The sequence below is a fragment of the Microbacterium sp. SORGH_AS_0888 genome (assembly GCF_030818905.1).
Lineage (GTDB): Bacteria > Actinomycetota > Actinomycetes > Actinomycetales > Microbacteriaceae > Microbacterium.
Genome location: NZ_JAUTAZ010000001.1, coordinates 2,157,627 through 2,212,220, shown reverse-complemented (window position 1 = coordinate 2,212,220; position 54,594 = coordinate 2,157,627). Strand labels below are relative to the sequence as shown.

Genomic DNA, 54,594 nt, shown 5'->3' with positions numbered 1-54,594 from the left:
CCGAGGAGCGCATGCACATCCTGCGCGCCTACCTCAAGGCGCTCGACGCGCTCGACGAGGTCATCGCGCTGATCCGCCGCTCCCCCACGGTCGACGAGGCCCGCACGGGCCTCAAGGCGCTGCTCGAGATCGACGACGTCCAGGCCGACGCGATCCTCGCGATGCAGCTGCGACGCCTTGCCGCCCTCGAGCGTCAGAAGATCGTCGACGAGGCGACAGAGCTCGAAGCCCAGATCGCCGACTACCACGACATCCTCGCGACGCCGCTGCGTCAGCGAACCATCGTGCGCGACGAGCTGACCGAGATCGTGGCGAAGTTCGGCGACGAGCGCCGCACCGAGATCCTGCTCGGCTACGACGGGGACATGTCGGTCGAGGACCTGATCCCCGAGGAGGAGATGGTCGTCACCATCACGCGTGACGGGTACATCAAGCGCACGCGCAGCGACAACTACCGGTCGCAGCACCGCGGCGGCAAGGGCGTCAAGGGCGCCCAGCTGCGGGCGGACGACGTCGTGGAGCACTTCTTCGTGACGACGACGCATCACTGGCTGCTGTTCTTCACGACCAAGGGTCGGGTGTACCGCTCGAAGGCCTACGAGGTTCCCGAGGCCGGGCGCGACGCCAAGGGACAGCACGTCGCGAACCTGCTGGCGCTGCAGCCCGACGAGCAGGTCGCGCAGATCCTCGACATCCGCGACTACACGGTCGCCACGTACCTCGTGCTCGCCACTCGCAGCGGCCTCGTGAAGAAGACGCGCCTGAGCGAGTACGACACCAACCGCCAGGGCGGTGTCATCGCGATCAAGCTCCGTGAGGACGACGAGGTCGTGAGCGCGCTGCTGGTGGACGAGTCCGACGACGTGCTGCTCATCAGCCGTCAGGGGATGTCGCTGCGCTTCACCGCGACCGACGACTCGCTCCGGCCGATGGGGCGTTCCACGGAGGGCGTGAAGGGGATGTCGTTCCGCCCGGGCGACAGCCTGCTCTCGGCGTCCGTCGTCCGCGATTCGGGATACGTCTTCGTCGTCACGGAGGGCGGCTACGCCAAGCGCACCGAGGTCGACCAGTACCGCATCCAGGGACGCGGCGGCCTCGGCATCAAGGTCGCCAAGCTGACCGACGACCGGGGTGAGCTCGCGGGTGGCTTGATCGTCACGGACGACGACGAGGTCTTGGTGGTTCTTGCCAGCGGCAAGGTGGTACGCTCAGCCGTCGCCGAGGTGCCTGCAAAGGGCCGCGACACGATGGGCGTCGTTTTCGCCCGCCCCGACGATGACGATCGGATCATCGCCCTCGCGCGCAACGGCGAGCGAGGACTCGCGGAGGAGGCGGAGGCCGCCGCCGCGGATGCGACCGAGAGCCAGGAAGGTACTGACGTATGAGCACGGTGGCCGACAAGCTTGCCCGGAAGTCGACCAGCAAGACCAACGCCAAGCAGGTGCGCCTGCGGCTGGTCTACATCGACTTCTGGTCCGCCGTGAAGCTGTCCTTCCTCGCGGCCGTCGCCCTCGCCGTCGTGACGGTGGTCTCGTACTTCCTCATCTACATGGTCATCTCGGCGACGGGTCTCGTGGGCAAGGCCGACGAGCTGTTCCGCTCGTTCACGGACGGCAGCGTGACGCTGTCGCAGTTCGTCGGGCTGCCGCAGGTCATGGCGTTCGCCGCTGTCGTCGCCATCCTGAACCTGGTCGTGATCACCGTGATGGGCGCCGTGATCGCCGGCATCTACAACCTCGCGGTCAAGGTCACGGGTGGTCTGCTCGTGGGTTTCACCTCCAACTGACCCTGATTTCGGTTACCGCGCCGAATCGGGTAAAGTCTTGGAGGTTGCCGGTGGAAACCGGCGCAGCGGGGCTATAGCTCAGGCGGTTAGAGCGCTTCACTGATAATGAAGAGGTCCCAGGTTCAAGTCCTGGTAGCCCCACTCTCCCCTCTGGGGGCCTTAGCTCAGTTGGTAGAGCGCCTGCTTTGCAAGCAGGATGTCAGGAGTTCGAATCTCCTAGGCTCCACATCTTCCTCGCGGCGGGACGGATCCGCTGGCTCGCTCGGTTGCCGTAATCGATAGGGTGACGGGCATGGACATGCGTGTCGCGGCGTACGCCATCATCACGGACGAGACCGGGCGGCTGCTCATGGCGCACTGGAACGAGGGGCGTCATCGCGCCTGGACCCTTCCGGGCGGTGGGCTCGAACCCGGTGAGGAGCCCGTGCATGCCGTGCGCCGTGAGATCCGGGAGGAGACCGGCTACCACGCCGTCGTCGGTGAGCTGCTCGGCATCCACTCCCGTGTGATCCCGGCCAATCGGCGCATCGCTCCCAGCGACGATCCCCTGCACACGCTGCGCATCGTCTACCGCGCGAAGGTGAGCGGTGGGGTGCTGCGTGACGAGGTGGACGGCTCGACCGACGAGGCGCGGTGGTTCTCCCTGTCGGAGGTGCGGACCCTGCGGCGCGTGAAACTGGTCGACATCGCGTTGTCCTGGGCCGGCCTGCTCGACCGGAAGAAGAACCCGAGCCTCAGTCGGCCGCGCGGCTGATATCGGCCACCGTGGCCTCGAGCGCCGAGAGGAGGGCGTCGGCCTCGACGAACACGCTGTAGCCGTGGGCTCCCGCGCCCATGGCCACCCGGCGGCCGCGGATCCGCTCGTCCGCGAACACGGGCCATGCCGTCGTCGCGCCCAGCGGCACGATCGTGCCCCGCTCGTACCCGGTGGCCGCGAGGGCATCCGCCGCATCCGGGAGACGAAGCTTGTTGACGCCGACGACGGCGCGCAGCTTCGGCCATTCGATCTCGCGGTCCCCGGGAACCAGCGCGAACAGATAGGTGCCGTCGCTGCGCTTGACGACGAGCGTCTTGACGATGTCGGCGGGGGTGACGCCCAGCAGCGCCGCCGCCTCCGCCAGGCTCGATGCCGCGCCCCGTTCACGGAACTCGACCGGAAGACCGAGAGCGGATGCGGCATGCCGCACCCGCTCCGTCGGATCCTCCGTGCTCACGCGTCGGGGGCGCGCAGCGGGTCGTCCGCGACCCAGAGCTCGTCGTCGGCGCGCAGGGTCTGCCAGGCCGCATAGGCGACGCCCGCGGCCGCCAGACCTCCGAGGATGAGAGCGATGACGCCGCCGGCGCCGATGCCCTTCTTCTTCGGCTCGAGCGCCGCCAGGCGAGCGGAGAGCTTCTTCGAGGTCTTCTTGCCGTACTTCGCCGCCTTCTTCTGGAGGGCTGCGGAGTCGGGCAGCGCGAAGCCGCGCCCGGATGCGATGCGCGACCGGGTGTCGTTGGCGGCGTCCCATACCGAGAGCGCGCCCCCGACCACGGCGCCCGTCGCGGGGATGACGCCATCCGTCAGCACGCGGCGACCCGCCGAGAGCCCGCGCGAGACGTAGGGCTCCGCGTAGCGGTGGTATCCGTCCTGCACAGCGGGCACGAACTGCTCGCGGTTGAAGTTCCCGAGCTGGCGTCCGGCCTCGCGAGCGACGTCAGCCGCCTCGCCGACCAGGACCTGCTGTGACTCCCAGAGCTTGTTCGCGTGGTTCTGGAGCTTGCGCAGCTCCTTCTTGCGCTTACGGCTGAGGCTCACGATGCTTCCCCCTATCGATGGGTGTGTCGTTCTGCCCATCTTGCCAGAGCGACGGGCGTCCCACAGCCGGGCTTGCTATGAACTCTGCGACAATGTAGCCATGGTCACACCCTCCGCCACCGCGACGATCCACACCAACCACGGCGACATCCTCGTCAACCTCTTCGGGGACCAGGCGCCCCGCACCGTGAAGAACTTCATCGGTCTCGCCGATGGCACAGGCGAGTGGACGGACCCCGCGACAGGAAAGCCCGGAGAGGGCCCGCTGTACACCGACGTGATCTTCCACCGCATCATCCCCGGGTTCATGATCCAGGGCGGCGACCCGCTCGGGCAGGGCACCGGCGGCCCGGGCTACAACTTCGACGACGAGATCCACCCGGAGCTCACCTTCCAGCAGCCGTACCTGCTCGCCATGGCCAACGCAGGCCTGCGTCGCAATGCCATCACGGGCGCTGTGCAGGGCACCAACGGCTCGCAGTTCTTCATCACGACCGACCCGACACCGTGGCTGCAGGGCAAGCACACGATCTTCGGCGAGGTCGCGGACGACGCGTCCCGCGCGGTCGTCGACGAGATCGCCGCGGTGCCGACGGGTGCCGGTGACCGGCCGGTCGAGCCCGTCGTCATCTCGTCGATCGACATCGCGGCCGCCTGACGCCGCCGCATCCGTGACCACTCCGGAGTTCACGCGGAACCGCGAGAACTACTGCTACCGCCATCCCGACCGGCAGAGCTTCGTGCTGTGCCAGCGATGCCTGCGCACGATCTGCCCCGAATGCCAGACGCCGGCGGCGGTCGGGGTCATCTGCCCCGAGTGCATGGCGGAGCAGCGGCGCGAGCAGACGCCCGCCCAGCGGCGTGCCGAGCGGCGCTGGTCACGCTCGGCGCCGGTGGCGGCCGTCTCCTCGGGTCAGCCGGTCGTCACCTACACGGTCATCGCGATCTGCTTCGGCGTCTACGTGCTGCAGCTCGTGCTCGGTCCGCAGGTCGGGCAGTGGCTCCTGTTCAGCGCCGGCTACCTGTACCCCCAGATCACCGGTGTCTTCGAGCCGTGGCGGCTGTTGACGTCCGCCTTCGCGCACTCGTCGTTCTGGCACGTGGGGCTGAACATGCTCTCACTGTGGATGATCGGGCGGATCCTCGAGCCCCTCCTGGGCCGGGGCCGTTTCCTGGCGCTGTACCTGCTGAGCGCGATCGGCGGCTCGGTGGGTGTCGCGCTGCTGGCTCCCTCGTCTGCCGTGGTCGGTGCCTCCGGCGCGATCTTCGGGCTGTTCGGGGCGCTCGTGATCATCGCGCGTCACCTCGGCGCCAACCTCGCCGGCATCCTCATCGTCGTCGGGATCAACCTCGCGATCGGCTTCGTTCCCGGCATGGGGATCTCCTGGCAGGCCCATGTCGGCGGCCTGGTGACCGGCGCGCTCGTCGGCCTCGTGCTGGCGAGGACGCGTCGTCGCGATCAGCGCGCGCTGCAGATCGGCCTGCTCGCGGGGCTCGGCATCGTCCTGCTCCTGCTTCTGCTCCTCCCGCCGGTCATCTACGGGTAGCGGAAGTTATCCACAGGTTCATCCACACATGGGGATGACTTACACGGGTGTAATTCTCAGCGCCAGCGCGTCGTCATCAGGAACCCCACGAAGGCGATGCCGAAGCCGATCACGAGGTTCCACGCGCCGATGTCGGGGATCGGGAGCGCGGTGTTGCTGAGGTAGAAGACCAGGACCCAGACGAGCCCGATCAGCATGAGACCGATCATGATCGGCTTGAACCACACGGGGTTGGGGGCGGGCTCGCCCGTGCCGGTCTGGTCCTCGTCCTTGTCCACGCGCGCCATGGCCCTCATCCTACCTGGGAGTGGCTCCTACCCACGCTGGGTACAATCCGGGTGTGACCGACACTCTTGCGCCCGAGACGCGGCGTTCGCGCGCGGGCAGACGCCGCCGCCGCGTGAGTGTCGTCGGGGTCGTCGGAGAGCTCCTCATCACGTTCGGGATCGTCGCGCTGCTCTACGTCGCCTGGCAGCTGTGGATCGGCGACGTGATCTACGGCGTCGAGCGCGCGGCCGAGGCGCGGAGCCTGTCGGAGCAGTGGCAGCAGCAGTACGAGGCGTCACAGGCGGCGTCCCCGAGCCCGGACCCGAGCGCGAGCCCCTCCGCGAGTGCGGCGCCGGTCGTTCCCGTGCTGGCCGAGGCGGCCGAGGGCCAGGTCTTCGGCAACCTCTACGTCCCGCGTTTCGGGGGGGACTACGTCCGCCAGATCGCCGGCGGCGTGACCCGGCCGACCACGCTCGACCCCATCGGCGTCGGGCACTACGACGGCACGCCGATGCCGGGGAGCGTCGGAAACGTGTCGTTCGCGGCGCACCGCACGACCTTCTCGGCACCGTTCAACCAGATCGCCAATCTCCACGTGGGTGACGCGATCGTCATCGAGACCGCCGACGGCTGGTACACCTACCGCTTCCGCACGCTGGAGTACGTGACCCCTGACGCGGTCGATGTGCTGCTCCCCGTGCCGCGGCAGCCGGGAGTCCAGGCCAACGGGAGCTACTTGACCATGACCAGTTGCAGCCCCATGTACTCCATGACGGAACGGATCGTCGCCTACAGCGTGTTCGACTCGTTCACGCCGCGTGCCGCGGGTGCGCCCGCCGCGCTGACCCAGGGCGTGTCCTGATGTACGCGGCGCTGTGGCGAGTCCTGCCCGGGCCCTGGTGGGTGCGCGTGCTGATCCTCCTCGTCCTCGTCCTCGCGGCACTGTACGGGCTGTTCTTCTACGTCTTCCCCTGGATCTCCACCTACGTCAACCCGCAAGAGGTCACCGTCCAGTGAGCGCTCCCGTCCGGGTGCTCATGGTCGACAACCACGACAGCTTCGTCCACACCCTGGTCGGCTATCTCACGGAGCTCGGCGCCCGCGTCGACATCGTGGAGGCGGACGAGATCGACCCGGATGCCGCATCCTCGGCGATCGCGGAGTACGACGGTGTCGTGGTCTCCCCCGGGCCCGGCTCGCCCGAGCACGCGGGTGCCTCGGTCGCCGTCGTGCGCGCGGCAGCGGCGCACCGCAGGCCGCTGCTGGGCGTCTGTCTCGGACATCAGGCCATCACGGTCGCGTTCGGCGGCACCGTCGCTCGCGCGCCGGAGCTCATGCACGGCATGACCTCCGAGACCTCGCACGACGACTCCGCGCTGTTCCGCGGCATCCCCTCGCCGTTCACGGTGGGGCGCTATCACTCGCTCGCCGCCGTGGACACCGACCTGCCCGCGCAGCTGAGGGTGACCGCGCGCAGCGAGGCCGGCACGATCATGGCGGTCTCGCACGTGTCGCTGCCCATCGCGGGCGTGCAGTTCCACCCGGAGAGCGTGCTGACCGATCACGGGTACCGGCTGCTCGGGAACTGGCTGAGCGAGCTCGGCGACACGGACGCCGCCGTCCGCGGTGCGGAGCTCTCGCCCCACCGCGGACGGGTCAGCCCGAGCACACCGTCAGCGTGATCTCGGAGTGGATCGGCACCTCGCCCGGCGCGAGGGACATGACCTTCACGGTCGGCGTCGGCGTCGCCTTGCACTGCGGATCCTCTGCCGTCGTCACGGTGAGGCCGATCGACTGGAGCTGACGGGTCGCGGCATCGACCGTGTATCCGGTGACGTCGGCCAGCACCACCTTGCCGCTCGCGACCCGCAGGTTGATCGCCGTGCCGAGGGGCAGGGCCTCGCCCGTCTCCACCGGGCTTCCGGCGACCTCGGCCGACATGACCGAACCGGCCGCCAGCTGCGGATCGTTCACCGGGGTGATCGTGCCGACCGTGAGACCCGCCTTGGTCAGCGCGTCCTGCGCGTTCTGCTGGCTGATCCCGACGAGCGTGGGCACCGCCACCGTGCGCTTGCCGCTCGACACGTACACGCTGACCTGCTGGCCGGCTGTCACACTCGTCCCTGCGCCGGGATCCGTGCGCACGACGTTCCCGACGGCGATCTGGTCGTCCGTGACGTCCTGACGCTCGGCCGACAGACCCTGCTGCTGCAGCAGCGCGACCGCGCGGTCGTAGGTCATGCTGGTCACATCGGGAACCGTGCGGGCGGCGGAGGCGACCTCGTTGCCGGTGCGGATCGACATGACCCAGAACAGCACCGAGACCAGCAGGACGGCGAGAACGGCCACCCCCGCCCAGATCCACGCCGCCGGCGGTCCCGGCTGCGTGCGCTTCATGGTGGAGTCGGTCGAGAGCTGACGGAGGGTGCGTGCCGTCTCAGCGGCCTGACGGGGGTTCGGGCCGTAGAGCTCGTTCGTGAGCGCGCCGAGCTGGCGCTTCGTGGGTGCTTTGCCGGTGAGCGCCGTCTCGAGCGCGGACCGGAACGATGCGGCGTCCTGGTACCGCTGGAACGGATCCTTCGCGAGCGCGCGCAGCACGACCGGGTCGAGGCCCTTCGGCAGCTCGGGAACCAGCTCCGAGGGGGGAACCGGCGCCTCGCTCACGTGCTGGTAGGCGACCGCCACCGGGGTGTCCCCGCGGAACGGCTGTCGGCCGGTGAGCAGCTCGTAGAGGACGACGCCCGTCGAGTAGAGATCGGCGCGGCCGTCGACCGGCTCGCCCTTGGCCTGCTCTGGCGAGAAGTACGCGGCCGTGCCGAGGATCGCGGTCGTCTCCGCGACCGTCGAGGAGGAGTCCGACACGGCGCGCGCGATGCCGAAGTCCATCACCTTGACCTGGCCCGCGGCGGTCACCATGACGTTGCCGGGCTTGATGTCGCGGTGCACGACGCCGGCGCGGTGCGAGTACTCCAGGGCTTCGAGGATGCCGTCCACGTAGCGGACCGCATCCGCCGCGGGAAGCGGCCCGTCGGCGACGAGGTCCTTCAGGAGGGTGCCCTCGACGAGCTCCATCACGATGTAGGGGACGGGGTGATCCGTGCCGTCGGGCGCGGTCTCGACATCCTCGCCCGCGTCGAAGACGCGGACAACGGCCGGGTGCGCCATGCGCGACGCGGCCTGCGCCTCGAGGCGGAAGCGCGTGCGGAACGTCGCATCGTCCGCGAGCTCGCGCTTGAGCAGCTTCAGGGCGACGTCGCGGCCGAGGGTCGTGTCGTAACCGCGGTAGACGCTCGCCATCCCGCCGCGGCCGATGAGCTCATCGACCCGGTACCGGCCGGCGAGCACGCGCGCCGCATCGATCACTGTGACTCCCTGGGTGAAACGTCCCCCAGCCTAACCGACGCCGCTCCCCCGACCCTGGGGCGACGCTGTCAGGTCGACGTCGGGGTCGGGGTCGGGGTGGACCCGGACGTGATCATGGCCGAGGCGGGGTCCGACGAGCCCGAGGTGCGGTCGCCGGAGTTGCCGGTGCAGGTGACGGTGTAGGTGATCACGACCGACTGACCGGGGTTCTCCGCGACGAGCAGCTGGGCGCTGCGGTCGTTGGCACCGAAGGTCGCCGTGGACTGACCGGTCGAGGCGAACGTCGCGTTGGTGGCCGTGAAGGTGTAGCCCTTGACCGTGCCGCTGCCCGAGGGGCATCCCTGGTAGCCGTTCCAGGTCACCTGGATCGTGCTGCCCGCGCGGGCCGACGAGGGGAGCGTTGCCACGGCCGGAGTCGGAAGGGCGGACTGCGCGCCGTAGTACGTCAGCGTGAGAACCGTTCCCCTGTCGACGTTGCCCTGCGGGCTCACGCTGTAGATCTTGCCGATCTGGTCTGCGCTCGTCGCCTCGTCGCCCGGGTTGCAGGTGGACGCCAGGCCCGCTGCGGTGACGGTCTTGGTCGCCTCGTCGCAGGTCTGACCCACGAGGTTGAGCGAACCGACGTTGACGCGCGCCGACGTCGGGCTCGTCGACGGGGTCGTGGGCTGCGTCGGCACGTTCGAGGTGTTCGTCGTCGCGGGCGGCTGCGCGTCCGAGTCGCGGCCGCCGAAGAGAGCCCAGATCGTTCCTCCGAGCACGACCAGAAGGATGACGATGAGCGCCACCAGCGGCCAGGTCCAGGGGCTGCGCTTTCGTCTCTCGGGCGCCGCCGCGGCGGCGGCCACGCCGGCGCCGGGCAGCAGCTGGGTCGCCGTGGAGGTGTCGCTCACGCCGAGCAGCTGGGTCGCGTCATCGGCGGACAGGCCGGCGGCGATGGCCGGCACGGCGGCGGCCGCGGCCGCCACGTCGCCACGTCGCAGCGCGATCGCTGCGCGCGAGACGGCGGCTGCGGATGCCGGCCGATCCTCCGGCTTCTTCGCGATCATCGCCATGACGAGGTTCTGAACCGGCTCCGCGACGGTCGGGGGCAGAGGCGGCGGCTGCTCGTTGATCTGCGCCATCGCGATCGCGACCTGCGACTCGCCCGTGAACGGACGCTTGCCCGCCAGGCACTCGTACGCGACGATGCCGAGCGAGTAGATGTCGGTCGACGGCGTCGCGGGATGGCCCGACGCCTGCTCCGGCGAGAGGTACTGGACGGTGCCCATGACCTGTCCCGTGGCCGTCAACGGCACCTGGTCGGCGATGCGCGCGATGCCGAAGTCCGTGATCTTCACACGTCCGTCGGGGGTGATGAGCAGGTTTCCCGGCTTGATGTCGCGGTGGACGAGGCCGGCGGCGTGGGCGGCCTGGAGCGCGGACGCGGTCTGCGCGACGACGTCGAGGGTCTTGTCGGTCGACAGCGATCCCTCGCGCTCGATGATCGTGGACAGCGCTTCGCCCGGGACCAGCTCCATCACGAGGAACGCCGAGCCGTTCTCCTCGCCGTAGTCGAAGACGCTGGCGATCCCCTCGTGGTTCACCAGGGCCGCGTGCCGCGCCTCGGCGCGGAAGCGCTCGAGGAACCCCGGGTCGCCCATGTATTCGTCTTTGAGGATCTTGATGGCGACGGTGCGGCCGATGACGTGGTCGGTCGCCTCCCACACCTCGCCCATCCCGCCGATCGCAATCCGCGATTCGAGCTCGTAGCGTCCGCCGAACGTCGCACCCTGGGTCGGTCTCATTTGCCCAGCACCGCCTCCATGACCTTTTTCGCTATGGGAGAGGCGATGGTGTTGCCGCTACCCGACTGTCCTTGTCCGCCGCCATCCTCGACGACGACCGCTACGGCGACCTGAGGATCGTTTGCGGGAGCGAACCCGGTGAACCACAGCGAGTACGGCTTGGTGTCGCCGTTCTCGGCCGTACCGGTCTTACCCGCGACCTGGACCCCGTCTATTCTTGCATTCGAGGCGGCGCCGTTATCGACGTTGGCCACCATCATCTGCACGAGCTGTGCATTCAGGCTCGCGTCGAGCGAGGTCCCGAAGGTCGACGCGGTGAAGGGCTGCTGCACCGACAGGTCGGGACCGATCACCTGGTCGACCATCTGCGGGTTCATGACCACGCCCCCGTTCGCGATGCCCGCCGACACCATCGCCATCTGCAGCGGGGTCGCGATCACCTGCCCCTGCCCGAAACCGCTGAGCGCCGTCTGCGCGTCGTCGACGATGGTGCGGGGGTAGCTCGACGGCGTCGATGCCAGCGGCGTGTTGAACGAGGTGTTGAAACCGTACTTCTCGGCTTCGGCCTTGATCGCCTCGTGACCCAGCTGCACCGCGAGCTCCGCCATGGGGATGTTGCACGAGAGGCGCAGCGCATCGGCGATCGTCACGACATCCCCGCCGCCGCAGGTCCCGCCGCCGGCGTTGCTGATGCTGGTCGTCGTTCCCGGCAGCGTGTAGGACGCCGGATTCGGGAACGTCGACTGCGGCGTGTACTTGCCCGAGGCGAGGGCGGCCGAGACGGTCACGAGCTTGAAGGTGGAGCCCGGCGGGTTGAGGTTGCCGGCGATCGCCCGGTTGGCCATGGGCTGGTTCGCAGCCGCCGTGAGCTGGTCGTAGGTGGTGTTGACGGCTGCCGTGTCGTGCGAGGCGAGCAGGTTGGTGTCGAAGCTCGGGCTCGTCACCATCGCGAGGATCCGACCCGTCGAGGGCTGGATCGCGATGACGGCGCCCTGCAGGCTGCCGAGGGCGTCGTAGGCCGCCTTCTGCACCTTCGCGTCGAGGGTCAGCACGACGTTCGAGCCCTGCGGGGACTGGCCTGTGAAGATCTGCTCGACCCGGGAGAGGAACTGCGATCCGCCCGTTCCCGACAGCGCCTGGTTCTCCGCCTGCTCGATCCCCGTCGCCGAGCCCAGCACCGAGTTGATGTACCCCGTCACCGGCGCCCACATCGGCGCGTCGGTGTACACCCGCTGCCAGCTGTAGACGTCGTCCGAGGGGACGGATGTCGCGATCGCCGTCCCGCTGGCGATGATCGATCCGCGCTGGACCTTGTAGGAGTCGTAGATCGCCCGCTTGTTCTCGGCGTTGGCGGCGAGGGAGTTCGCCTGCACGACCTGGATGATGCTCGTCGATCCGAACAGCACGAGGAACATCGCGAGCATGAGGACGCTGAGGCGTCGCAGCTGCTTGGTCATCCGATCACCGCCCGCGGCTGGTTGCGCACGGCGTCGGAGATGCGCAGGAGGATCGCCACGATGATCCAGTTCGCCACGAGCGAGGATCCGCCCGCCGCGAGGAAGGGCGTCGTGAGACCGGTGAGGGGGATGACGCGGGTGACGCCGCCGACCATGATGAACACCTGCAGGGCGATCGTGAACGCCATCCCCGTCGCCAGCAGCTTGCCGAAGTCGTCCTGTCCTGCGACCCCGATCCGGATGCCGCGGCTGGTGAACACCATGTACAGGCACAGGATCGCGAAGACGCCGATGAGTCCCAGCTCCTCGCCGAGGCTCGGGAAGATGTAGTCGCTCTGCGACAGCGGCGTCAGCCCGGGCCGGCCCTGGCCGAGCCCGGTTCCGATGATCCCGCCGTGGGCGAGGCCGAAGATGCCCTGGACGAGCTGGTAGCTGCTGTTGTCCATGAGGTCGGGGTTGAACGCGTCGAGCCAGTTCGTGAACCGCTCGCCGACGTAGGGCAGCGCCCGCGACGCGGCGAACGCTCCCGCGCCGGCGAGCACGACTCCGAGAAGGACCCAGCTCGTCTTGCCCGTCGCGACGTACAGCATCGCGATGAACATGCCGAAGATCAGCAGACCGGTGCCGAGATCGCGCTGCACGACGATGATGCCGAGCGAGATGAGCCAGATGACCAGCATCGGTCCGAGCTCACGGGCGCGCGGCCACGTCATCCCGAGGAAGCGGGTGCCGACGGAGGTGAGGCTCTCGCGGGTGCGCACCAGGTAGCCGGCGAAGAAGATCGCCAGCGCGATCTTCGCGAGCTCGCCCGGCTGGAAGGAGAAGAACCCGAGCGAGACCCAGACGTCCGCGTTCGCGTCCGTCCCGAGACCGGGCACGAGGGGCAGGAGCAGCAGCGCGACGCCGATGAAGCCGGAGACGTACGTGTAGCGGAACAGCACGCGGTAGTTGCGCAACCCGAGCACGACCGCGATGGCCAGCGCATAGGCGATGCCGGCCCACGCGAGCTGACGGGTGGATGCCGCATCCCATCCCTGGAGTCCGTCGCCGATGTCGATGCGGTAGATCATGGCGAGGCCGAGGCCGGTGAGGACCGTGCCGATCGGGAGGACGAACGGGTCGGCGTCGCGCGCGACGAAGCGCAGCACGACGTGCAGCGCCAGGGCGAGCGCCGCCAGCACCCCGCAGTAGTACAGGAAGCTCGGGTCGATCGTCCCCAGCACACCGACCTGGACGAGCGCCACGGCCGCGCCGCTCACGACGAGGGCGAACAGGAGCATCGTCAGCTCGCGGTTGCGGAGCTTCTGCGGCACGCGGATGCGCTTGAGCGCGCGCATGACCGCCGTGTCGGTGCTGACGGCGGGCGGGGTCTGGGTCATCCGCTGCTCCTCTCGCGAGTGAGGCGGTCCACGATCGCCTCGGCATCGGCCAGCGAGCGCGCCGAGATCGTCCCCTCGACGGCGGTCCGATCGAACGGCGCGAGGTCGGCGAGGAGGATGCCCGTGTCCTGGTACGGCGTCGACAGCGAGATCGGGCCGATGCTCTGCTGGACCCCGCGGTAGATCACGACGGAGTCGTCGTCGGCACCGACGTAGTAGCGGGTCTGGGTCCAGTTGTAGCCGACCGCCAGTGCCCCGGCGATCGCGGCGAGCACGAGGGCGAACCCGACGAACCAGGCGACACGGCGCCGTCTGGCGCGCCGCCTGTCCTCCTCGATGAGCTCCTCGAGGAACTCGGGCGCGGGCTCGAAGTGGGTCGGCTCGTTCGCCGCCTGACGCCCCGGATGCAGCCACGACGACCGGCCGGACCGTGCGGCGGGGACCTCGATGCCCGAGGGGTTCGAGGCCGACCCCACGATGGCGGGGGTGCCGGAGAAGACGGGATGGTGGCCGCCCACGTCCACGATGACGATCGTCACGTTGTCGGGCGCTCCGGCATCCAGCGCCTGCTTCAACAGGTGATCGGCCGTGCGGGCGGGGGCGTTGCCGGCAGCGAGCGCCTTCGCGGTGTGGGTGTCGTCGATCACGCCGGAGAGGCCGTCGGAGCAGAGCAGCCACCTGTCGCCCGGCTGGGTCGGCATGATGAACGTGTCGACCTCGGGATCGGGGTCCATGTCGCCGAGCACGCGCATGAGCACCGATCGCCGCGGGTGGTAGCGAGCCTCCTCCGGTGTGATCCGGCCCGAGTCGACCAGCCGCTGCACGAAGGTGTGGTCGGTCGTGATCTGGGTCAGCGCGCCGTCGCGGAACAGGTAGATGCGGGAGTCGCCGATGTGGGCGATGACGGCGTAGTCGTCGACCATGAGCAGGGCGCTGACGGTCGTTCCCATTCCGGCGAGCTCGGGTCGGGTGCGGACCGTGTCGATGATGTCGCCGGCCGTCTCGGTGATCGCCTGCTGCAGCGCGTGCTCGGCCTCGGTCGTCGAGACGAACGGGCGGTCCAGGTCCGCGAGCCGCGCGATTGCGAGGCCGGAGGCGACATCCCCGCCCGCGTGGCCTCCCATGCCGTCGGCGACGACGAACAGGTTGGACCCGGCGTAGCCGGAGTCCTGATTGTTCGAGCGCACCTTGCCGGTGTGCGAGAGCGCAGCGCTCGAGCCCTGGAAGACCATCGGATGCGCCGTCAGTCCTGCAGCTCGAAGGTCGTCGCGCCCACCTTGATGGGCGCGCCGAGCAGGATCGGCACCGGGGCGCTCACGCGCACGCCGTTGTGCCACGTGCCGTTGGTCGAGTCCAGGTCCTGCAGCATCCACTGCTCGCCCCACAGCATCAGCCGCGCATGATGGCTCGAGGTGTAGTCGTCGCGGATCACGAGACCCGACTCGCTCGATCGGCCGATCGTGAGCGGCTCGGTGCCCAGCGGCAGCTCGAGCCCTGCCTTGGGCCCGCTGGTGATGACGATGCGGTGCGCGTTCTCCGTCGTCGCCTTGCCGCCCTTCGCGGCCTTCTTGGCCCGCGGGGCTGCGCTCACGGGCGCCGTCGGCGCACCGGGCGACGCGGTCGGCGGCGTCGTGATGGCCGGAGCCGAGGCCGCGGCCTCGGGGAGCTTGCGGGCGCGGACCCCGAAGACGTCGGCGCGCAGTGCGTAGACGACGGCGAACACGAAGAACCAGAGCAGCACCAGGAAGCCGATCTGGAGCAGGAGGAGGGTCAGCTGGCTCATGCGAACGGATCCTGCCACTGGGATGCCTCGCGGACGGAGAAGGCGCGGGTCACGTCTTCGCTCCGGGGCCCGGGAGCGGCCTGCGCGACGACGCGGAACACGATGTCGGTGCGGCCGATCGTGACGGTCGAGTCGGGCGGCAGCGGTGCTTCCGAGACCTTGCGGCCGTTGAGCTTGGTGCCGTTCGTGGAGCCGAGGTCGCGGACCATGGCGCGCTCGCCGTCCCAGAGGATCTCGACGTGCCGACGGCTGGTTCCGGCGTCCGGGATCGTGATGTCCGCGTCGCTCCCCCGGCCGATCACGGTGCGCGAGCCCGTGACCGGGTGTCGGCGCCCGCCGATGTCGAGGACGGCCTGCCACGAGACCCGCCCGGCTCCCGCCGACTGCGAGCTCACCCGGAGCTGGCCCGTCGAGAGCTTCGGGTCGTCCACGAGTCGGATCGAGAGGGGGCCGGCGAAGGAGTACCGCTGCGTGCGCGCGTGCTTCTGCACGAGCGCGTCGAGCTCCGCGTTCAGCTGCGATCCGAGCCCACGCATGCGCTCGAGGTCGCCCGGTGACAGGTGCACCGTGAGGGTGTTCGGCACCAGGATGCGGTCTCGCGTGACCACCGCGGCATTCGTGTCGAGCTCGCTGCGGAGTGCCGACGCGATCTCGACCGGTTGGATCCCGCTGCGGAAGGTCTTGGCGAACGCGCCGTTGACGGCGCGCTCCAGACCTCTCTCGAAGCTGTCAAGTAGTCCCACACGACTCCTCCGGCAGGCAGAACGGGTGGGACCATCGTAGTTGCACACCCTGAATGTGCGACCCATGCCCGCGGTGCGGCGTGCGGGCGGGCGGATCAGGCGTGATATCCTCGGGAAGTTGAGTTTCGCCGAGTCCTTGGATCAGGCGGCTCGCGCGAGTGGCGGAATAGGCAGACGCGCTGGCTTCAGGTGCCAGTGCCCGAAAGGGCGTGGGGGTTCAACTCCCCCCTCGCGCACAGCGCAGAATCGACCCCCGACCCGGGATTCACCGGGCGGGGGTCGATTCGTTTCCGGTGGTGCCGCCGCCCGACGTCAGACCCTCCGTCGCTCTCGACGCGAACCCGCTCGTGCCCGGATGGTGAGCACGGCGCCGACGAGCGCGACCGTCGTGCCGCCCAGGAGCAGCGGCCACGTCGGCGGGCTCCCCGTCTCGGCCAGGTTCCAGGTGCGGATGTCGATGAGGGGACCGGCCGCGCCGTCGCCGTCGGCAGTGAGCATCTCCGGTGACGCCGAGGCGATGAACCGTGCCGTCAACGCCATCCCCCCGTCCCGTGCGGTGCTGGATCGTGCGCGGTCCAGCACCCCCTCGACATCGACGGCCGCTCCCTTCGGGACGGTGCCGAGGTAGATCACGTGCCCCGTGATCGCGCCGAGGGTGGTCGTGGGCACGGTGGGAACGCCGTCCACGCGGATCGACGCGGCCAGGTCGTGTGCGAGCGCAGGATCTGCGCTGACGTCGCCCAGGACGAGCGCGATCCCGACCGTCGCGCCGGAGGTGTTGCGAACGCGGGAGCTCCAGCCCGCCCGCTCGCCCGGGGCGGGCATCTGCAGGTGCACGCGGGCAGGCTCGGCCTCGATCATGTGCGCGTCGTCGCGCGGTGCGTCCGGCTCGATCGCGTCGAGAACGGTTCCCGAGTCGCCCGGCGGCGCGGTGTCGATCAGTGCCGAGCTGAGGAGCGCGGTCAGGGCGAGCACCCCGGACGCCGAGACGAGCGTTCTGCGGGCGGCGGAGGTCTTCGCGGTGCGTTCCTCCGCCGCGGCGGCCGGATGCGGCGGAGACCACACCGGGTACCCCAGGGCGATGCCCCCGATGACGAGGATTCCGAGCAGCGATCCGCTGCGCATCTCCTCCCGCGCGCGCCCCACGAGCACGACGCAGTCGCGGCACTCGAGCGCGTGGAGCCGGAACCTCTTCTCCTCACGTCGGCCGATGGTCCCCGTGACGTGCTTCGCGATCAGCTCCACCGGGATCCCGCAGGAGACCGAGCTCTGTGCGAGGAACGCGGTGAGGTAGTTCGTCCGCAGGCGTTCGCGCGCACGCTGCGCCCTCGTGGTGACGTTCGTCGGACTCATCCCGAGCAAAGCGCCCACCTCGCTCGCGCTGCGATCCTCCACCGTCATGAGCCAGATCACGCGCCGGTCGAGCTCGGTGAGCGCGTCGAAGGCCCGGCGGGCGAGCGCCACGGTCTCCTCCGCGCTCACCGCATCCGAGATCGCGACCGGGAGATCGAGGTGCTCGTTCGGCGCCACCGTCTCCTGCTGACGGGATCGGAGCACCCGCATCGCGAGGTTGCGCGTCACGGCGAACAGATAGGGCCGGAGATCGACCACGTCGGCCGCCCGCTCCGGAGGCATCGACAGGACGCGATGGAAGGCGTCGGCGACGAGGTCGTCGACATCGCTCGGCGCGACGCCGAGACGGCGGGCGTACCGGGCGAGCTCCGGAGCGACACGGGGATACAGCTCGGCGACGCGTCGGACGAGCTCGTGGGGTTCCTCTGCCACGGAGGAGGGTCCTTCCGGTAGCGGCCCCGTCGCTCGGCGGATCGGGCGCGGAAGGAGCCGTCGTCTCGCGACGGCTGGGCAGCGGTCCCCGATAAAACCTTGTCGTCGCTCAGTTGTATTACTGAGACGCTACTAGGTTTTCTCCGAAGGGGCCTTGCGCGGAAACTTCGCCGAACGATGTGACGGAGCGCCGCGGGATGACTCTCACACCATGACGAGGTCCGCGCTCGGTCGCGGATCGGGGCGGTGACCGACGCCGCCGCGGTCGTCCTCACAGGGAGGGGAGTCCACCATGCACCGCAGTCGGCAGGGGATCAGCCGGCTGGCGCTCGCGTCGGGCGGGCTCCTCGCCGTCGGCGCTCTCGCGACGGTCGCAGCCGTCGTCGACTACGCCGACGTGTACGTCGAGCTGGACGCGGACCGCAACGGATTCGACATCCGGGTCGCCGGGAGCACGGAGCCCGGCTGGGAGCCGACCGACGAGAGCTGGGATCAGGGAAGCCCTGACGCGTACGAGGTCGCGCTCGACGCCGGCACGGCGCTCGCTCCGGGAGGATCGCTCGCGCTGCGCATCGCCGTCCACAACAGCAGCCAGCGGCTTCCTGCGCTCCTCTCCCTGACGATCCGTGACCCGAGTCCGCGCGGCTTGGCGACCGACCCTGCGACGGGCCGCTACCGCGAGCTGTTCGATCAGGCGGTCTTCACGGTGAGCGAGGGCGGCGAGCGGCTCCTCGATCGGGTGCCGGCGCACGCGCTGGAGACCTACACCTGGCCCATGCCTTTGGCCGCGGACGCGCAGGTCGTGCTGGATGTCGAGATCGGACTCCCCGAGAGCGTCGACAACCGGTGGCAGGAGGCGACCACGACGGTGCAGTTCCACTTCACCGCGGAGAACTCATGACCGGGCCCGTCGTCGGACGCCGTGCCCTCGTGGAGACGGGAGCCCGTGGTGCCCGCCGCGGGCGTGCGTCCATGCGGGCTTGGCGCTCAGCGGGCCCGAGCCCGCTCGTACAGCCCGTCATAGGCCGCGGCGAGCACGCGCGGGTAGTCGACGCGGTCGGGGAGGGCGGCCCACTGGTTCCGGATGCCGTCGTTCAGGGCGATGACCTCGAGCGTCAGCTGTTCCGGGTCGACCCACGACGCGAGCTCGCCGGCGTCGATCGCGCGCGCGATGGTCGGGCGCAACCAGTCCAGCGCCGCGCTCAGGAGAAACGTGTCTCGGCCCGACACGGGGCTGCCCTCCGCACGGTAGGCGGCGCTGAGCATGACACGGAAGCGCACCAGATCGGGGTCCTCTACCGAGCGCCTCACCATCTCGAGCGTCGCATCGAGGAACTCGCGGAAGGTCGCGGGCGGAATTGCCACCGCGCCGTACTGGACCGCCTCACGATGCTCTGCGACGGCGAGGAAGAGCTCGCGCTTCGACGAGAAGTGGTGCAGGACGCCGGCATCCGTGACGCCGGCCGCTGCCGCGATGTCGGCGATGCGTGTCGCGTCATAGCCCTTGCGGCCGAACTCCCTCAGAGCCGCCCGGATGATCTGCCCACGACGGGCATCACCACGGGCGAACCGTCCGTCCGCATCGCGCGCCTCCACCGTCAAACCCTACGAGACGTCTCTCGCCGGGCACCACATCTGGTCATCCCGGGAGTGGCTGTGCGGGGCAGGTCTCCAGGACGCGCGCCATGGCGTCGTGCTCCGCCGGCGTCACCCACAGGAGGTAGGTCGTCTTGACGGCGATCTGCCGCGCGACGTACGCGCAGCGGAAGCCCTTGTCGGCAGGCAGCCAGGTCGCCGCATCGCCGTCGCGCTTCTGTCCGTTGGCCGCACCGCTGACGGCGAGCAGGTTGAGCGGATCGTTCGCGAACTCGGCTCGTCGCGCGGGGGTGAGGCGCTGCGCGCCGGTCTGCCACGCGTCCGACAGCGCCACCACGTGGTCGATCTGCACGCGGTCCGAGGTGCCCTGGCCTCGGACGAAGGCGATATCGGCGCCCGTGTAGGGATCGTGCAGCGTGCCGGAGGCGACGGTGCAGGAGCCGGAGCGGACGACGTCGCTCAGATCGCGAGCGAGGATGTCGTTGCGTGTGTCGCACCCGTTCCGGTCGAGGTCCCGCCAGCGCTCGCCGAACTCGGCGCGCTCGTAGCCCGTCTGCGGAGCCCGCCCTTTGATCTCGAGCGCCCCGAGCGCGCTGAGCGCGGTCGGGGCTCCGTGCGCCTCCCCTCCCCTCGGGATCGCGAGGAGGCCGGCGCAGAACACGGCCGTGGCCAGAAGCATCGCGGCCAGCAGTGACATGGCGGACCGGCGTCGACCCCGGGTCGCGTGCGCGATGCTCGACGCACCGTGCAACCCCTCGCCTGCCTCTTCCATCTTCCCGAGTCAGCCTAGGGAGGCGCTCGGCGTGCGCCGAGCGCGCCACGCCCGCGGCCGAAGCTGAGTGTTGGGTATGCGTCGGACGGGACCCGCGTGACCCCGGTCCACAGAGGCGTATCGTTGTCCGTGACGCATCCACCCGTTCCCCCGCGTGGCGGATCGTTTTCCGGCCCCCTCCCGCTCCCCCCAGCGCTGGAGGGGGCCTTCTCTTCGAGGCGATCCGCCCGCCCCCGCCTATTGAGTGCGGGTCAAGAGACGTCGCGTTTCGCTCCGACAGCCAGTAGAGTGTTCGCTGTCACGCCCGGCGTGACATATCCGGGGGGATCCGTCGACGCCCGGGCCTATGAGCGTCTGCTCGGCCCGGGCGTCGAATGGTTAACGCGCCTCCCCGGTTAACGTCCGCCGTCGGGCGTGCAACGTTTATGTCACCATACGTGTGCTATCGGCTCCGGACGGCTACGGTGGGAGATCAAACACCGGTGCAGTGGGTGCCGGCTGGTACAGAACGGCATTGCATGAGCACGACAGGTACGGTCAAGTGGTTCAACTCGGAGAAGGGCTTCGGCTTCATCGCTCCGGATGAGGGCGGCGCCGACGTCTTCGCGCACTTCAGCGCGATCAGCGGCAACGGCTACCGCTCTCTCGAGGAGAACCAGCGCGTCGAGTTCGACGTCGAGCAGGGCCCCAAGGGCCTGCAGGCGGCGAACATCCGCGCGCTGTAAAAGGCGTCTGAGAAGAAAAGGGCCGGGGGCATCGCTCCCGGCCCTTTTCCCATCCGTCGTCAGGAGCCGCCGCGAACGATCTCGAGGCCCGCGCCGGCGAGCTGCCCCACGGTCGCGGTGGGCAGGAAGGCCCGCGTGAGAGCGAGGCCGATGCGGGTGAGGTCGCTCTCGTCGCGATAGAGCAGGTACATCGTCTCGAACCGCGGATGGAACTTCTGCTTGAACCGGTGCAGCGACTGGAACCCGTAGAGGGGCTCGAGCGAGTCGGCGAGTCGTGAGCTCAGGTCGGCGATGATCCCGGCGCCTTCCGGGTAGTCGTGGGCGAGGGGCGCGCCCGACAGCGACATGATGTGGGCACCCTCGTCGGAGAACGTCTTGGCCGACGAGCCGATGAGGTACTCCATGACGGGCCCGAAGCCGCCCTCGCGACGCCGCATGAGGTCGAGCGTCCAGCCGTGGATCGTTCCCTCTGCGCCGTAGATCGGCAGCCACGAGAGGAATCCGTCGACATCGCCGTTGGGGGCGACGGCCAGCGCGAGCCGCACCTCCGGATCCTTCGCCTCCGTCAGGGTCCCCAGCGTGAAACCCATCTCCGGCAGCCCTTTGTCCCCGACCCAGCTGTCGGAGATCGCGTGGAGCTGGGCACGCACGCCCCAGCTCTCGTCGCGCAGGTGGGTCAGACGGAACGACATCCCCTCGCGCTCCGCGCGATTGAGGGAGGTCCGGATGCTGCCCCATGCCTTCCCGGTGAACTCCAGGCCCGGCAGATCGACGATCGTGTCGTCCGCGACGATGAGGCTCCGCCAGTCGTCGGGGACGGCCGCGCGCGTCGCCTCGCTCGCGCTGAAGAAGCAGGGGACGAGACCCGAGCGCTCGGCGTCCGCCACGAACTCCGCGACCGCGTGGGCCCGCTCCGCCTCCGGGCCGAGCGGGTCGGCGAGGGCGAGCGCGACGCCGACGCGCCGCTGGTATGCGACGATGCCCGATCCCACGCGGGCGTAGTGCATGCCGTCCCACGTGGTCATCCACGACAGCGTGCCGCCGCCGTGCGCGTGCAGCATCGCGCGTGCCTCGGCCGCATCCGGTGCGGGCGGGTGCCCGATGTCCGCCTTGCGGTGTGCTCGGAAGGCCTTGCGCACCCAGACGAGGTAGAAGAGCAGCAGCACCCAGAGCACGCCCGTCGCCAGCGCCAGGGTCACGCCGCCCTCGAAGGTGGCGTCGGTGTCCGCGAAGCCGAAGACCGCGACCGCGAGCGCGAGGACCGCGGCGAGAGCGATGTTCAGGGCAGCGAGGATGATCGCCAGCACCCATGCCCACCGGCGTCCGCGGCGCAGGCCGTTGGCGAGCGCGACGATCACGGCGACGTCGAGCGCGACGTCCCACGACCACCCCTCGGCCGGGCCGGAGGATCCGAACGGGCCCTGCGTGGAGACCAGCAGCACGATGATCTCCATCACCGCGAACACGGACAGCGAGACGAAGGCGATGAGTCGCTGCTCCCGCAGCGTCGTGCGCTGGATGCGCAGGGAACGGTCGACGAACAGGACGAGCAGCACCGCGAGGATGTGCTCGACGTCGTCGATGCTGCCCCAGAACACCATCGTGACGAAGACGAACGCGAGCAGCACGATCCACGCACGGACCCGCCAGGGCTGGACGAAGAGGGCGATGGCCGCCGCGATGCAGGCCATGACGCCTCCGGAGGGGCCGACGTCGAGCATCGACGCCTGGGTCACCGCCCACGGCCAGCCCGTGGCCGCGAGCAGCCAGATCAGGAGGGCCGCCCCGAGCACGGAGAACAGCTGACCGCCTGCGAAGTACGCGAGGGCGACCTTCCAGCCGCGTCGGAGCTCGAGGTAGGCCATGCCCCAGAATCCCGCGATCACGACCGGATAGATCCACGGCTGCGAGGCGAAGAAGGTACCCGTCACGGGCGTCCACCAGCGCCCCTCCTCAAGCGCAGGCAGTCCGTAGGCGAGGGCGTGCCACAGATCTCCCCCGGCGAAGGGACGCCAGAGCGCGGCCGTGAGCGCACCGACCAGGAGGAAGGCCGCGACGATGGTGAGGGTCGCGGGGATGCGTCGCGTCAGCGCGAGCGGGCTCCGGCGGGGGCGGGCGGCATCCGTCATGAACGACACCCTAGCGACGGCTCAGGACGGGTCGTCGGTCAGGAGCAGGAGAGCCCGCAGCTGTGCGACGTCGTCGACGGCCGCCTGCGCGCCGTCGGCCTCGTGCGGCCAGCTGAAGCCCCACCGCACGAAGATGACTGGCACTCCGTTGGCGGTCCCGCCGTCGACGTCGTGGTGACGGTCGCCGATCAGGACCGGCCGGGAGACGTCCGCGCCGGCCGCCTGCATCCGTCGCAGCGCCTCGGCGACGATGTCGGCCTTGTTCGCGAGAGTCTTCTCGTCGGGGGTTGCGCCCGTGATGGCCGCGAGGTGCTCGGCCAGTCCGAAGTGCGCCATGAGCGCCGCGACCTGGACCTCGGGCTTCGAGCTGGCGGTCCCCTGCGGGACGCCTGCCGCGTCGAGGTCGGCGATCAGCTCGGCCACGCCGGGGTAGAGCTTCACGTCGGTCGTGTACCCATCGGCCTTGCCGAGCGCCCGGTAGAAGGTGACGGCGTCCGCGGCGCCCTCGGGCGTCATGCCGGCGTGATGCTGGAACGACTCGTACAGGGGCGGTCCGATCCAGTGCACCAGCTCCGCACGGGTGGGTGCCGGGAGCCCGAAGTGCGTGAGGGTCACGCTGAGCCGGCGGAGGATCCCGTCGGAGGCGTCGACGAGTGTGCCGTCGACATCCCACAGGATGCACGAGAACGGAGAGCGCTGAGTCACCCCTCCACGCTAGTGGGCGGACCAGCCGGTGGCTCGGCGGCCCGTGCCGAGCCACGCGACGACGGCTCTCGCACGGTGTCCGTGCGCCGCCCGTCCGACGAACGTGCTCTCCGTTCCTTGTGCACTCGGCCGATGACGGCGGCGTGCGCCGCCGGGCAGCCTGGCCGTGCGGTTGTGAAACAGATCACCCATGGCACAGGGAAGGGGCTCGCACGACGTGGCAGACCTCGAGGAAGACAGCGAACCGATCCCGGTGCCCCGTCTCGCCGTCATCAGTCATGGACCGCTCGACATCGACGCTCACCTCCGCCATGTCGAGGAGCCTTCGATCGGTGCGGTGGTGACGTTCGTCGGGCGGGTTCGGGACCACGATCCGGATGCTGCGGGCGCCGTCACGATGCTCGAGTACTCCGCGCACCCCGACGCAGAGGAGGTGCTTGCCCGACTGGCCGTGCACGCAGCGGGAGACACCGGGGTACTGGTCGCGGTGAGCCATCGGGTGGGGCGGCTCGCGGTGGGGGATCTCGCCGTCGTCATCGCGGTGGGTGCCGCCCACCGCGCCGCTGCGTTCGATGTCTGCCGAACGCTCATCGAGTCGATCAAGACCGATCTGCCGATCTGGAAACGGCAGATCCAGTCCGATGGCACCGCGACCTGGCAGGGCCTCGGCGGATGAGGGCTGCCGGGCTGCGTCGCCGTGCGGCTCAGTCGGTGGGCGCGTCGGGGAATGCCGCGGCGACCCCGGGGTTGGTGACAACGCCCGAACGGACGTTGAGCCCCTTGGCCAACGCGGCGTCGCGCGAGGCGGCGGTGTCCCATCCGGCGTCCGCCACTGCCAGGACATAGGGCAGCGTCGCGTTGGTGAGCGCTTGCGTCGAGGTCGCCGGGACGGCGCCCGGCATGTTCGCGACGCAGTAGTAGAGCGAGTCGTGGACGGCGAAGGTGGGGGCGTCGTGGGTCGTGGGGTGCGAGCCCTCGAAGCATCCGCCCTGGTCGATCGCGATGTCCACGAGCACCGAGCCGGGCTTCATCCCCGCGACCATCTCGTCCGTGACCAGCTTGGGTGCGGCTGCGCCGGGGATGAGGACCGACCCGATCACCAGGTCGGCCTGCGCGACCGCCTCGGCGACCGCATAACGGGTCGAGTGGCGCGTCTGGAGCGCGCCGCCGTAGCGGTGCTCCAGCTCGCGCAGCCGGGGGAGGCTCACATCCAGCACGGTGACCCGAGCGCCGAGCCCGAGGGCGTTCGCGGCCGCGTGCTCGCCCGCGACGCCGCCGCCGATCACGACGACGTCGGCGCGCGGAGTGCCAGGCACCCCGCCGAGAAGCGTTCCCCGGCCCCCGTGGGCGCTCATGAGGGTGTGCGAGCCGACCGTGATCGACAGACGTCCTGCGACCTCGCTCATCGGCGTGAGCAGCGGGAGCGACCGGTCGCCCAGCTGCACGGTCTCGTAGGCGACGGCCGTCGTCCCGGCGGCCAGGAGTGCGTCGGTGAGGGGGCGATCGGCCGCGAGGTGCAGATAGGTGAACAGCGTGAGGTTCTCGCGCAGGTAGCCGTACTCCGGGGCGATCGGCTCTTTGACCTTGACCACGAGATCCGCCTCCCCCCAGACGTCCGCGGCATCCGACGCGATCGTCGCCCCCGCGGCGGCGTAGTCGGAGTCGTCGATGCGGGAGCCCTCGCCTGCCCCCGCCTGGATGAGCACGCGGTGTCCGCGCGACGCGAGCGCGTCGACGCCCGCCGGCGTGATGGCGACGCGCTTCTCGTTGTTCTTGATCTCGGTCGGAATGCCGATCCTCATGTGACTGTCCTCCTCCGGGCGATGGTGTTCCGTGCGCGCTCTCGGCAACTCTCGCGCTGGAGCGGGCTAACAGTGACAGATTCTTCGTTACAGCGATGTAAAACCGTAGAATCTACGAAATCCGCCGTGAGAGAGGAGCAGAGACGGAATGGACACCTCCGGAATGGCCGATCCGGCGAAGGGTCTGCGGAGTCCCGGTGCAGGAGCGTCGGCGGGCGTGCTGGACGACATCGACCGCAGCATCGTCGACATCCTGGCCGACGATGCACGGATCACGAATGCGGACCTGGCCGCACGGATCGGCGCGGCCCCGTCGACGACGCACGCGCGGGTGCGCGCCCTCGTGCAGCGGGGCGTGCTCACGGGCTTCCATGCGGGCATCGACCATCGACGTCTCGGACGTGGACTTCAGGCCATGGTCGGTGTGACTCTGCGGCCGGGTGCGCGCCACGACAGCATCCTGGCCTTCACGGAAGAGGTGCGACGTCTCCCGCAGGTCCTCCAGGTCTTCTTCCTCGGCGGCGCCGACGACTTCCTCGTGCACATCGCCGTCGAGGACGCCTCGCAGCTGCGGGAGTTCGTCGTCACCCATCTGTCGGCCCAGGCGTCGGTCGCCACGACCCGCACGAGCATCATCTTCGAATACCACCGCAACGCCGTCGCCGCATCCTTCGCCTGAACGGTCGGTCCTGACGGCGTCCCGCGCACGCTCCCTGTCTTCGGCGGCTCGGCTGGAAGCTCGCCCGCTGGTCGATGAACGCCGCGAGGGCCCGGCTCGTAGCGTCGGCAGAGGCCGTCGAGGTGCCGGAGCTCCCGGACGTCGAGATCATGCGATTGACCATCTCCGGCGGCATGGCGCGGCTCGCGTGCCCCTTCCGGGTGACCAGTCGGGGCGTGCGCCCCTGATCTCCCACGTGCCGGCCGCCGGGGCATGCCGACGTGCTTCCGACCGCCGGCTCCGCGTGCTCCGTCTTCGGCGATTCGGCCAGCCTGCCGTCCAGAAGTTCGCCTCCTGGTCAATGGACGCCCTGACGGCGCGACCATAGCGTCGTCACATGCCGTCCTTCGGTTGCGGCGGTGTGCAGGAAGGACTGCGTGTGGATGCTGCGGCACAGTCGCCTCGCCCCGAGGGCGGGCGCAGCGGGACCGGTGACATCGTCGACGTCATCCCCGAGCGAGCGGAGGCGCGTATCGACATCCGGACCGTCCCGGGAGACGAACGGGAGGTCGTGGACGCGGTGCGCGCCGTCGTCGGTGAGGGGGTGTCGGTGGAGATCCTGCACGAGGACGCGGGGCTCGAGAGCCCCGCGTCCGGCGAGCTCTACGACGCGATCCTCGCCGCCCTGGCCGCGCACGATCCGGACGCCGACGTGGTGCCCTGCCTGGTGCCGATCGGCAGCGACAACAAGGCGCTGGCGACCGAAATGCTCGGCGCGTCGGCGTCGGGGGTGCAGGCTGGGTACCGGGGCCGGCACGCCGACGAGCGCGCCGGCCGGCTCACCCCCGACGCGGTCGCCGACACATCGGGTCCGACGGGGGAGAAGGAGAGAAGAGAGACATGACCTACGGAGAGATCCGCGCACTCGCCACCGCGGCCGATGTCGCCGCCGAGGCGGCGCGAGACGCGATCGACACCCTCGCCGCCGCGATCGAGCGGCACGGCAGCGCCGTCTGGGTGCTGGCCGGCGGCAGCTCGCCCATGGCGGCGTACCGCATCATCAGCAGCGAGCACTCCGACGCCGTCGACTGGTCGCGGGTGCACGTGCTCATCGGGGACGAGCGCGCAGTGCCGCTGGACGACCCCGATTCGAACTGGGGCACGATCGCGCCGGTGCTCCTCACGGCGGGGCTCGACGCCGTGATCCGGCTCCGGCCGGAGGTGGAACGTCCCGCGGAGGAGGCCGCTCGCCGGTACGCCGACGTGCTCTCCGCGCTGCCGGCGACCGCGTCCGGCGCGCCGCGCCTGGATCTGGTCTGGCTCGGCGTGGGCGAGGACGGGCACACGCTCTCCCTGTTCCCGGGGCACCCCGATTTCCGCCCCACGGACGAGCTCGTCGCCGTCGTGCACGACTCGCCGAAGCCGCCGCCGACCCGTATCACGCTGACGCTCGCCGCGATGGCGGGCGCGCAGCGCGCCGTGGTCTTCGCCACCGGAGCGGCCAAGCGGGAGGCGCTCGCCGAAGCCCTCGCCGAAGGACAGCTGCCGATCGCGGTCGTCGCCGGTCGCGTCGTCGATGCGGGCGGAGAAGTCGTCTGGCTGTTCGACGAAGCCGCGAGAGGGTGAGCGGCCGGGCGCCTCAGAACAGCGTGGGAACGCCGGAGGCGACGCCCTTCATCCCGTCGTAGTCGAGCGTGACGCAGCGGATGCCGCGGTCGGTGGCGAGCACCTTCGCCTGCGGTTTGATCTCCTGCGCCGCGAAGACTCCGCGCACGGGTGCCAGGTGCGGGTCGCGCCCGAGGAGCTCGAGGTAGCGCGTGAGCTGCTCGACGCCGTCGATGTCGCCGCGTCGCTTGACCTCGACCGCGATCGTGCCGCCCGCAGGATCCCGCAGCAGCAGGTCCACGGGCCCGATCGCGGTGGGGAACTCGCGGCGGACGAGGCTGAGTCCCTCGCCGATCAGCTCGACCTGCTCCGCGAGCAGGCGCTGCAGGTCGGCCTCGACGCCGTCCTTCACGAGGCCGGGGTCGACGCCGAGCTCGTGCGAGGAGTCGTGCAGGACCTCGTAGATCTGCACGCGCAGCGCGTCGCCGGTCTTCTTGTGCGTCACGCGCCAGACCTCGACCACGCCGGCGCCGGCCTCTTCCTCGCCCGGTTCCTCGGTCGCGAGCGAGCAGGGAGGCGACATCCAGTTCAGCGGCTTGTACGACCCGCCGTCCGAGTGCACGAGCAGCGACCCGTCCCCCTTGTGCACGAGCAGTCGGGTGGCGAGGGGGAGATGCGCGTTGAGTCGACCAGTGTAGTCGACGGAGCAGCGGGCGATGACGAGACGCACCGCTCTACGGTACCCGCGTGACGCGCCCGCGGCGTCCTCAGCGGCGCCCGGCGCCCACCTGCGCGCCGGGGAGCGGCTTCGCGGCCCCCGAGAAGAGCCCGGATGCGGCGACCAGCACCACGAGGATGTACATCGTGTTGAGCAGTCCGATGTGCTCGCTGATCACCCCGAGCACCGGCGGACCCGCAAGGAACGCGATGTAGCCGATCGTGGCGGCGGCGCTCACCCGCGCGGCAGCGCGCGCGGGGTCGTCGCCGGCCGCCGACATCCCGAGCGGGAAGCCGAGCGATGCGCCGACGCCCCACAGCGCCGCGCCCACGAACACGAGCGGGGTCGAGGGGGCGAGGATGAACAGCAGCAGTCCCGCGGCCGCGGCGACCGCGAGCAGGCGCAGCACCGCGACCCGGCCGAAGCGGTCCACGAGCGGACCTCCGAACACCCGCACGACGGCCATGCTCACCGAGAAGACCGCGAGGCCGAGCGCGCCGAGCTCCTCCGGTGCGCCGTGTCCTTCGACGACGCCCAGCGCGAGCCAGTCGTTCGCGCCGCCCTCGGCGAACGACATCCCCAGCATGACGACCCCGAGCGCATAGGTGCGCGGCTCGCGCCACGCCGACAGCGACTCGGAGAGGCGCGTGCGCCACCCGGGTCCCTCGCTCGGCGACGGGTCGTCGGCCGCCTGCCGCGGCGGCACGTTGGACACGCTCACGACCGCGACCACCACGATCAGCGCCGCGACGAGAGCGAGGTGCGCGAGGACCGTGAGCCCGGCCGCGATGAACGCGACGCCGAGGCCGGCTCCGAGGACGGTGCCGAAGCTGAAGAACGCGTGGAACAGCGGGAGGATCGTCTTGCCCGACTGCTCCTCGATCGCCGCTCCCTCCACGTTCATCATGACGTCGAGGCACCCGTTGCCGAAGCCCCACATCACGAGCCCGACCACGACGACGGGCACGGAGTGGAAGAGGTCGGTGCCCACGCCGATCACGGCGATGCCGATGCTGAACAGCAGCATCATCGCGAGCATGCCGCGACGCGCGCCGAACCTCGCCAGCACCAGCGAGCTGACCGAGAGGCCGATGATCGAGGCCAGGCCTCCGACCAGGAGGAGCGCCCCCACCTCGGTCTTGCTGATCTCGAGCGAGAGCTTGATCGCGGGCACCCTCGATGCCCAGGTAGCGATGCTCAATCCGCTCGCGAGGAAGATCGCGAAGGTCGCCGTACGCCATCGGACGAACTGGCTCCGGGTCGGCGTCACATCCATCCGGCGATCCTACCGAATCGATTCGACGGCCGAGAACACGTACGATCGGACCATGAGCGTGCGAAGGGCCACGATCGCCGACGTCGCCCGCGAGGCGGGGGTGTCGCCGTCGACGGCCTCGGTCGTGTTCAGCGGCAAGACGCCCGTGTCCGACGCGACGCGCGAGCGGGTGCTGGCGGCCGCGGCCGAGCTGGGCTACGCCGGACCGGACCCGCGGGCGGCGTCGCTGCGCCGCGGACGATCGGGCATCGTCGGGGTCGTGTTCACCGACCGCCTCGGCACGGCGTTCCTCGACCCCGTCACGACCGTGATGATGGACGGCCTCTCCGACGGCCTGGCAGATCTCGGCGCGAGCCTGCTCCTCCTGCGCGACGACCCGGACGGCGGCGGCGCGGCCCTCAGCTCCGCGCCCGTCGACGCGGTCGTGCTGGTCGGCTGCAGCGCGCGGATGCGGGAGGCCCTCGACACCGTGCGCAGTCGCGGGCTGCCGGTCGTGGTGATCGAGGGGGACGCGGGCGACGGCGTGCCGCAGGTGCGGCTCGACAACCGCGAGGGGATCGCCTTCATCGCCCGTCACCTGTTCGAGCTGGGCCATCGCGACGTCGTCACCGTGACCCTCGGGCTCGACGTGCGGCGCGAGGCGGGCTGGGTGCCCGACCCGGATGCGGTCGCGATCACGATCGACGTGACCCGCGACCGTCTCGCCGGGGTCCGCGACGTCTTCCCCGACGCCCGGGTGTACTCCACGCGCTCCAGCCTCATCGATGAGGGCTACGCCGCCGGCCGGGCGATCCTCGCGCGCGAGCCGCATCCCACCGCCGTGATCGCGCAGAGCGACCTGCTGGCTGCGGGCGTCGTGCGGGCCGCGACGGATGCGGGCCTCCGGGTTCCCGAAGACCTCTCCGTCACGGGCTTCGACGGGGTCGCCGTGGACGGCATCGCGCCCCTCACCCTCACGACGATGGTGCAGCCCGCCGCCGAGAAGGGTCGCGCCGCAGGGGCCGCGATCACGGCGATGCTGGCCGACGCCCCGCCCGCCAGCATCCACCTCACTTCCGTATTCCGTCGCGGGGATACATCCGCCGTCCCGCGCGCGGCACCCCCAGCCGCCCCATAGAATAGAGACACAACCCCGATCGCCTGAGTCCGGAACACGCTCACCCCCGTTCTGGCCGACGACCCCGAGGAGGCCGCATGCTGGTCCTCCTCGCCGCGTTCGCCCTCGTGCCGCTCGTCGTGCCGTGGCTGGTCTCGCGGCTCGGGGCGCGCGCCTTCTTCTTCGCCGCGGCCCTTCCCGCGATCGCCTTCGTGCACACGGCGGCGCAGGCGCCCGTCGTGCTGGCCGGCGGCGTGCCGTACGAGACCTTCGAGTGGATCCCGGGCCTGGACATCCAGCTGTCGATGCGCATGGACACCCTCGGCTGGGTGCTCGCGCTCGTCGTGACGGGTGTCGGCATGCTCGTGATGCTCTACTGCCGGTGGTACTTCGACGGCAAGAAGGCCGGGATCGGCCAGTTCGCGGCCGTGCTCCTCGCGTTCGCGGGAGCCATGTACGGGCTCGTGCTGACCGACGACATCGTCGTGCTCGTCATGTTCTGGGAGATCACGAGCGTGCTCTCCTACCTCCTGATCGGCTTCTACCACGCGCGTGGCGCGAGTCGCCGCGCGGCCCTCCAGGCGCTCCTGGTGACGACCCTCGGCGGGCTCGTGATGCTCATCGGGGTCGTGCTGCTGGTGGTCGCGGCCGGCACGACGAGCCTCTCGCAGATCCTCTCCGACATGCCGACGGGCCCGGTCGTCGACGCCGCGCTCGTCCTCGTCCTCGTCGGCGCGCTCAGCAAGTCGGCGATCTTCCCGTTCCACTTCTGGCTCCCCGGTGCGATGGCCGCGCCGACGCCGGTCAGCGCCTACCTGCACGCGGCCGCGATGGTCAAGGCGGGCATCTACCTCATCGCCCGCTTCGCGCCCGTCTACGCCGTCGCGGCGCCCTGGCGACCGCTCGTCATCACGCTCGGGGTGTTCACGATGCTCCTGGGCGGCGTGCAGGCGCTCCGCGAGTACGACCTCAAGCGCATCCTCGCGTTCGGCACGGTCAGCCAGCTCGGATTCCTGACGGTGGTGCTCGGGTTCGGAACGCGGGATGCGGCCCTCGCCGGCCTCGCGCTGCTGGTCAGCCATGCGCTGTTCAAGTCCTCGCTCTTCCTCGTCGTCGGCATCATCGACCACCAGGTGGGCACCCGCGACATCATGGAGCTCTCCGGGCTCGGCCGCCGGGCGCCGGTGCTGGCGACGTTCGCGATCGTCGCGGTGTGCTCGATGGCGGGCGTGATCCCCACGATCGGCTTCATCGCGAAGGAGGCGGCTCTCACCGCCCTGCTCGAGGACGGCTCGGGCTGGGCGGTCGTGGCACTGATCGGCGTGCTGGCGGGCTCGGTGCTGACGGCGGCCTACGGCATCCGCTTCGTCTGGGGCGCGTTCTGGCGCAAGACGGATGTCGCGGACACCGAGTGGCCGCGCCCGCCCATCGGTTTCACGGCCGTGCCGGTCGCGCTCGCCGCCCTCACGCTCGTGAGCGGTCTGTTCGCCCCTTCGCTGGATGCCGCGTTCTCCGGTTACGCCGACACGGCGCCCGCGCACGGCGAGCACGTGTACCACCTCGCGCTCTGGCACGGCCTGGAGCCCGCGCTGTTCCTCTCGCTCGGCTCGCTCGTCCTGGGCGCGCTCGTGTTCTGGCTCGCGCTGCGGGTCGGCTGGGCCGAGCGACCCCGTGCGCTGCCGTTCACCGCGGTCGGCGCGTACAACCTGGCCGTGCGCGGCGTCGCCCGGCTGTCCGTCGCGACGACGACCCTCACGCAGCGCGGCTCGCTCCCGATCTACGTGGGCACGATCTTCCTCGTGTTCGTCGCGGCGCAGGGCACCGCGCTCCTCGCCGGCGACGAGTGGCGGATCGCGCTCGACGCCTGGCAGTCGCCGGTCCAGCTGGCCGTGGCGCCGGTCATGATCATCGCCGGCATCATCGCGGTGCAGGCGCGCAAGCGCTACTCGGGCGTCGTCCTGGTCTCGGTCACCGGTCTCGGGATGGTGCTGCTGTTCGCCACCAGCGGTGCCCCGGACCTCGCGCTCACCCAGATCCTGGTCGAGACGGTGACGCTCGTCGCCTTCGCCCTCGTCCTGCGGCGCATCCCCTCTCGGATGGGCGACCACAACGCGTCCGTGGCCCCCATCGGGCGTGCGGTCCTCGCGGGAGCCGTGGGACTCATGATGGCGCTCGTGGCGATCGTGGCCACCGGCGCGCGGGTCGCGGAGCCCGTGTCGAACGCCTTTCCGGAGCTGGCCTACGACCTGGGGCACGGGCGCAACGTCGTCAACGTCGCCCTCGTGGACCTGCGCGGCTGGGACACCATGGGGGAGCTGTCGGTGCTGATCCTGGCGGCCACCGGTGTCGCCTCGCTCGTGTTCGTCACGCACCGCGCCGACACGCTCTCGGACTTCACCCGGCCGCTGCAGCGGGTGCCGAGACGCCGCCCCCTGCTCGAGACCGAGGAGGGCCTGCGCCCGCAGACCGCGGGGGTCACGGGGCGTCGCGCCTGGCTCGTGGGCGGTGCCAGGGTCAGACCGGAGAATCGGTCGATCCTGCTCGAGATCGTCGTGCGGGTGCTCTTCCACTCGATCGTCATCGTGTCGCTGTACGTGCTCTTCGCCGGTCACAACCTCCCCGGCGGCGGCTTCGCCGGCGGCCTCATCGCGGGGATGGCCCTGGTCATGCGCTACGTCGCCGGCGGCCGCTACGAGCTGGGGGCGGCAGCGCCGGCGGATGCGGGCCGGCTGCTCGGCATCGGCATGTCGCTCGCGGTCGGCTGCGCGATCGTGCCCCTCTTCTTCGGTGCCGCGCCGCTCACGAGCGCGTTCTTCGAGGCGGAGGTTCCCGTGCTCGGCCACATCGAGTTCGTCACGTCCACGATCTTCGACATCGGTGTCTACCTCGTGGTGATCGGACTCGTCCTCGACGTGCTGCGCAGCCTCGGCGCCGAAGTCGATCGGCAGTCGGCCCTCGAGCGGGCGGTGAGCCCGTCATGAACGTCTCCTTCGTCCTGATCGTCGTGATGGCGGTGCTCTTCGCCTGCGGCGTCTACGCGATGCTCGAGCGCAGCCTCACCCGGGTGCTCATCGGCTTCCTCCTGCTCGGCAACGGGGCCAATCTGCTGCTGCTGATCGTGATGGGCGCCCCGGGCACCGCGCCCTTCTTCGGCGCCGCCGACAAGAGCACGTTCTCCGACCCGCTGCCCCAGGCGTTGACCCTCACCGCGATCGTCATCACCTTCGCGGTCTCCGCGTTCCTGCTCGCCCTCATCTACCGCTCGTGGCAGCTCGGCCAGGCGGACACGGTCGAGGACGATGCCGAGGACGTCGCGCTCCGCGCCCGCGGGACCGAGACCGACGAGTCCATGGACGAGGAGATCACGGACGAGGACGACGACGCGACGACCGACTTCGTCGACATCGACACCTCGCCGATCACCCTCCTCGGCAGCAAGGACGTCGCGGGCATCCGTGACGACGCCCCCACCGACCGCGGCCCCGAGGGGGAGACGCTGTGACCGCGCTCGTCCCCCTGCTCGTGACCCTGCCGCTGATCGGCGCGGCGGCGACACTCGTCTTCGGGCGATACCGCCGCGTCCAGGTCGGCGTCTCGCTCGTCACCCTGACCGCCGTCATGGTGATCGCCGCGGTGCTGCTGGTCGCCGTCGACGACGGCGCTCCCATCGCCGTCGCGGTCGGCGGCTGGCCGATCCCGTTCGGCATCGTGCTCTACGTGGATCGGCTCGCGGCGCTGCTCGTGCTCATCTCGAGCGTCGTGCTGCTGGCGGTCCTCCTGTTCTCGGTCGGACAGGGCGCCGCGGACGGCGACGACGACACGCCGGTGTCGATCTTCCACCCCTCCTACCTGATCCTCTCCGCCGGCATCTTCAACGCGTTCATCGCGGGAGACCTCTTCAACCTCTACGTCGGGTTCGAGATCCTGCTCGTCGCCTCCTACGTGCTGATCACGCTCGGGGGAACCGAGGCGCGCATCCGGTCGGGCGTTGTCTACATCGTCGTCTCGCTCGTCTCGTCGATCCTGTTCCTCGCGGCGATCGCGATGATCTACGCCTCCCTCGGCACCGTGAACATGGCGCAGATCGCCGAGCGCATGGGGGAGCTGCCGCAGGACGTCCAGCTCGTGCTGCATCTCATGCTGCTGCTCGCGTTCAGCATCAAGGCGGCCGTGTTCCCCCTGTCCTTCTGGCTGCCGGACTCCTATCCGACGGCACCGGCGCCCGTCACCGCGGTCTTCGCGGGGCTGCTGACGAAGGTCGGCGTGTACGCGATGATCCGCACCGAGACGCAGCTGTTCAACGACAACGACGTCAACGTGCTGCTCATGATCGTGGCCCTCGCGACCATGATCGTCGGCGTTCTGGGCGCCGTCGCGCAGGCGGAGCTCAAACGCATCCTGTCGTTCACGCTCGTGAGCCACATCGGCTACATGGTGTTCGGTCTCGCGATCGCGACGCCCGCCGCGATCGGCGCCACGATCTACTACATGGTGCATCACATCGTGGTGCAGACGACGCTGTTCCTCGCGGTCGGGCTCGTCGAGCGGCGCGCGGGCACGACGTCGATCCTCAAGCTCAAGGGGCTGATGACGGGCGCGCCTCTGATCGCGGTGCTCTACTTCATCCCGGCGGTCAACCTCGGCGGCCTCCCGCCGTTCTCCGGGTTCATCGGCAAGTACGCCCTGTTCGAGGCGGCGGCCTCGGTCGGCACTCCGCTCATGATCGTGCTGATCGTCGCGGGCGTGGTCACGTCGCTGCTCACCCTCTACGCGCTCATGCGGGCGTGGAACCTCGGCTTCTGGCGCGAGGACGAGGACGACGCGGCCGAGCGCGAGACCGAGGCCCGCGTGGGCTACCTCGGTGATGCTCCCGCCGCAGCCGTGCAGACCGAGCGTCGGGCGATCCCCCGGGTCATGACCGCCGCGACCGCCAGCATGGTCGCCATCACGGTCGCGCTCACGATCTTCGCGGGACCCCTGTTCGACGTGTGCGAGCGCATCGGCGCGGCGCTGCTCGAGCCGGTCCACCTCGTGCAGCTCCAGGACGACGCGGGGGGAGGGCACTGATGTCCCCCGACAAGAAGAGCATGGTCGCCCAGGTCTGGCGGCAGCTGCCGTTCTTCGTCTGGCTCATCGCGCTGTGGATGCTGCTGTGGGGCCAGTTCACGGTCGTCGCCTTCCTCACGGGGCTCATCGCGGCCGTCGTGGTCACCCGCGTCTTCCAGCTTCCTCCGGTGGAGCTGTCGGGCCGGGTGAACCTCTGGTACGGCCTGGTCTTCGTCGTCGCCTTCGTGGGCGCGCTCATCCGCGGCTCGCTGACGGTGGCGGTGCAGGTGCTGGACCCCCGTCGCTACCCGGGGACGGCGGTCATCGCGGTGCCGCTCGTGATCGACGACGACGTGATCCTCGCGCACACGGCGGTCACGGCGTCCCTCATCCCCGGATCCCTCATCATCGACGTCGACCGCGATCGGCGCGTGCTGTACCTGCACGTGGTCGGCGTGCGATCTGAGGCCGACGTCGAGGCGCAGCGGCAGAGCGTGCTCCGGTGGGAGCGGCGGATCGTGAACGCGGTCGGCTCGCGCGCACAGGTCGCCCGGATCAGGGAGGCGGTGTCATGAGCATCCTGCTGGCGGTGATCTACGTCGTGTTCGCGGTCGCCGCGCTCATCACGCTGTGGCGGATCGTGGTGGGGCCCTCGATCCTGGACCGCGCCGTCGCCTCCGACGTCCTGCTGACCGAGATCATGTGCGTGCTCGGGGCCGACATGGCGATCAACCATCACACGCGCACGCTCCCCGTGCTGCTCGTGATCGCCGCGGTCGGCGTGTTCGGCTCGATCTCGATCGCCCGGTTCGTGGCGCGGAAGGACGGTGACCAGCGATGATGATGCCGACCCGGACGTCGGAGGGGATGTCGCTGGCCGGGTGGCTGGATGCCGCCTCCCTGGTCCTGATCCTCATCGGCGCCCTGCTGTGCCTGACGGCGGCGATCGGGCTGGTCCGGTTCCGCGACGTGCCGACGCGTCTGCACGCGGCGACCAAGCCGCAGGTGCTGGGGCTCGTGCTCATCTGTCTCGCGATCGCGCTGTCGCTGCGATCGTGGCCCGTCGTGGCCTTCCTGATCCCGATCGTGCTGATCCAGCTCGCGACGGCCCCGCTGTCGGCGCACATGGTGGGGCGCCAGGCCTACCGCAACGGCACGATCGACCAGAGCTCGCTCCTCGTCGACGAGCTCGCCGAGTCGCGACGCACTCCGCCGGCCGCGGGCGGCTGACCGGCACGCACCCGCCGGCCGCGCGACCTCGTGCGCGGCAAGCCGTGCGTCATCCCGGGCCCGTGCGCACCGGGCGGCGGCGGTGCCGGCGCGACCCGGCGGCGGCCAGTGCGACTCCCGCGACCAGCAGCATCCCCCCGAGCGCCGGCGGCGGCCCCCGGATCGGCGCCCGTCTCCGGCAGCTCGTCGCCGGCATCCCGCCATCCGCCCGGCGGCGCGGCGTCGAGATCGCTCGTCGCCCAGAACCGCACTGTCACCCGCCCGGACAGGGACTGGTCCGTGTCGGCGCGATCGCGGATGACGACGCCCTCGACCGCGGCCGACTCGCCGGGCTCGAGGCGCCCGACCGACATGCTCCCCCGCGTCTCGGCGAGGGGGACGGGGGCGCCGAGAGCAGCCCCGTCGCGGGACAGGAGAAGGCGCGGTCGCTCGCCGGTGGGCGAGCCGGGGGCGACGACCTCGGCGTACAGAGCGACGGTGCTCGTGCTCGAGCTCGTCACGCGCGCCGTCCAGGAGGCGCGCTCACCCGGCGCGGGCATGGTCAGCGCGACCAGCTCGGGGTCCGCCTCGATGCGCACGCTCGCCGCGTCGACGCCGAGCGACCAGGAAGAAGGCCGCGCGAGCGTGCCCGAGAGGGGGAGCAGCGCCACCGTCACCAGTCCGGCCAGCGCGAGGACGCCGCCCGCGGCGAGGAGCGGTGCCCGCCGTCGCGGGCCCGTGTCCGGCAGCGCGAGCGCGAGCGCGGTGTCGCCTCGGGCGAGCGTTCCGCCCGCGGCGAGCACGAGCAGCAGGATCGTCAGCAGTGAGCCGGATCGCAGCTCCTCGCGGGCGCCGCGTTCGAGTCGGGGGCAGATCGCGCATCCCGCGACGTGCCGGCGGTAGGCCGCGGCGTCCCGTCTGCTGGCGCGATCGGTGGCGATCCGCGCCAGCAGGCGGACGTCGATGCCGCAGGCGGGCGGGGTGAGCTCGAGATAGGAGCGCACGTACTCCACGCGCAGGGCGGCGCGAGCACGATGCAGGATCGTCGATGCGTGCGAGGCCGTCACGCCGATCAGGCGGCCGGCCTCGGCAGGGGTGCGGTCCTCGACCAGCATCGCCAGCAGGACGGTGCGCTGCGTCTCGTCCAGCGCGCCCAGCGCCTGCCGGGCGAGTGCGAGCGAGCTGCGCGCGGCGAGCCGCTGCGTGTCGTCGGGAACCGGGCGATCCAGCGTCTCGTCGTCGGCTGCCACGGTGCGCGTGGCAGCCGACTGCGCCCGGCGCACGAGGTGCCGCGTCGTCGTATAGAGGTAGGCGCGCAGGTTGTGGATCGCGATGAGTCGTTCCTCGGTGAAGGCGAGCACGGTGGCGAAGGCCTCGGCGACGGCGTCCTCCGCGGTCGCCGGGTCGGCTCCGAGCTGCCGCGCATAGCTCCGCAGGGCCTCGGATGACGCGGCGAACTCGTCGGCGACGCGGCGGAGAGTCGTGACCGTCAACGGATGTCGATGCTCCTTCCGGGGTGTGCTGCGGACGATGCGCACATTAGCATGTATACATACGCAGGGCCTTTTTCCGGCTTTGCTGTGACGGATCGAGTCCTGACCGCTCATACACATGAGACCGCTTTCGCGGTCCCGAGGCACGGACGGGCGAGCGCCCGCCACCGAATGAGAAAAGGACTCCTCCATGGCACACTCCTCCTCCCGCGGAACCAAGCGGCTGATCATCGCCGGCGGATCGCTCCTGGCCGTCGCCGGGCTCGTGACCGCCGCCGCGTTCACCGATTTCGCGAACCTCAACCTCGGCGACGGCACCGACGACTCGGGCGTCGGCGGCAACAACCGGTTCAACATCCAGGTCGTCGGCACCGATGCGAACGGCGTCCCGGTCCCCGGAGAGTGGCAGGAGGCCGACACGGCGGCGGGCGTCAACATCGCCGTTCCGGGCGCCGACCTCATCACGCCCGGTGACACGGTCTCCGTCGACATCCCGTTCCGCAACGAGAGCCCGGTGCTCAGCGCGGACATCTCGTTCTCGCTGCAGGACCGCCCGGGCTACGTCTCCGACGCCGCGATCGCCGCGGCGCTGCGCTACACGATCCAGCTCGACGGCACCGACATCGTCACGAACGTCGCCCAGTCGGCCGTTGACGACCTCGACCTCGGCACGTACCTCACCGGCACCCAGGGCACCCTGACCGTGGAGATCTCCCTGCCCGATCAGGGCTCCGCCGCCGCCAACAACGCGCTTCAGGGCGAGGTGTCCTACGTGCAGGCGCACTTCGACGCGACCTCGGTCCAGCCGTGACCCGCCGGCCTTCCGCCGGCGCCCCGTCGTCGGCGGAAGGCCGCATCCCCCGGACGGACGGCCACGAGAACAGACGAGAAGTGACGAGATGACAAGACCACGAAGCGGGACACGGCGGGCGATCCTGACCGCCGGCGCGCTGCTCGCCGCGAGCATGATGCTCACGGCCGCGGCGTTCACGGACCAGGCGGACGTCGCCGTGCAGCTGGACGGGTCGCGCAACACGCTCGACATCGTCGTGACGGGAGGCGTCGGGGAGGACCCCGATGCCTGGAACGCCGAGACGGCGGACTGGCAGCAGGGGCGACCCGGCGCGGTGCGACTGGGCGTGGGCAGCCAGCTGATCTCGCCCGGAGGCGAGGTCCGGGCCCTCGTCGCGGTCAAGAACGCGAGCCCGGTGCTCGCGGCCGACCTGACCCTGACGATCTCGGACCCCCTGCCGCGAGGCGCGGAGACCGACCCGGCCACGGGCGCGTTCGTCGAGCTCTTCGACCAGCTCGTCTTCACCGTCGCCGAGGTCGGCGGCGGCACGCTCATCGACCGCGTCCCCGCCGCGGAGCTCTCGTCCTACACCTGGCCCGCGGCCTTCGCGGCCGGCGAGTCCCGTGCCCTGGAGGTCACGATGGAGCTCCCCGAGAGCGTCGACAACAGGTGGCAGCTCGCCTCGACCGACGTGCTCTTCTCGTTCACGGCGGTGCAGTCGTGAGCGCCGGTCGGCCGCGCAGCGGTCGGCACCGGCTCCTGCTCGCCGCGGGCGTCGCCCTCGTCGGGGTCGTCGCCGTGACCGCCGCCGCCTACACCGACGTCGCGACCCTCCAGCTGGGAACGGGCGCGACCGGCTCGGGGCTGGGCAACCCCCACCGCTTCGACATCGCGGTCGCCGACTCCGCCTCGCAGTGGCAGGACGCGGTGACGGCCGCGTCCGCCGTCACCCTGACGCCGACATCCGGCACGCAGTTCTCGGAGAGCTCGCCGGTCGTGATGGACGCGACGTTCCTCAACCGCGACCCCGGCGTCGCCGGCGACCTCACCCTCCGCCTCTGGGACCCGGACGACACGGGGCCGACGGACCTGTTCGCGTCACTGCTGTTCACGGTCGCGATCGACGGCGCATCCACGCCCGCGATCTCGGGGGCGACCGCCGCCGCGGTCAACGCGGCGGACATCGTCATCCCGGATGTCGCGCCCGGCCAGCAGCCCCGCGTGACCGTCTCGGCGGTCATCGCCGCCGGCAGCGGGATCGCCGCGGCCGGCAAGAGCACGAGCATCGGCGTGAGCGCCGAAGGAGAGAGCAGATGAGAGACAGAGCGAGATCGCGCCGCGCGTGGCGGAGCCGCATCGTGCTCACGATCGCCGTGGCCGTCGCATCCCTCGGGGCGCCGGCGCCGGTGCTCGCCGACACGCCGGCCGATCTGATCACCGCCACCCCGGCGAGCATCGCGGTCGACGCACCCGCGCCGGGGCAGAGCCGCAGCTGGGACATCGACGTCGACAACCTGACCTCGGACGTCGTCACGCTGGACCTCGCCCTGGCGGGACGAGCCGACGTGCTGTTCGGCGGCCCGACGCCGTTGCACCTGACGATCGCGGAGAAGGAGTCCGGCACCGTGCTGGTGACCGGCTCGACCGCCGATCTTCTCGACCGGACCTTCGACCTGCCGGACCTGTCGGGCGCCGAGCGCTATCGTCTGGTCGGAACCGTGACCCTGCCGGCCGAGGCCGGTGACGCCTATCAGGCGCAGGCCGGGAGGCTCGACCTCCGATTCGTCGCCACGCGCCCCGAGCCGGCAGCGCCCGGCATGCTCGCGATCACCGGCGGACTGCTCGCCCCGGCCCTGGTCGCCGCCGCGCTCGCGGCCGTCGGCCTCCTGGGCGGTGCGACCCTCGTCGTCCGGAGCCGGAGGAAGAACGCATGAGAGCCCCTGTCCGTCGTTCCGCGCTCGCCGTGGCGCTCGCCGCCGCCCTCGCGCTCGTCGGCACCGCCACGGTGACCGGCGCCGCCTACCGCGACGACGCCTATGCGCGCACCGCCGCCCTCCCCGCGCACGTCGAGCCGCCGTTCAGCCCGGGGCTGTCCACGACCGCCCGAATGGTGGATACCGGCCTGGGGCTGGCCGCCTCCGGTGAGGTCTACGTCTGGGGACTCACGCTGTACGACATCAACGGCGCCGCCGCGGGCGGGGTCCAGCGTCCGCCGGAGCAGGTGCCCTTCCCCGCGGGCACCGACATCCGCCAGCTCGGCGGTCAGATCTACGACGTCAACGCGGTCGACGCCGGCGGCCACGTCTGGGGCTGGGGCGCGAACAACGACCGCAACGGCACGGACGCGTCGCGCGGAGCTGCAGGGAGTCCGCAGCGGATCCGCATCGGCACGGCCTGGAACGGCACGGGTCCGTTGCTCGACGACATCCTCAGCCTCGCGACCACCGAGCAGGCCGGCGCCGGGATCCGCGCCGACGGCACCGTGTGGAACTGGGGCGGCGGCACCGGCTACGGCGGAAACGGAACGACGCTCGGCGCCAGCCAGGTGACGGGCCTGCCCGATCCGGCCGTCGCCGGCAACCGCGCGGTCTTCATCAAGGGCGGGTACAGCAACTTCTTCGTGATCCTCGAGAGCGGCGACGTGTACTACATCGGTGGCGCGGGCGGCAGCAGCCTGCCGCCCGGAACCGCGAACGCCGGCAACAACGCCGTCAAGCTCACGGCGCTGAACGGCTGGATGAAGAGCAACGTCGCGGCGGGCGCGCCCTACGTCGTCGCCGTGGACGGCGGCATCTCCCTGGGCGCCGCGCTCCTGTCCGACGGCACCGTCCTCAGCTGGGGAGGAGATGCGACCCGCACCGGCCGGGGCGCCCCCACCTCGCCCGCACTCATCCCGACGCTCTCGCACATCGTCTCGATGCAGTTCTCCTTCACCGGCGCGGCGCTGCTGGACAGCGACGACCGGCTGTGGAGCTACGGGGCCAGCGACGACTACGGGCAGAGCCCGCAGCTGCCGGCGCTCCTCGACACGAACGTCGTGCAGTACTCCAGCGGCCAGGGTTTCACGCTCTGGCAGAAGGATGACGGCACCTTCTGGGGGCGCGGATACAACCCCCAGGGTGCGATCGGGCTTCCCACGGGCACGCAGTCCGCGAATCGGCAGGTCCTCTTCGGCGGGATCGACTCTCTGGCGGTGGTGGCGAAATGACGACACGGGCACAGCGGCGCGAACGGCGCCGGACGAGACGGCGCACGGCCACCGCGGCGCTTCGCGTCGGTCTCGCCTTCGGCGCGGTCGCGATCACCGGACTGGCGCTGTCGAGCGCGGCCTACACGGACCGGGCGAACCTCAACCTCGGCGGGGCCGGCATCGGCTTCGACGGTCGTTTCGACATCGGCGTCGTGCTCCCGGACGGCACGGTGGAACAGGCCGATGGGCCCACCGGCTACGACTGGATCGTGGCGGGGGCGGAGGAGCTCGTGCCGGGCCACTCCGTGACGACCGAGATTCCGGTCTTCAACAACACCGAGCGCCTCGCCGCCGACACGACCGTCAGCGTCGTGCTGCGCAACGGCGACGGGACCGTGGCGCCCGGCGTCCCGAACATCACCTCGTTCCTGCGGTTCAGCGCGGTCGACGACGCCGGGACGACCCTGTTCACGGACGCGACCTGGGACCAGGCCCACGCCTCGCTCGGCGCGCTCGAGGTCCGGGGCGCCGCGGCGCTCGCGCAGGGGGACGCCTATGTCGCGGGGCAGGTCGACAGCGCCCGCACCGTGACCCTCACGATCGCCTATCGCGACGATCCCGGCGTCGAGGACTACAACGGTGGTCAGGCCGCCCTCGCCGTGCGCTTCGACGCGGCGTCGGAGCGTCCATGAGCGCACGGCGTCCGCGACAGACCCAGCGGCGGCTGCCGCTGGGTCTGCGCGTGTTCGGGGCGGTCCGCTCCGGGATCCTCACGCTGGCGGCCGCGCTGGGGGTCGTGTGCATCGTGGTGTTCGCCATCGCACTGGTCACCGGCATCCGGCCCGTCGTCGTCATCTCCGGCTCGATGGAGCCCACCCTGCCGGTCGGATCGGTCGTCTTCACCCGACCCGCGCCCGCGGGCGACATCCGCGCGGGGGACATCGTGACGGTGGAGCGTCCGCGCGGCCTCGGGCTCGTCACCCACCGTGTCGTCTCCACCACGGCGCAGGGGGACGGGGTCTACTCGTACGTGCTGCGGGGCGACGCGAATCGCGTGGACGATCCCGAGCCGTACACGGTGAGCACGGCCGGACGGTACGTGTTCCACGTGATCTGGCTCGGGTACGTGACGCTGCTCCTGCAGAGTACGCAGGGACTCGTCATGGCCGGCGGCCTCGCGCTCGTGCTGATCGCGCTGTTCCTGCTCGATCCGGTCCGGATCGCGCGGGGTGGCGGAGACATCCCTGCGGACGCGCCGTTCGAGCCCGCGACGACGAGACGGGAGAGGAGGGCAGGACGATGAGGGGACAGCCGGACGCGCTCCTCCTGCAGGCGGTGCTGGGGGACCCCGCGCAGGTCGATCGGGTGCTGCGGGAGGTCGCGGGACAGGTGCGACTGGGGCCGTACTCGGAGGTCGTGGCCGCGACCGGGCTGTGCCGCGCGATCCTGGGGGAGCCGGGGGTCGCTCCGTTGCCGGGGGTGGGGCACTGGTCCGATCCGGGCGAGGCGCAGATCGACGCGCATCTGATGAGCTGTCTCGTGGTGAGTCTGTGCCGGGGCGAGCTGATCGAGGCGGAGGCCTACGCCGAGTCGGTGCGCACACGACTGGCCGATTCCGGGCCGGCGCGGGACGCCGGTGCGGTGGCCGTCGTGCATGCGGTGCTGGCGCTCACGGCGCTGGTCGCGAGCGCCGACCACGCGACGGCCCTCGTGGATGCGGAGCACGCGGTCGGGATCGGCGGGCGCGCCGGCCGGGGCATCCGCCGGTACGTGCTCGCGGTCCTCGGCGCCGTGCGGCTGTACCGGGGGGAGATCCCGGATGCGGCGGAGGCCCTCTCCCGCGCGGAGCACGTGACGGGAGGGGAGGGGTGGCTGGGCCGGCATGCGGCGAAGCTGCTGCTGGCGGTGCGCGCGGGGGTCGCCGTGGAGCGGAACGACCCGGGGGCGCGTCGGGTCCTCGCCCGGGTGCGCGAGGACGAGGTCGGGCCGCTGTGGCCGGTGCTGCTGCTGGCGCGGGCGCGGGCCGCCGTGCGGGAGGCAGGTGTCCCGGTCGTGCTCGAGCCGCCGCCGGCGGTCGGGGTCGTCCTGCCGCCGTCGCTCGGGTGGCAGGTGCTGCGCAGTCAGCGGATCGCGCTCGGTGCCGCGCGCGGCGAGGACGTGTCGGCGGAGCTGCCCGACGCGGAGGAGGCGGCGCAGTCGCCCCTGGTGATGGCCGCGATGCTGTGCGCTGACCCCGGAGCGCTCGCGGCGCCGTCGATGGGTGCGGCTGCGGCTCGGATGCGGGCGGACACGGGGCTGGCGCCGGGGGAGCGTGCGGAGGTTCTGCTGGCGATCGCGCAGGCCGCGCGGCCCCGTCTGCGCGACGCGGAGCTTCTCCGCGAGGCGGCTCGGCTGGTGGCCGAGCACGACCTGCGGCGTATCGCCGGCGGGGTGCCCGCTCTGGCGCGGTGGAATCGGGGCGGGACGCGGCCGGGGGCTCGGATGCAGGGGCGTCCGAGCCCCCGGGAGGTGCAGGTCCTGGCGGCGGTCGCGGTGTCGGGAACCGTCGCCGAGGCGGCCGCATCCCTGGGAATCAGCGCGAACACGATGAAGACCCAGCTGAAGTCGCTGTATCGCAAGCTCGGTGTCGCCTCGCGCACCGAGGCGCTCGTCGAAGCGGAGCGCCGCGGCCTCATCCGCTGACCGCGGTGCCCCTGCTCGCGGCGGCGTCAGTACCAGTTGGTGGCCTGCGAGTGCGCCCAGGCGGCGCACGGGGTGCCGTACGAGCCCGCGATGTACCGCAGCCCCCAGGCGATCTGGGTGGCGGCGACCGTCTGCCAGTCGTCCGCGACCGAGCTCATCTTCGACCCGGGCAGGGCCTGCGGGATGCCGTAGGCCCCGCTGGAGGAGTTCTCGGCCTGGTAGTTCCAGCTCGACTCCTTCTGCCAGAGCGAGTCGAGGCAGGAGAACTGGCCGTCGCCCCAGCCGTACTGATCGGCCGCGAGCTCCCGGGCGGTCGCCCGGGCGCCGTCCGGCGTGTTCGCGGCGGCGAGGGCCGCGGCCGCCGCCGCGGCGGCGGCCTGCTGCTGCTCGTAGACGTGCAGCGCCTCGGCGACCTGCGCGGTCGTGGCGCGCAGCTGGCCGGTGAGCGCCCCGACCGTGATCTCGTTCATGCCGGTCGTGCCGTCGAGCTGCGCGATCTCGATCTTGAGGTCGGTCGTGTCGACCTTGCCCTCCGCCTGCGCGGCGGTCGTGCGCGCCAGCCCCACGAAGAACACGGCGTCGGAGTCGACGGCGCGCGTCTCGACGGGTGCGGCGACCGGGGTGGTGGCCGCCTGCGCGGTCAGGGGGATGCCGATCAGAAGCCCGAGGAGGGCGACTCCGGCGGCGACTCCGAGGAGCGGAGACGCGAGATGGTGGGTGGTGCGCGAGGGCGCGGGGGACGAAGGGGTGCGAAGGCGCACAGGGCTCCGATGTTCGTGCTTCCCCGTGTGTCCGGCCGCGAGAGGGCGGGGGGACGAGAGCGCGCGCGGAGCGCGCGCGGCACGGGTTGGACGCCCCGGAGTGCGGCGTCGGGTGGTCGCCTCCGAGACATCCGCCGCGTTCTCGGGAGAGCCGCGGCGGACCCGGCAACGTTAGACGTCGAGTCTGGACGAGTCCTGGACGGCGGCGACGGCCTCGCCGCGCTCGACGATGTCGCCGGCGTTGTCGGAGATCCAGGCCAGGAGCGGCAGCATGCGCTCCGTGAGGTCGCGACCGAGGTCGGTCAGCGAGTACTCGACGTGCGGAGGCACGCTGGGGAGGGAGCGCCGCGCGACGAGCCCGTCGGCGGTGAGCGTGCGCAGCGTGGAGCCGAGCATCTTCTCGCTGATGCCGTCGACGGCCCGCCGCAGCTCGCCCCATCGGAGCGTGCCGTCCGACAGCGCCGCGAGCACGAGCACGCCCCATCGGCTCATGACATGGTCCAGGACGGTTCGGGTCGGGCAGGCATGGGAGAAGCTGCCCGGCGCGGAGGATAGTATTTCCGCAAAACTCACCGGCATGACAGTACCCTACGGCAAAGTGGGTACCGGTCGGCGGGAATGTCGGATGCGGCGATGCCGCTGTACCTGGCGACGTCCCGTCGAAAGGAACAGATATGACCATTCTCGTCACCGGTGCCAGCGGCCACCTCGGCCGCCTCATCGTGGAGCGCCTGCTCGCCCGCGGCGCTGCCGCATCCGACATCGTCGCCGGCGCGCGGACGCCCGCGAAGGTCGCCGACCTCGGCGTGCGCGCCGTCGAGCTCGACTACGACCGTCCGGAGACCGTCGCCGCGGCGGTCGAGGGCGTCGACCGTGTCGTTCTCGTCTCGAGCTCCGAGGTCGGCAAGCGTCTCGAGCAGCACCGCGCCGTCGTGGACGCGGCCGCTGCGGCCGGTGTGGAGCTGCTCGTCTACACGAGCCTGTTCCGCGCGACGGAGAGCCCGCTGCCGCTGGCGCCGGAGCACGTCGCGACCGAGCAGCTGATCGCCGAGGCCGGGGTCCCGGCGGCGATCCTGCGCAACGACTGGTACACCGAGAACTACGCCGGGAACGTGGCCCAGGCCCGGGAGACGGGCGAGGTCACCGCGAGCGCCGGCGACGGCCGGGTCTCGAGCGCGAGCCGTGTCGACTACGCCGACGCGGCGGCCGTCGTCGCCCTCGGAGACGGGCACGCGGGCAAGGTCTACGAGCTGGCCGGCGACACGGCGTGGAGCTTCGACGAGCTGGCCGCCACGATCGCCGAGATCGTCGGCCGCGAGGTTGTCTACCGCCGCCTGACGACCGAGGAGCACATCGCCGCGCTCGAGGCCGCGGGGCTGGACGCCGGGACCGCGGGCTTCGTCGCGGCCCTCGACGCCGGGATCGCCGCGGGCGCGCTCGAGGCGAGCGATCGCACGCTGTCCGAGCTGATCGGTCGCCCGACGACGCCGCTCGCGGAGGGCCTGCGCGCCGCGCTCTGACCCTCCCCTGACCGCGAGACCAGTCCGCGGCGCCGAGACCGGCGGTTTTCTCGCCGGTCTCGGCGCGCGGGACTGGTCTCGCGGTCTTTGTGCGGGGTCAGCCGATCAGGCTCGGGGCCAGGTCGCGGAGCGTGCGGCGGTGTGTCATGCGGGTGACGCCGATCGCGGCGAGCAGCAGCGCGCCGAGCATCCACGTCAGCAGGACACCGACATCCGTGGGGATGCGGCCGAGGTCGCCGCCGTACATGAGCTGCCGCATCGCATCCACCACGTACCCCATCGGCAGCACGTGATGGAGCGCCGCCAACGGCGCGGGCAGCGTCTGCCACGGGAACGTGCCACCCGCGGTCACGAGCTGCATGACCATCAGCACGAGCCCCAGGAACTGCCCGACCGAGCCGAGCCACACGTTGAGCGCGAGGATGATCGACGCGTACACGAACGAGGCGAGCACCATGATCCCGAGGGTCGCGAGCGGGTTGGCGAAGCTGAAGCCGAGCGCGATCGCCAGCACGCCGAACAGCGCAGCCATCTGCACGCCGCCGAGCACCGCGGGGGTGAGCCACCCGGCCAGCGTGATGCGGAACGGTGAGTGCAGGGCGGTGACCGCTCGCCGCGAGATCGGCTTCACGATCAGGAACAGGGCGTAGATGCCGATCCACCCGGCCAGCGCGGCGAAGAACGGTGCGAGCCCCGCGCCGTAGTCGCCGGCCGTCGCGACGTTGCTCGTCGAGATGTCGACCGGGTCGGAGATGGTGGTGGCCTGCTGCTGGCGCAGCGTCTGGTCCGAGTCGGGGATCTGAGCGACCCCCTGCGCCAGCCCGTCGCGCAGCTTGGCGGCGCCGTCGACGAGCTGTGGCAGCCCGTCGCTCAGGGTTGTCGCGCCCGCCGAGAGCGCGTCGGTGCCGTTGCTCAGCTGCTCGGCCCCGGATGCGGCGGACGCCGCGCCCGCAGCGACCTGCCCGGCTCCGTCGGAGACCTGCGCGGCCCCGCTCGCGACCTGCGCGGCCCCCGCGGCGAGCTCGTCGACCTGCCCCACGGCGGACTGCACCGTGTCGTTGGCCGAGGTGATCTTGTCGCCGAGCGTGTCGAGGTGCGACATGATCTCGTCGATCTGCTCCGGCGTGAGGCCCTGCGCGTTGAGCTCGGCCTGGATGTCGCTGCGCACGGTCGGCAGGGCATCGACCACGCTCTGCGCGGCGTCGCCCGCCCGGTCGGCGTACCCGTCGAGCGTCGCAGTGCCGTCGGCGACCCGCGAGGCGCCGTCGGCGACCTGGGCGGCCCCGCTCGCGACCTGCGACGCCCCCGACGACAGCGAGCTCGTGCCATCGGCGAGCTGCGCGGCGCCGTCCGCCGCCTGCGCGGCTCCCGAGGCCAGCTGCGCGGCTCCCGAGGCCGCCGTGCTCGCGCCGTCGGTCAGCTGGGAGGCGCCGTCGGTCGCGGTCACCAGGCTCGACCGGATCTGGGCGAGACCGTCGAGCAGTTGCAGCGCCGCCTTCTCGCCCACCATGGTCGCGACCGATGTGCGGATCTTCTGGATGGCCTGGGACCCGATGGTGGACGCCAGATAGTTGTTCGCGTCGTTGGTCGCGAGCGCGAGGGTCGCCTGGTGCGGCGACGTTCCCGAGGCCGAGACGAGAGCAGCCGAGAAGTCGGTCGGCAGGGTGACGGTGAAGTCGACCGAGCCGTGCTGGAGTGCGGCGGCGGCGGTCGCCGCATCCATGCGCTGCCAGTCGAAGGACCCGTCCTCCACGAGATTGTCGGCCACCTGGTCGCCGAAGTTCGTCGTCTGGCCGTCGACCGTCGCTCCCTCGTCGGCGACGACGAGCCCGACCGGCACCTGGTCGAGCCGGCCGTAGGGATCCTGGTTGGCCCAGAGGTACAGCCCGCCGTACAGCACCGGGACGCACATCAGCGCCACCAGCGCGAGGATCGACATCCGGGTGGAGGTGAGACGGCGCAGCTCCGCCAGCAGCATCGACGGAACCTTCATCGGACGTTCTCCTCGGTCGCGGATGCGGTGGGCACGGGCTCGGTGGCGAGCGTCGCTCGGTCCGCGAGCACCGTGCCGGAGGCGGCGCCGGCGATGACGAGCACGCCGAAGCCGCGACCGGCGAACTCCTCGGCGAGATCCCACCACGTGTGCGGACTCCCGCCGTGCCGGTCGGGTGAGACGAGCACGACCGCCTCGACCCCGCGTCGCAGGACGGTCAGCTCGAGCAGCGTGCGCAGCCTGCGGGCGGGGGAGAGGTCCGCGACGGGCGTGCGCCACTCCGTCTCCATCCCGTTCTCGGTGAGCCAGGTGCGTGCGGCGAGGGGGTTGGCGTGGCGACCCGCGAACATGAGCTCCTCGGCGACGAGACCGTACAGGGAGACGTTCGGGGCCGGGTCGCAGACATCCGGCGCGTCGACGAGCGCGACACGGCGACGGATGTCGGAGTCGTCGCGGCGGCCGTCGATCAGCACCTGCCCCGTCTCGGGCCGCATGCGGCCGGAGGCGATGAGCCCCAGCACGGTCGGTCGCTGCTCGGTCTCGGCGAGGGCGAGGCGCGCCTCGCCGCCCCGGTAGGTGAGCGAGGTCTCGGGCAGGGCGAGGCCGCGGCGTCCTTTGGACACCTGGTTCAGGTCGATCCGCATCAGCTCTCCTCGAGCTCGGGGTGGGCGGCGATGAGGGCGACGGACTCGCGCCAGGAGAGCCCGGCGATGCTGAGGCCGGCCTTGACGGCGGCGAGGCGGGAGCCCGGGGCGGACGCATCCAGCCGTGTGATGGCGGTGCGGGCGGTCTCCTCGATGAGCCGGGCGAGCTGGACGGCGCTCATGTCGGTGCGCAGCGTCTGATCGCGTTGACCGGCGGTGACGATCTGCAGCACGCGCGCGCGCAGCGGCGCCAGGGCCGCGGCGGTCTCGGCCACGTGGGCGTCGTCGAGCGCGAGCGCGGCGTTGACCTGCACCTGGGCCGCTTCGCCCCAGAGGCGGACGGCGAGTCGTGCGATCGCGAGCGGTGCGCTCACGTCGTCGTCCGTGCCCTCCGCGGCGAGCACGTTGAAGCGCTCCACGCCGGAGCGGATGAGTTCGCGCATGAGTGTGTCGCGGTCGGGAAAGTGGCCGTACATCGCGCGGCGGGAGAGCCCGGCCTCGCGGGCGATCGTGTCCATGGAGGCGTGCGGGTCGCGCACGACGACACGACGGGCGGCCTCGAGCAGGGCCTCGCGGTTGGCGGCCGCATCCCGCCGCGGGCGGGTCGCGAGAGTGGTCATGGAGAGATCCTACGCCGAAACTGCACATAGGTGTGCAGTTTCGTGCGCGTCCGTCCCGGGGCGCCGGCGTCAGTCGTGGGCGCGCGGCACCGTCAGCGTCACGGTCGTGCCTTCGCCCACGGTGCTTGCGATGTGCAGGCTCCCGCCGTGCTCATCCATGATGAGTTTCACGCTGGCCAGTCCCAGGCCGCTGCCGCCGTCACGGTCATCGGCGAAGCGACCGCGTGCGCCTTCCTCGACGACGACGGCGATGTCGTCGGGATGAATGCCGCGGCCCCGGTCGCGGATCGTGACGACGGCATCCGCATCCGTCGCCCCGACCTCGATCTCGATCGTGTCGTCGGAGTACTTCGCGGCGTTCTCGAGCACATTGGCGATGGCCCGGCGCAGGGCGAGCACATCGCCGTCGATGACGACGGGCCTCATCGTGCCGAACACCAGCCGGCCGGCGGCATCACCGGGCAGGACGAGCGCGGCCGCTCCGCGCGCGATCAGGTCCAGCGGAGCCCGGCGGTGCGCACGTTCCGACGCGGTGGCCGTGGACCTCGCCAGCGCCTGCGCCATGGCGACCAGGTGATCGCTCGCCTGCGCGGCCAGCTCCAGCACGCGGTGCCCCGGCGGCAGGTCGTCGGCGAGGAGGTCGAGATACCCGCGCAGCGCGGTGAGGGGCGAGAGCAGATCGTGCGCGAAGGTGCGTTGCACGGTCGCTCGCTCCTGTTCGGCGTGTCGCTCCGCGGTGAGATCGCGGACGAGCTTGACGAAGCCCAGCACCTGACCGTTCTCGCTTCGGATCGCGGTGATCGTCACCCGTGCCCAGAACTCGCCGCCGTCGCGACGCACGCGCCAGCCCGTGTCCTCCACGTGGCCGTCGCGCTGGGCGGCGGCCAGCAGCTGGTCGGGCAGGCCGCGTCGCCGATCCTCCTCTCGGTAGAACCGCGAGAAGTGGGACCCGAGGATCTCCGCCTCGGTGTACCCCTTGATGCGCTCCGCGCCGAGGTTCCACCCGCGCACGATTCCGCCGCTGTCGAGCTTGACGATCGCGAACAGGTCGACCTGTTCGTCCCAGTCGGAGGGCAGCGCGCGGCGGATGCTTCTCAGATCCGGATCACGATCGTCGGAGGGCGCAGTGGGATGCGGATGAGTCGCAGCCGAGTCCGGCTGATCCTGCCCGGGCATGCTCATGCGCCCGGCTCAGGAGCGATCGCGGCCACCGATGACGTCATGCTCACATCATCGGCGGCCGCCGCCGCGAGGAGAACTCCCCCTTCACGGCATGCCGCGTCTGGTATAACCGGCGCGATGTCGCGCGTGCTGCTCGTGTCGTCCTGCGTCGGTCGTGCTGCGTCAGTCGTCCTGCTCGGTGGGCCGCAGGAGGATCTCGTTCACGGTCTGATGGCGCGGGCGCGTGACGATGTAGCGGATGGCGTCCGCGATGTCCTCGGCCTGCAGCGGCTCCATCGTCGAGAGGCGCTGGGCCTGGAGGTCGCGGATCTCGGGTCGGAGGTGGTCTCGCAGCTCCGTGTCGACGGCGCCCGGCTCGACGACACCGACGCGCAGGTGGCGGCGGCTGAACTCCTGGCGGAACGACTCGCTGAACGCTCCGACGCCGTGCTTGGTCAGGTTGTAGACGCCGGAGCCGCGTTTGACCTGCCGGCCCGCGGTGGACGAGATGTTGATGAGGTCGGCGACCCGGCGCGGCTCGCTCTCGGCCGCCGCGAGCAGGTGCGGCAGCGCCGCCTCGGTCATCGACAGGAGGGCGGTGAGGTTCAGGTCGATCATGCGGTCCCACTCGTCGATCGGCGCGTCCTCGATGGGGCCGAGCAGCATGACGCCGGCGTTGTTGACGAGGATGTCGAGGCGGCCGAGCTCGGCCACCGTACGGGCGACGGCGTCGCGGGCCTGCGAGCGGTCGGTGATGTCGGCCTCGACCGCGAGGGCTCTGCCGCCGGCATCCGTGATCTGCTGCGCGAGGGCGGCGAGCCGATCGCCGCGGCGCGCGACGAGTGCGACGGCGGCGCCGTCGGCGGCGAGCGTGCGTGCGGTGGCGTGGCCGATGCCGCTCGAGGCTCCGGTGACGAGTGCGACGGTTCCTTCGAGGATGCTCATGCGTTCAGGCTATGCCCGCCGCGTGCGCGCGCGTCGGCGTTGTTCGCTCCAGTTCCTGCGCTCCGACCGCTTCCGCTCCCGCGCCGGGTCAGTTGAGGATCTCGCCGCGCTCCTCGGGCGACCGGGAGGTGAGCCGGTCGCGCCACAGCTGCAGCGCTTCGGGGCTGAGCCGCGTCCAGTCGGTGACCTCGCGGACCACGCGGAGCGGCTCCCTGCTGCGGTACGAGCGGGTCGGGTTGCCGGGGAACTTCTTGTCGGTGACGTTGGGGTCGTCCTCGAACGGGCCGGTGGGCATCACCTCGTACACGTGCGGCTTGCGGCCATCGCCGGAGAGCTCGGCCGCCAGCTCGGCCGCGAGGCCCGCGCCGTCGCGGAGCGCGGTGAAGTAGATGTGGTTCATCACGACGTCGGGGCGATAGTTCGAGCGGAAGCCCGCGCTGAACAGCTCGCCGACGCCCACCTCGGCGGTCGTGCCATGAAAGAACGGTCCCGTCTCGTCTGCGGCGCTCATGCGCTCCAACCTATGCCGCGCCCGGCGGTGACCTCACGATTTTCAGTTGTATTCGCGGGGTCGGTGGGTGCTCACGAGTGCTCGTTCGCCGCGTGATTCCGCGGAAGTCGTGCTCGTTGGTGACGGCTGGTGGTGGGTGGTTTCAGTCGGGTTCCCGGCCCGGGACCGGCCCAGGATCGTTCGCCCTACGGCTTGCTCGAGATGATCGACGGCAACGATGAAGTTGCAGCTACCCAGCTCTTTGCTGCTGGCGAGATCCACGCAGCGAGATCCATAGCGAACTGTAGATCCCTGGTTAGATCTCGTTCGTGGATCGGTTCGTGATGGGCCGCGCGGTTTCGGACGAAGTTGAGCTGCTGCATCCGGAACGCGACGTCCTGCTGTCGGGTGCGGAGGTCGGGGTCACCCGCGGGGAACGCGCGATGTGTGGTGGGAACCCACAGAGCCGTCAAGTATCGAGATTCGACGAGATAGCGCCAGAATCCGAGGGGAAGTTCAGCGACAACGCGACCGTGGACCTCAGGTCGTCGACCGCGCCGAGTCGCTCGATCTCGCGCCTTGTGGAGGTCTGCCGATCCTTGCTGATCGAGGGGCGCGACGTCGAGCCATGAAGCGCCGCCGCGCCTCTGATGCGCCCATTCTCGGAGTTCCCGATCAAGGGCGTTGCGCGCAAGGACCTCGACCATTGACGTCAGCTCCATGACGCTCGCGGCAGCGCGCATGTTCCACTCGTAGAGAGCGAACGCGTCGGAGACATCACCACCACTCGCGCGCAGATACGAACCGAGGCGTTCTGCCGTGACGAGAGGGAGCAGCTCGTTGTACACGTCGAACTCGAAGGGGCCGGATGCGGTTGACATTCAGCCTCCATGACGTAAGCTCTTCTACGAAGACCCCGGAACGATCACTGGCTCTAGCCATATCGCCGGGGTTTCGTCTTCCCATGACTCGGGTAGGCTCCCGGCCCTGCGGGCGCTTCGCGTGACGGAGTCACCGGGAGCCTACCCGAGTCATGGGATCCGCGACGGCGGCTCGCCCTGATCTCGGTGGATCAGCAGAAGTGAGGGCCTCGCGGGCCAGATCTCCGCGGAAGTCGTCTTCGCTCGTCGCGGCCGATCTCGACTCGATTCAACCGCGTTTCCGGTCCGGCAGCCGCCCCTGCATAGCGCTACTCTTCCGCCAGCTCGTCATCGAGGAGAGCTTCGACAGTCGCAGAGGTCTCGTTCGTGATCCGAACGCCGAACAAGCTGCCAGC

Annotated in this window: 59 protein-coding genes and 3 tRNA genes (2 of these 62 running past the window's edge); 33 read left to right on the top strand and 29 right to left on the bottom strand. The window is 70.8% G+C overall.

Annotated features, from left to right (window positions below):
- The 5 genes from gyrA to QE381_RS10705 form a co-directional block, all read left to right on the top strand.
- Nucleotides 1-1,385, top strand: partial view of a DNA gyrase subunit A gene (gene gyrA, locus QE381_RS10725; protein ID WP_307218027.1) — the 3' portion only. It extends 1,156 nt beyond the left edge of the window; only the last 1,385 of its 2,541 coding nucleotides appear in the window; the start codon falls outside the window, past its left edge; its stop codon occupies nt 1,383-1,385.
- A complete protein-coding gene (locus QE381_RS10720; RefSeq protein WP_307218025.1) occupies nt 1,382-1,786 on the top strand; it encodes a DUF3566 domain-containing protein in 405 nt (134 codons plus the stop codon). The genes gyrA and QE381_RS10720 overlap by 4 nt, the downstream gene beginning before the upstream one ends.
- 67 nt (nt 1,787-1,853) lie before the next feature.
- Nucleotides 1,854-1,927: transfer RNA gene (locus QE381_RS10715), tRNA-Ile, on the top strand.
- A 12-nt stretch (nt 1,928-1,939) separates the two neighbouring features.
- Nucleotides 1,940-2,012: transfer RNA gene (locus QE381_RS10710), tRNA-Ala, on the top strand.
- A 66-nt stretch (nt 2,013-2,078) separates the two neighbouring features.
- Entirely contained in the window at nt 2,079-2,540 is a 462-nt protein-coding gene (locus tag QE381_RS10705) for an NUDIX hydrolase (protein ID WP_307218024.1), read from the top strand.
- On the opposite strand, the gene QE381_RS10700 is transcribed toward QE381_RS10705, so the two are convergent.
- Nucleotides 2,521-3,000, bottom strand: coding sequence for an aminoacyl-tRNA deacylase (locus tag QE381_RS10700; RefSeq protein ID WP_307218022.1), 480 nt, complete (start codon nt 2,998-3,000; stop codon nt 2,521-2,523). The two genes, QE381_RS10705 and QE381_RS10700, sit on opposite strands and share 20 nt — an antisense overlap.
- Entirely contained in the window at nt 2,997-3,581 is a 585-nt protein-coding gene (locus QE381_RS10695) for a DNA helicase (RefSeq protein WP_307218020.1), read from the bottom strand. The genes QE381_RS10700 and QE381_RS10695 overlap by 4 nt, the downstream gene beginning before the upstream one ends.
- Nucleotides 3,582-3,681: 100 nt before the next feature.
- On the opposite strand from QE381_RS10695, the gene QE381_RS10690 reads away from it, so the two are divergent.
- Together QE381_RS10690 and QE381_RS10685 are read left to right on the top strand one after the other, a co-directional pair.
- Entirely contained in the window at nt 3,682-4,239 is a 558-nt protein-coding gene (locus QE381_RS10690) for a peptidylprolyl isomerase (RefSeq protein ID WP_307218019.1), read from the top strand.
- Between the two features lie 13 nt (nt 4,240-4,252).
- Nucleotides 4,253-5,128 carry a rhomboid family intramembrane serine protease gene (locus tag QE381_RS10685; protein WP_307218017.1) on the top strand — a complete coding sequence of 292 codons (876 nt, stop codon included), beginning with the start codon at nt 4,253-4,255 and terminating at the stop codon, nt 5,126-5,128.
- Between the two features lie 56 nt (nt 5,129-5,184).
- Here the strand turns inward: QE381_RS10685 and QE381_RS10680 are convergent, their stop codons facing one another.
- Nucleotides 5,185-5,415, bottom strand: a complete 231-nt coding sequence (locus QE381_RS10680) for a cell division protein CrgA (protein WP_307218015.1) — start codon at nt 5,413-5,415, stop codon at nt 5,185-5,187.
- A gap of 53 nt (nt 5,416-5,468) precedes the next feature.
- Here QE381_RS10680 and QE381_RS10675 point away from each other — a divergent pair, with 53 nt between their 5' ends.
- Genes QE381_RS10675 through QE381_RS10665 form a run of 3 tightly spaced genes read left to right on the top strand, consistent with a single transcriptional unit; the run spans nt 5,469 to nt 7,077 of the window.
- Nucleotides 5,469-6,257, top strand: coding sequence for a class E sortase (locus QE381_RS10675; RefSeq protein WP_307218013.1), 789 nt, complete (start codon nt 5,469-5,471; stop codon nt 6,255-6,257).
- Entirely contained in the window at nt 6,257-6,412 is a 156-nt protein-coding gene (locus tag QE381_RS10670) for a hypothetical protein (RefSeq protein ID WP_307218011.1), read from the top strand. Before QE381_RS10675 ends, QE381_RS10670 begins: the two co-directional genes overlap by 1 nt.
- Nucleotides 6,409-7,077, top strand: coding sequence for an aminodeoxychorismate/anthranilate synthase component II (locus QE381_RS10665; RefSeq protein ID WP_373426933.1), 669 nt, complete (start codon nt 6,409-6,411; stop codon nt 7,075-7,077). Before QE381_RS10670 ends, QE381_RS10665 begins: the two co-directional genes overlap by 4 nt.
- Here the strand turns inward: QE381_RS10665 and pknB are convergent.
- From pknB to QE381_RS10630, 7 genes are all read right to left on the bottom strand, one after another.
- The gene (gene pknB, locus QE381_RS10660; protein ID WP_307218009.1) at nt 7,052-8,758 is read right to left on the bottom strand and encodes a Stk1 family PASTA domain-containing Ser/Thr kinase; all 1,707 of its coding nucleotides are present in this window, start codon (nt 8,756-8,758) and stop codon (nt 7,052-7,054) included. The two genes, QE381_RS10665 and pknB, sit on opposite strands and share 26 nt — an antisense overlap.
- Nucleotides 8,759-8,826: 68 nt before the next feature.
- Nucleotides 8,827-10,542 carry a protein kinase gene (locus tag QE381_RS10655; RefSeq protein WP_307218007.1) on the bottom strand — a complete coding sequence of 572 codons (1,716 nt, stop codon included), beginning with the start codon at nt 10,540-10,542 and terminating at the stop codon, nt 8,827-8,829.
- Nucleotides 10,539-11,999, bottom strand: coding sequence for a penicillin-binding protein 2 (locus QE381_RS10650; protein WP_307218005.1), 1,461 nt, complete (start codon nt 11,997-11,999; stop codon nt 10,539-10,541). The genes QE381_RS10655 and QE381_RS10650 overlap by 4 nt, the downstream gene beginning before the upstream one ends.
- Nucleotides 11,996-13,378, bottom strand: coding sequence for an FtsW/RodA/SpoVE family cell cycle protein (locus QE381_RS10645; RefSeq protein WP_307218003.1), 1,383 nt, complete (start codon nt 13,376-13,378; stop codon nt 11,996-11,998). The genes QE381_RS10650 and QE381_RS10645 overlap by 4 nt, the downstream gene beginning before the upstream one ends.
- A complete protein-coding gene (locus QE381_RS10640; protein WP_307218001.1) occupies nt 13,375-14,610 on the bottom strand; it encodes a Stp1/IreP family PP2C-type Ser/Thr phosphatase in 1,236 nt (411 codons plus the stop codon). The genes QE381_RS10645 and QE381_RS10640 overlap by 4 nt, the downstream gene beginning before the upstream one ends.
- Nucleotides 14,611-14,621: 11 nt before the next feature.
- Complete coding sequence (locus QE381_RS10635; RefSeq protein WP_307217999.1) at nt 14,622-15,161, bottom strand: FHA domain-containing protein; 540 nt, start codon at nt 15,159-15,161, stop codon at nt 14,622-14,624.
- Complete coding sequence (locus QE381_RS10630; protein WP_307217998.1) at nt 15,158-15,904, bottom strand: DUF3662 and FHA domain-containing protein; 747 nt, start codon at nt 15,902-15,904, stop codon at nt 15,158-15,160. Before QE381_RS10630 ends, QE381_RS10635 begins: the two co-directional genes overlap by 4 nt.
- Before the next feature lie 152 nt (nt 15,905-16,056).
- Between QE381_RS10630 and QE381_RS10625 the strand changes: the two genes are divergently transcribed.
- Nucleotides 16,057-16,140 (top strand) — tRNA-Leu (locus QE381_RS10625).
- A 76-nt stretch (nt 16,141-16,216) separates the two neighbouring features.
- On the opposite strand, the gene QE381_RS10620 is transcribed toward QE381_RS10625, so the two are convergent.
- On the bottom strand, nt 16,217-17,689 hold the full coding sequence (locus QE381_RS10620; RefSeq protein ID WP_307217997.1) for a sigma-70 family RNA polymerase sigma factor: 1,473 nt from the start codon (nt 17,687-17,689) through the stop codon (nt 16,217-16,219).
- A 292-nt stretch (nt 17,690-17,981) separates the two neighbouring features.
- On the opposite strand from QE381_RS10620, the gene QE381_RS10615 reads away from it, so the two are divergent.
- Nucleotides 17,982-18,590, top strand: coding sequence for a hypothetical protein (locus QE381_RS10615; RefSeq protein ID WP_307217995.1), 609 nt, complete (start codon nt 17,982-17,984; stop codon nt 18,588-18,590).
- A gap of 86 nt (nt 18,591-18,676) precedes the next feature.
- Here the strand turns inward: QE381_RS10615 and QE381_RS10610 are convergent, their stop codons facing one another.
- Entirely contained in the window at nt 18,677-19,285 is a 609-nt protein-coding gene (locus QE381_RS10610; RefSeq protein ID WP_307217993.1) for a helix-turn-helix domain-containing protein, read from the bottom strand.
- A gap of 43 nt (nt 19,286-19,328) precedes the next feature.
- Entirely contained in the window at nt 19,329-19,982 is a 654-nt protein-coding gene (locus QE381_RS10605) for an HNH endonuclease family protein (RefSeq protein ID WP_307217991.1), read from the bottom strand.
- Nucleotides 19,983-20,575: 593 nt separating this feature from the next.
- Between QE381_RS10605 and QE381_RS10600 the strand changes: the two genes are divergently transcribed.
- Nucleotides 20,576-20,782 carry a cold-shock protein gene (locus tag QE381_RS10600; RefSeq protein WP_307217989.1) on the top strand — a complete coding sequence of 69 codons (207 nt, stop codon included), beginning with the start codon at nt 20,576-20,578 and terminating at the stop codon, nt 20,780-20,782.
- 59 nt (nt 20,783-20,841) lie between these two features.
- On the opposite strand, the gene QE381_RS10595 is transcribed toward QE381_RS10600, so the two are convergent.
- Nucleotides 20,842-22,911 (bottom strand): bifunctional lysylphosphatidylglycerol flippase/synthetase MprF, encoded by a 2,070-nt coding sequence (locus QE381_RS10595; RefSeq protein WP_307217987.1) that lies wholly within the window; start codon nt 22,909-22,911, stop codon nt 20,842-20,844.
- A gap of 21 nt (nt 22,912-22,932) precedes the next feature.
- Nucleotides 22,933-23,616, bottom strand: a complete 684-nt coding sequence (locus QE381_RS10590) for an HAD hydrolase-like protein (RefSeq protein WP_307217986.1) — start codon at nt 23,614-23,616, stop codon at nt 22,933-22,935.
- A 190-nt stretch (nt 23,617-23,806) separates the two neighbouring features.
- On the opposite strand from QE381_RS10590, the gene QE381_RS10585 reads away from it, so the two are divergent.
- Nucleotides 23,807-24,292 (top strand): molybdenum cofactor biosynthesis protein MoaE, encoded by a 486-nt coding sequence (locus tag QE381_RS10585; protein WP_307217984.1) that lies wholly within the window; start codon nt 23,807-23,809, stop codon nt 24,290-24,292.
- A 28-nt stretch (nt 24,293-24,320) separates the two neighbouring features.
- On the opposite strand, the gene ald is transcribed toward QE381_RS10585, so the two are convergent.
- Entirely contained in the window at nt 24,321-25,418 is a 1,098-nt protein-coding gene (ald, locus tag QE381_RS10580; RefSeq protein ID WP_307217982.1) for an alanine dehydrogenase, read from the bottom strand.
- A 148-nt stretch (nt 25,419-25,566) separates the two neighbouring features.
- Between ald and QE381_RS10575 the strand changes: the two genes are divergently transcribed.
- The 3 genes from QE381_RS10575 (at nt 25,567) to pgl (ending at nt 27,702) form a co-directional block, all read left to right on the top strand.
- The gene (locus QE381_RS10575; protein ID WP_373426932.1) at nt 25,567-26,097 is read left to right on the top strand and encodes an Lrp/AsnC family transcriptional regulator; all 531 of its coding nucleotides are present in this window, start codon (nt 25,567-25,569) and stop codon (nt 26,095-26,097) included.
- A 376-nt stretch (nt 26,098-26,473) separates the two neighbouring features.
- Nucleotides 26,474-26,980, top strand: coding sequence for a hypothetical protein (locus QE381_RS10570; RefSeq protein ID WP_307217980.1), 507 nt, complete (start codon nt 26,474-26,476; stop codon nt 26,978-26,980).
- Nucleotides 26,977-27,702: a 6-phosphogluconolactonase gene (pgl, locus tag QE381_RS10565; protein ID WP_307217978.1), complete on the top strand. Its 726-nt coding sequence runs from the start codon at nt 26,977-26,979 to the stop codon at nt 27,700-27,702. Before QE381_RS10570 ends, pgl begins: the two co-directional genes overlap by 4 nt.
- A gap of 13 nt (nt 27,703-27,715) precedes the next feature.
- Here pgl and nucS read toward each other — a convergent pair whose 3' ends face one another.
- Both nucS and QE381_RS10555 read right to left on the bottom strand, forming a co-directional pair.
- Nucleotides 27,716-28,411, bottom strand: coding sequence for an endonuclease NucS (gene nucS, locus QE381_RS10560; protein ID WP_307217976.1), 696 nt, complete (start codon nt 28,409-28,411; stop codon nt 27,716-27,718).
- A gap of 37 nt (nt 28,412-28,448) precedes the next feature.
- Nucleotides 28,449-29,675 carry an MFS transporter gene (locus QE381_RS10555; RefSeq protein WP_307217974.1) on the bottom strand — a complete coding sequence of 409 codons (1,227 nt, stop codon included), beginning with the start codon at nt 29,673-29,675 and terminating at the stop codon, nt 28,449-28,451.
- Nucleotides 29,676-29,727: 52 nt separating this feature from the next.
- Between QE381_RS10555 and QE381_RS10550 the strand changes: the two genes are divergently transcribed.
- The 7 genes from QE381_RS10550 to mnhG all read left to right on the top strand — a co-directional run bounded on the left by QE381_RS10550 (nt 29,728) and on the right by mnhG (nt 37,047).
- A complete protein-coding gene (locus QE381_RS10550) occupies nt 29,728-30,792 on the top strand; it encodes a substrate-binding domain-containing protein (protein WP_307217973.1) in 1,065 nt (354 codons plus the stop codon).
- A gap of 77 nt (nt 30,793-30,869) precedes the next feature.
- Nucleotides 30,870-33,752 (top strand): Na+/H+ antiporter subunit A, encoded by a 2,883-nt coding sequence (locus QE381_RS10545; protein ID WP_307217971.1) that lies wholly within the window; start codon nt 30,870-30,872, stop codon nt 33,750-33,752.
- Complete coding sequence (locus tag QE381_RS10540) at nt 33,749-34,273, top strand: Na(+)/H(+) antiporter subunit C (protein WP_307217970.1); 525 nt, start codon at nt 33,749-33,751, stop codon at nt 34,271-34,273. Before QE381_RS10545 ends, QE381_RS10540 begins: the two co-directional genes overlap by 4 nt.
- Nucleotides 34,270-35,838, top strand: a complete 1,569-nt coding sequence (locus QE381_RS10535; protein ID WP_307217968.1) for a Na+/H+ antiporter subunit D — start codon at nt 34,270-34,272, stop codon at nt 35,836-35,838. Before QE381_RS10540 ends, QE381_RS10535 begins: the two co-directional genes overlap by 4 nt.
- Complete coding sequence (locus tag QE381_RS10530) at nt 35,838-36,392, top strand: Na+/H+ antiporter subunit E (protein WP_307217966.1); 555 nt, start codon at nt 35,838-35,840, stop codon at nt 36,390-36,392. Before QE381_RS10535 ends, QE381_RS10530 begins: the two co-directional genes overlap by 1 nt.
- Nucleotides 36,389-36,658: a monovalent cation/H+ antiporter complex subunit F gene (locus tag QE381_RS10525; protein ID WP_307217964.1), complete on the top strand. Its 270-nt coding sequence runs from the start codon at nt 36,389-36,391 to the stop codon at nt 36,656-36,658. Before QE381_RS10530 ends, QE381_RS10525 begins: the two co-directional genes overlap by 4 nt.
- Nucleotides 36,655-37,047, top strand: a complete 393-nt coding sequence (gene mnhG, locus QE381_RS10520; protein WP_307217962.1) for a monovalent cation/H(+) antiporter subunit G — start codon at nt 36,655-36,657, stop codon at nt 37,045-37,047. Before QE381_RS10525 ends, mnhG begins: the two co-directional genes overlap by 4 nt.
- Here mnhG and QE381_RS10515 read toward each other — a convergent pair.
- Nucleotides 36,960-38,519, bottom strand: coding sequence for an RNA polymerase sigma factor (locus QE381_RS10515; RefSeq protein WP_307217960.1), 1,560 nt, complete (start codon nt 38,517-38,519; stop codon nt 36,960-36,962). The two genes, mnhG and QE381_RS10515, sit on opposite strands and share 88 nt — an antisense overlap.
- Nucleotides 38,520-38,709: 190 nt before the next feature.
- Between QE381_RS10515 and QE381_RS10510 the strand changes: the two genes are divergently transcribed.
- The 8 genes from QE381_RS10510 (at nt 38,710) to QE381_RS10475 (ending at nt 45,184) form a co-directional block, all read left to right on the top strand.
- Nucleotides 38,710-39,330, top strand: a complete 621-nt coding sequence (locus QE381_RS10510; protein WP_307217958.1) for a hypothetical protein — start codon at nt 38,710-38,712, stop codon at nt 39,328-39,330.
- A gap of 88 nt (nt 39,331-39,418) precedes the next feature.
- Nucleotides 39,419-40,036 (top strand): hypothetical protein, encoded by a 618-nt coding sequence (locus QE381_RS10505; protein ID WP_307217956.1) that lies wholly within the window; start codon nt 39,419-39,421, stop codon nt 40,034-40,036.
- On the top strand, nt 40,033-40,629 hold the full coding sequence (locus QE381_RS10500) for a hypothetical protein (RefSeq protein WP_307217954.1): 597 nt from the start codon (nt 40,033-40,035) through the stop codon (nt 40,627-40,629). The genes QE381_RS10505 and QE381_RS10500 overlap by 4 nt, the downstream gene beginning before the upstream one ends.
- Nucleotides 40,626-41,246, top strand: a complete 621-nt coding sequence (locus tag QE381_RS10495; protein ID WP_307217952.1) for a hypothetical protein — start codon at nt 40,626-40,628, stop codon at nt 41,244-41,246. Before QE381_RS10500 ends, QE381_RS10495 begins: the two co-directional genes overlap by 4 nt.
- Nucleotides 41,243-42,520, top strand: coding sequence for a hypothetical protein (locus QE381_RS10490; protein WP_307217950.1), 1,278 nt, complete (start codon nt 41,243-41,245; stop codon nt 42,518-42,520). The genes QE381_RS10495 and QE381_RS10490 overlap by 4 nt, the downstream gene beginning before the upstream one ends.
- Nucleotides 42,517-43,194, top strand: a complete 678-nt coding sequence (locus tag QE381_RS10485; RefSeq protein ID WP_307217949.1) for a hypothetical protein — start codon at nt 42,517-42,519, stop codon at nt 43,192-43,194. The genes QE381_RS10490 and QE381_RS10485 overlap by 4 nt, the downstream gene beginning before the upstream one ends.
- Nucleotides 43,191-43,805: a signal peptidase I gene (locus QE381_RS10480; protein ID WP_307217947.1), complete on the top strand. Its 615-nt coding sequence runs from the start codon at nt 43,191-43,193 to the stop codon at nt 43,803-43,805. The genes QE381_RS10485 and QE381_RS10480 overlap by 4 nt, the downstream gene beginning before the upstream one ends.
- On the top strand, nt 43,802-45,184 hold the full coding sequence (locus QE381_RS10475) for a helix-turn-helix domain-containing protein (RefSeq protein WP_307217946.1): 1,383 nt from the start codon (nt 43,802-43,804) through the stop codon (nt 45,182-45,184). Before QE381_RS10480 ends, QE381_RS10475 begins: the two co-directional genes overlap by 4 nt.
- A 26-nt stretch (nt 45,185-45,210) precedes the next feature.
- Here the strand turns inward: QE381_RS10475 and QE381_RS10470 are convergent, their stop codons facing one another.
- Both QE381_RS10470 and QE381_RS10465 read right to left on the bottom strand, forming a co-directional pair.
- Nucleotides 45,211-45,945: a phospholipase gene (locus QE381_RS10470; RefSeq protein WP_307217945.1), complete on the bottom strand. Its 735-nt coding sequence runs from the start codon at nt 45,943-45,945 to the stop codon at nt 45,211-45,213.
- Between the two features lie 171 nt (nt 45,946-46,116).
- Nucleotides 46,117-46,524, bottom strand: coding sequence for a helix-turn-helix domain-containing protein (locus QE381_RS10465; RefSeq protein WP_307217943.1), 408 nt, complete (start codon nt 46,522-46,524; stop codon nt 46,117-46,119).
- A 95-nt stretch (nt 46,525-46,619) separates the two neighbouring features.
- Here QE381_RS10465 and QE381_RS10460 point away from each other — a divergent pair, with 95 nt between their 5' ends.
- Nucleotides 46,620-47,465, top strand: a complete 846-nt coding sequence (locus tag QE381_RS10460; protein ID WP_307217941.1) for an NmrA family NAD(P)-binding protein — start codon at nt 46,620-46,622, stop codon at nt 47,463-47,465.
- 97 nt (nt 47,466-47,562) lie between these two features.
- On the opposite strand, the gene QE381_RS10455 is transcribed toward QE381_RS10460, so the two are convergent.
- From QE381_RS10455 to QE381_RS10420, 8 genes are all read right to left on the bottom strand, one after another.
- On the bottom strand, nt 47,563-49,458 hold the full coding sequence (locus QE381_RS10455) for a YhgE/Pip family protein (protein WP_307217939.1): 1,896 nt from the start codon (nt 49,456-49,458) through the stop codon (nt 47,563-47,565).
- The gene (locus QE381_RS10450; RefSeq protein WP_307217937.1) at nt 49,455-50,102 is read right to left on the bottom strand and encodes a hypothetical protein; all 648 of its coding nucleotides are present in this window, start codon (nt 50,100-50,102) and stop codon (nt 49,455-49,457) included. Before QE381_RS10450 ends, QE381_RS10455 begins: the two co-directional genes overlap by 4 nt.
- Nucleotides 50,102-50,722: a TetR/AcrR family transcriptional regulator gene (locus QE381_RS10445; protein WP_307217934.1), complete on the bottom strand. Its 621-nt coding sequence runs from the start codon at nt 50,720-50,722 to the stop codon at nt 50,102-50,104. Before QE381_RS10445 ends, QE381_RS10450 begins: the two co-directional genes overlap by 1 nt.
- A gap of 69 nt (nt 50,723-50,791) precedes the next feature.
- The gene (locus QE381_RS10440; RefSeq protein WP_307217933.1) at nt 50,792-51,904 is read right to left on the bottom strand and encodes a PAS domain-containing sensor histidine kinase; all 1,113 of its coding nucleotides are present in this window, start codon (nt 51,902-51,904) and stop codon (nt 50,792-50,794) included.
- 162 nt (nt 51,905-52,066) lie between these two features.
- Nucleotides 52,067-52,828, bottom strand: coding sequence for an SDR family NAD(P)-dependent oxidoreductase (locus tag QE381_RS10435; protein WP_307217931.1), 762 nt, complete (start codon nt 52,826-52,828; stop codon nt 52,067-52,069).
- An 88-nt stretch (nt 52,829-52,916) separates the two neighbouring features.
- Nucleotides 52,917-53,339, bottom strand: a complete 423-nt coding sequence (gene arr, locus QE381_RS10430) for an NAD(+)--rifampin ADP-ribosyltransferase (protein WP_307217929.1) — start codon at nt 53,337-53,339, stop codon at nt 52,917-52,919.
- A gap of 185 nt (nt 53,340-53,524) precedes the next feature.
- A complete protein-coding gene (locus tag QE381_RS10425; protein ID WP_307217927.1) occupies nt 53,525-54,199 on the bottom strand; it encodes a hypothetical protein in 675 nt (224 codons plus the stop codon).
- Between the two features lie 308 nt (nt 54,200-54,507).
- Nucleotides 54,508-54,594, bottom strand: partial view of a DUF2326 domain-containing protein gene (locus tag QE381_RS10420; RefSeq protein WP_307217926.1) — the 3' end only. 1,701 nt of this gene lie beyond the right edge of the window; only the last 87 of its 1,788 coding nucleotides appear in the window; its start codon lies off the right edge, out of view; it ends in the stop codon at nt 54,508-54,510.

Excerpts from the sequence above, each read along its gene's own strand:
- QE381_RS10720 (WP_307218025.1), top strand. The coding sequence starts at position 1,382 with ATGAGCACGGTGGCCGACAAGCTTGCCCGGAAGTCGACCAGCAAGACC.
- QE381_RS10705 (WP_307218024.1), top strand. The coding sequence starts at position 2,079 with ATGGACATGCGTGTCGCGGCGTACGCCATCATCACGGACGAGACCGGG.
- QE381_RS10690 (WP_307218019.1), top strand. The coding sequence starts at position 3,682 with ATGGTCACACCCTCCGCCACCGCGACGATCCACACCAACCACGGCGAC.
- QE381_RS10680 (WP_307218015.1), bottom strand. The coding sequence starts at position 5,415 with ATGGCGCGCGTGGACAAGGACGAGGACCAGACCGGCACGGGCGAGCCC.
- QE381_RS10670 (WP_307218011.1), top strand. The coding sequence starts at position 6,257 with ATGTACGCGGCGCTGTGGCGAGTCCTGCCCGGGCCCTGGTGGGTGCGC.
- QE381_RS10655 (WP_307218007.1), bottom strand. The coding sequence starts at position 10,542 with ATGAGACCGACCCAGGGTGCGACGTTCGGCGGACGCTACGAGCTCGAA.
- QE381_RS10650 (WP_307218005.1), bottom strand. The coding sequence starts at position 11,999 with ATGACCAAGCAGCTGCGACGCCTCAGCGTCCTCATGCTCGCGATGTTC.
- QE381_RS10645 (WP_307218003.1), bottom strand. The coding sequence starts at position 13,378 with ATGACCCAGACCCCGCCCGCCGTCAGCACCGACACGGCGGTCATGCGC.
- QE381_RS10640 (WP_307218001.1), bottom strand. The coding sequence starts at position 14,610 with ATGGTCTTCCAGGGCTCGAGCGCTGCGCTCTCGCACACCGGCAAGGTG.
- QE381_RS10635 (WP_307217999.1), bottom strand. The coding sequence starts at position 15,161 with ATGAGCCAGCTGACCCTCCTCCTGCTCCAGATCGGCTTCCTGGTGCTG.
- QE381_RS10615 (WP_307217995.1), top strand. The coding sequence starts at position 17,982 with ATGCACCGCAGTCGGCAGGGGATCAGCCGGCTGGCGCTCGCGTCGGGC.
- QE381_RS10605 (WP_307217991.1), bottom strand. The coding sequence starts at position 19,982 with ATGTCACTGCTGGCCGCGATGCTTCTGGCCACGGCCGTGTTCTGCGCC.
- QE381_RS10600 (WP_307217989.1), top strand. The coding sequence starts at position 20,576 with ATGAGCACGACAGGTACGGTCAAGTGGTTCAACTCGGAGAAGGGCTTC.
- QE381_RS10595 (WP_307217987.1), bottom strand. The coding sequence starts at position 22,911 with ATGACGGATGCCGCCCGCCCCCGCCGGAGCCCGCTCGCGCTGACGCGA.
- QE381_RS10585 (WP_307217984.1), top strand. The coding sequence starts at position 23,807 with ATGGCACAGGGAAGGGGCTCGCACGACGTGGCAGACCTCGAGGAAGAC.
- ald (WP_307217982.1), bottom strand. The coding sequence starts at position 25,418 with ATGAGGATCGGCATTCCGACCGAGATCAAGAACAACGAGAAGCGCGTC.
- QE381_RS10575 (WP_373426932.1), top strand. The coding sequence starts at position 25,567 with ATGGACACCTCCGGAATGGCCGATCCGGCGAAGGGTCTGCGGAGTCCC.
- QE381_RS10570 (WP_307217980.1), top strand. The coding sequence starts at position 26,474 with ATGCCGTCCTTCGGTTGCGGCGGTGTGCAGGAAGGACTGCGTGTGGAT.
- pgl (WP_307217978.1), top strand. The coding sequence starts at position 26,977 with ATGACCTACGGAGAGATCCGCGCACTCGCCACCGCGGCCGATGTCGCC.
- QE381_RS10555 (WP_307217974.1), bottom strand. The coding sequence starts at position 29,675 with ATGGATGTGACGCCGACCCGGAGCCAGTTCGTCCGATGGCGTACGGCG.
- QE381_RS10550 (WP_307217973.1), top strand. The coding sequence starts at position 29,728 with ATGAGCGTGCGAAGGGCCACGATCGCCGACGTCGCCCGCGAGGCGGGG.
- QE381_RS10545 (WP_307217971.1), top strand. The coding sequence starts at position 30,870 with ATGCTGGTCCTCCTCGCCGCGTTCGCCCTCGTGCCGCTCGTCGTGCCG.
- QE381_RS10540 (WP_307217970.1), top strand. The coding sequence starts at position 33,749 with ATGAACGTCTCCTTCGTCCTGATCGTCGTGATGGCGGTGCTCTTCGCC.
- QE381_RS10530 (WP_307217966.1), top strand. The coding sequence starts at position 35,838 with ATGTCCCCCGACAAGAAGAGCATGGTCGCCCAGGTCTGGCGGCAGCTG.
- QE381_RS10525 (WP_307217964.1), top strand. The coding sequence starts at position 36,389 with ATGAGCATCCTGCTGGCGGTGATCTACGTCGTGTTCGCGGTCGCCGCG.
- mnhG (WP_307217962.1), top strand. The coding sequence starts at position 36,655 with ATGATGATGCCGACCCGGACGTCGGAGGGGATGTCGCTGGCCGGGTGG.
- QE381_RS10510 (WP_307217958.1), top strand. The coding sequence starts at position 38,710 with ATGGCACACTCCTCCTCCCGCGGAACCAAGCGGCTGATCATCGCCGGC.
- QE381_RS10505 (WP_307217956.1), top strand. The coding sequence starts at position 39,419 with ATGACAAGACCACGAAGCGGGACACGGCGGGCGATCCTGACCGCCGGC.
- QE381_RS10495 (WP_307217952.1), top strand. The coding sequence starts at position 40,626 with ATGAGAGACAGAGCGAGATCGCGCCGCGCGTGGCGGAGCCGCATCGTG.
- QE381_RS10490 (WP_307217950.1), top strand. The coding sequence starts at position 41,243 with ATGAGAGCCCCTGTCCGTCGTTCCGCGCTCGCCGTGGCGCTCGCCGCC.
- QE381_RS10485 (WP_307217949.1), top strand. The coding sequence starts at position 42,517 with ATGACGACACGGGCACAGCGGCGCGAACGGCGCCGGACGAGACGGCGC.
- QE381_RS10480 (WP_307217947.1), top strand. The coding sequence starts at position 43,191 with ATGAGCGCACGGCGTCCGCGACAGACCCAGCGGCGGCTGCCGCTGGGT.
- QE381_RS10475 (WP_307217946.1), top strand. The coding sequence starts at position 43,802 with ATGAGGGGACAGCCGGACGCGCTCCTCCTGCAGGCGGTGCTGGGGGAC.
- QE381_RS10465 (WP_307217943.1), bottom strand. The coding sequence starts at position 46,524 with ATGCCGGTGAGTTTTGCGGAAATACTATCCTCCGCGCCGGGCAGCTTC.
- QE381_RS10460 (WP_307217941.1), top strand. The coding sequence starts at position 46,620 with ATGACCATTCTCGTCACCGGTGCCAGCGGCCACCTCGGCCGCCTCATC.
- QE381_RS10455 (WP_307217939.1), bottom strand. The coding sequence starts at position 49,458 with ATGAAGGTTCCGTCGATGCTGCTGGCGGAGCTGCGCCGTCTCACCTCC.
- QE381_RS10450 (WP_307217937.1), bottom strand. The coding sequence starts at position 50,102 with ATGCGGATCGACCTGAACCAGGTGTCCAAAGGACGCCGCGGCCTCGCC.
- QE381_RS10445 (WP_307217934.1), bottom strand. The coding sequence starts at position 50,722 with ATGACCACTCTCGCGACCCGCCCGCGGCGGGATGCGGCCGCCAACCGC.
- QE381_RS10440 (WP_307217933.1), bottom strand. The coding sequence starts at position 51,904 with ATGAGCATGCCCGGGCAGGATCAGCCGGACTCGGCTGCGACTCATCCG.
- QE381_RS10435 (WP_307217931.1), bottom strand. The coding sequence starts at position 52,828 with ATGAGCATCCTCGAAGGAACCGTCGCACTCGTCACCGGAGCCTCGAGC.
- arr (WP_307217929.1), bottom strand. The coding sequence starts at position 53,339 with ATGAGCGCCGCAGACGAGACGGGACCGTTCTTTCATGGCACGACCGCC.
- QE381_RS10425 (WP_307217927.1), bottom strand. The coding sequence starts at position 54,199 with ATGTCAACCGCATCCGGCCCCTTCGAGTTCGACGTGTACAACGAGCTG.